Source organism: Corynebacterium sp. HMSC08C04 (assembly GCF_001807495.1).
Lineage (GTDB): Bacteria > Actinomycetota > Actinomycetes > Mycobacteriales > Mycobacteriaceae > Corynebacterium > Corynebacterium simulans.
The window spans coordinates 56,530-103,305 of sequence record NZ_KV789208.1 but is presented as its reverse complement, the minus strand read 5'-3'; the positions used below and the strand labels follow the sequence as shown (position 1 = coordinate 103,305).

Here is a 46,776-nt window from a genome sequence, read left to right as displayed (position 1 = left end):
CCGCAACACCCCTACCAACAAGCCGCTCTCAGCATATATGTAGGAAAGATCGGAACTGGTCTGCTCTGGCTCTTCACAGGAGGACTCTTCTTAGTGGGAACCATCGTGGATCTCATTATGATCGCCACAGGGGAATTCAAAGACAAGAGCGGATACAAGCTACTCTCCTAAACAGAACACAAGGAACCTCCACCTGAATTGATCCAGGTGGAGGTTCCTTGTGTTGTTGTTCTGCTTGTTACATCTTAAGGTATTTCCGCCTGCACAATTGGACAGCCTGCATGAGCTTATCTCCATGAAGAGCTGGTGGAATAGCGTCGATAGCCTCGCTAAGGTGGCAGGCAGCGCGCTTAGCGAGGCCGATGATTCCAATGACTTTTCGGCCGAGGACTACGAAGCTGACGAAGGCTAGGGAGTTGTCGGCGAAGAAGAGCAGAAGTAACTTGCCTGCTCTCGGCGCTGCGTGTTAGTATTCTCGCTGTCTCGGCGAGGGCTGCCCAGAATTGGAAAGCCGTTATCGACGCGATTAGAAGTTATTTCACACGTTTTAAGCCTGCGATGACTCGACCAAGACGACCATCGGCAGGCTTTCGCCGTTTTTCGAACTCGCTAAAGTCTCGCCGCACCAATCTTTGACACTAGGAGTTTTACTATGGCAAACACCCGCCCAGTATTGAAGGCAGAAGTACGTAACGAGTTCGGCAAGGGCTTCGCTCGCCGCCTGCGCGTTGCTGGCAAGGTCCCAGGCGTTGTCTACGGCCACGGCGTTGACGTTCTGCACTTCGCTGTTGACCGTCTCGAGCTGACCGCACTGGTTCGCGCACACGGCGTCAACGCTGTTTTCGAGCTCGAGCTCGAGGGTGAGCAGCACCTCGTCATGGTCAAGCACGTTGACCAGAACGTTCTGACCCTGGACATCGACCACGTCGACCTGCTTTCCATCAAGCGCGGCGAGAAGGTTGAGGTTGAGGTTCCGGTTGTTCTCGAGGGCGAGAGCGCACCGGGCACCATGTCCGTTCAGGATGCTGACGTCCTCCTCGTTGAGGCAGACGTTCTGAACATCCCAGAGGAGATCTCCGTTTCCATCGAGGGCCTCGAGGACGGCGCTGTCGTCACCGCTGGCGACATCACCCTGCCAGAAAACACCACCCTGGTTGCAGATGCAGAGACCGTCATCGCTTCCATCTCCCTGCCTGAGGTTGACGAAGAGCTCGAGGCAGCCGCTGAGGCTGCTGAGGAAGGCGGCGCTGAGGCTGGCGCTGAATCCGCAGAGGAAGAATCCGCAGAGTAATTCAGAGTTTCTCGCTCTTTTACGCGCATTCGCCCGCACTGGCCATCGTGGCTGGCGCGGGCGTTTGCCCGTTTTCACGCCAAGAGCCGCTCTTTCGCACCGGCATGAGACAATGGCTTAGTGACTGATTATCTCGTCGTCGGCCTGGGCAACCCGGGCCCCAAATATGCCGGAACCCGCCACAACATCGGTTTCGATGTTGTCGATGAATTAGCTAACGACAACTTCACCAGCTTTTCAGTGCATAAGAAGACCAACACCGAAGTTGCCGAAGTTCGCTTTGGCTCGACCAAGTTATTCCTTGCCAAGCCGCGTTCTTTCATGAACCTCTCTGGTGGCCCTATCAAGGCACTCCTCCAGTACTTTTCGCTATCCCCTACAAACCTCATCGTGGTCCATGATGAGCTGGAGCTGGAATTCGGCGTCGTCAAGCACCGCGTCGGTGGTGGCGACCACGGGCACAATGGCCTGCGCTCCACCACCAAGTCTCTGGGTACCAAGGATTATCAGCGGCTTTCCATAGGCATCGGACGCCCACCTGGTCGAATGGATCCCGCAAGCTTCGTGCTTAAACCGTGGGCAAAGAAAGAGCAAGCGGACATCCCCATCATCTGCGCAGACGCAGCGCAAGAAATCACCCGCATCGCGTCCGCGAGTTAGCTGCGCTTGCCGACGCCGCTCCAGTTGCGGCGTGGCATAAGCTGCTTTAGGGTCTGGGCTATGACAGTTTTGGGGGAACTGGCCAGCACGTTAAGTCGGGGCATGGATATTGTCGAAGAAGCCGTGGGCAAGACAGCGAGTGAAATCGCTAGTCTCGGGGTGCCCGATGCTCTGGCAATAGACCTTGCAGCCCTCGCTGAGCCCTTCGCGCCCGGTAACTCTTTTCAGCGCTTGCGTCGTGAAACCATGGAACGCGGGCGTGCTCACTCCCTTACTACGCTCCTTGCCGTGGAAAAGCAGGCCCGCAAGTTGCGCACGGAGGCCGAACGGTGGCGCGTGCGCCATACGGCTTTGGCCACGGCCGGTGATACGAGGGACGTCGAGAAGAAGGCCCGCGAGTTGGTTGCTGCGCGCTCACCTCGCCGCGAACGCAAGCCTGGAATACGGCTTGCCCAGCATCCCGATGGCCAAGCTACCCTGACTATTTGCGGCCCCTCCGCCGACCTCACCGATATGCGCGACAGCCTTGACTGCAGCAGCGCTGAATCTGCACTCGCAGGGCTAAAGCAACGCTGGTTCGGCGAAGGAAACCCTAGTCAGCCAGCAATTTCTGTCATGTTGGTGACAAAAATGGAAAACTACGCGCGGGCCTTGGAAGGCCACGAAGTCTGGTTCCAATTGAGCAATGGCGCGCTCATCTCCTCGACTGAACTGGCTACCCGGAACATCCTTGATCACGGCTTCCACGTACTCATGCATCCTGTGCATGGGCCTGTGAACCTGCACCGCGTCTCGCGTTTTGCCTCCACCAAGCAGCGGCTTATGGCTACTGCGGAAAACCCGCGCTGTGCCTGGCTCGGCTGCAAAAAGGGCGCGAACGATTGCCAAGTCCACCATCTAAAGGCCTGGCGCCATGGCGGCGAAACATCCGCGGAAAACCTCACCATGGCCTGCCAGTATCACAATGCCGTCAATGACGACGAGACCGCCGGTGGACGCGGATGGCTAGAGCGGCATGGCACAGTCTATTGGGTTCCGCCCAGCGGCTGGTACATCCCACCTTGGACGGATAAATCTCCGCCGCCGCTTAACTCGCCGCTGCCAGATTGGTTGGAAGAAGAACGCAACTACCTCGACGAAGAGCTGAGCAATTTCTCAGAACACGCTACTTAGCTCGCGAAGCAAGTTGTCTAGCCCGCCCACGGGCCAGATTCGCATGCCTTAAAACTTCTCCCTGGCTTGTGCGCCAAGCTGCCTGCAACTCCGCGTAAAATTTCCGACATGAAACTTGCCACCTTGCGAACTCAGTTTGGCACCACTGCGATCCGCATCGACGGCCCCGGCGTGGGCGTGGAGCTCGACTTTGACGACGTCGGCCAGCTCCTGCAGGCCGAGGATTGGTGCAAGTCCGCGCAACTTTCTGGCGAGCCGATTGCTTTTCGCGAGCAGGACTTAGCGCCCGTCATCCCGACGCCGTCGAAGATTATCTGCGTGGGCGTCAATTACGCCAAACATGCGCGTGAGATGGGGCGTGAACTGCCTGAGCAGCCTACCTTGTTCGTTAAGTTTCCGGAGGCGCTCACCGGCCCCTACGACGATATCTATGTCCCCGACTGGGCCACGAGCAAGCTCGACTATGAGGGCGAACTCGCCGTGGTTATCGGCTCTCGTGCGCACAATGTTGCGATGGCAGAAGCGCTCGAACACGCCGCAGGCTACGCCGTGATGAATGACTACACGCTGCGGGATTTCCAGCGGCGTACCACTCAATTCCATGCCGGCAAATCTTTCTACCGCACTGCTGGATTCGGTCCATGGCTAACCACTTCTGATGAGTGGGCGCCTGGCGGCAACGCGCGCATTACCACCACCGTTGATGGCGAGGTGCGCCAAGCGGATAACACCGATGACCTGATTTTCTCCGTCGCGGAGCTCATCGCGTTCTGCTCAAAGCTGTACCCGCTTAACCCCGGCGATGTCATCGTGACCGGCACGCCCGAGGGCGTGGGATTTGCGCGTCAGCCACAGGCCTTTATTCAGGACGGCCAAACCGTCCGCATTGAGGTCGAAGGCTTGGGCGCTATCGAAAACACCACGCACTACGGCGAAGCGCCTTCTGGATGCGGGCCGGAGTGCACGTGTGGTTAATTACTATGCTTGTGCATAATTGTCCTGGATTTATTACCTATCTTCGCAGCTAGCGGGCTAAAGTTAAATGCATGAGCAAGAAATCCAAAACCGCCCCTGCCAAGCTCGATAAGGAAGCTTACGAGGAAGAACTCAAGCGCCTGCAGGCCGAACTCGTCGAGATGCAGCAGTGGGTTGTAGAAACCGGTGCCCGCATCGTCATTATCATGGAAGGTCGCGACGCTGCAGGTAAGGGCTCTGCTATCAAGCGCATCACCCAGTACCTCAACCCCCGCACCTGCCGCATCGAAGCTCTGCCTAAGCCCAACGACCGTGAGGCCGGCCAGTGGTACTTCCAGCGCTACATCGAAAAGCTTCCGACCGCGGGCGAAATAGTCATTTTTGACCGCTCCTGGTATAACCGCGCCGGCGTCGAGCGAGTCATGGGCTTTTGCTCCCAACAGGAATACGTCCGCTTCTTGCACCAGGCGCCCCAGCTCGAAAACATGCTCGTTGAAGACGGCATTATTCTGCTGAAGTACTGGTTCTCCGTCTCTGACGAAGAGCAGATCGCGCGCTTTAAGTCCCGCCGCAACGATCCGCTGCGTCGCTGGAAGCTCTCTCCCATGGATCTGCAGTCCATCACCCGCTGGGAGGACTACTCCCGTGCAAAGGACGAGATGTTCGTCCACACCGATACCCCGAACGCTCCGTGGTACACCGTTGAATCTGAAGACAAAAAACGCTCTCGTATCAACGTCATCAACCACATCCTAAAGACGGTTCCGTATCAGCACGTCGAGCAGGTGGTTCCGGAGATTCCGGAGCGCCCAGCTGAAAGCGGCGAGGAATACCAGCGCCCGCCGCGCGATGAGTTCGCCTACGTCCCCGATGTGGCCGCCGAACTTGAGCGCGACAAGGTTGCTGCACACAAGTCCGAAGGCAAAAAGCACAAGGGCAAGAAGAAAAAGAAGACCGGGAAGCACAAGTCAGACAAGTAGTCATCCCACCAACTGCTGAGCCTTGCCGCCCCGCCCGCTAAGGATTAACCTGCGGCCGCGGGGCGCGCACGGCAAGCACAAGGTATGCCACTGCGATGAGGACGAAGTCTGCTGCGCATATCGCCTCCCACCACTGCGTGGTATCCAAACCGTCAACGAACCAGTGTGGTCCAATGAAGGTAAGCAGCATCGTCGCGATCGCCACGGGCGTAGCGCCCGGCACCCCACCACGGGTCCAACGCACGAGCTGCGGGAGAAGCAGCACCGGCAACCAAACCCAGTGATGCGACCAGCTCACCGGGGAGATAAGAAGTGCTACAAGCGAGTTGAGTCCTAGCAGCACCACCATGTCACCGCGGTGTCGCCACATGGTCACCGCGATGACGCAGAAGGCCACCAGCGACGCGCCAACCCACAGGCCGTGGCCCTCCCCTGGCCCGAGGGCACGCTCAACGACGCCGCGGAGAGATTGATTGCCCACGTAATCGATTCCACCGATCCGGGTCGGATCGCCCAAGGTATGCGTCCAGTATTCGCGGGAGTCGGCCGGCAAGACGAGTGCCGCCAACAGCGTCGCTGCAATTCCGGTCGCTACGGACATCGCCGCAGCCTTAAATTGCCGGGTGATAAGGAAATACAGGCCAAAGACCGCAGGAGTAAGCTTGATGGCCGCCGCAAGTCCCACGCCCCACCCACGGAGACTGCGGCGACCAAAGACATCGGCGAGCACGAGAAACATCAGCACGATGTTGATCTGGCCAAACATGAGGGTCTGCCGCACGGGTTCTGTCACCAAGGCCAACGCAAGCAGCCCGGTGCTCAGCCACCCTTTGCTGCCACCGAGATACTCAGCAAGCCCCAGCATGTCCACGATACGGTGAATGCACCACCAGAGCGCCGCGGTTGATACTGCGAGCATGATAACCGCTGCGACCGAGTGCGGCAGAAGCGACAACGGGGCAAAAAGCATTGCGGCCAACGGCGGATATGTAAAAGGCAAATGCGCCCCACGCACATCGAAGCCGTCGTCGTAGAGCGACTGGCCTGTCAGCACCGCGCGACCGCCTGCAGCGTAGACATCAAGATCGATGTAATACCGGAGGTGAAAACCTCGTAATACTGATGGTGCCAGCGCCGCGCACAACGCAATAATAATGACAAGCCTTCCCCAAGGCGTACCGATCAGCCATTGCCCGGCGTTTATCCACCGAGACGCAGGAGATTGATTGCTACCAGCATTTTCAGCTATTTCAGCGCTTTGGGCACGGTGTGGTTGCGAATGCCTGGGTTTAGATTTCACATCGAAACATCCTAAAACTCAGCCGTGGATACACGTAGTCGAACAACCCACTCAGGGGTACGTGCGCCCTAGCACTACAACCCGATCCCATGCCTGCCTAAACAAAGACCCCTGGAGCCACACCGAAAATGTGGCCCCAGGGGTGGGTAGCGCTTAATCTGCGCGAAAAGGCTTAGAGCTCGTGTGCCTCAACGCGAGCCGGGAATACGCGAGGACGTGCGCCTGCGATGTCCTCGACGATGCGAATTACCTGGTTGGAGTAGCCGAACTCGTTGTCGTACCAGACATAGAGAACCAGGTGCTTGCCGGAAGCGATGGTTGCCAGGCCGTCGACAATGCCGGCGTGGGTGGAGCCGACGAAGTCAGAGGAGACAACCTCCGGAGAAGCAATGTAAGAAATCTGCTGGCGCAGGTCAGAGTGCAGGGAAACGTTGCGCAGGAAGTTGTTGACCTCGTCGCGCTCGACTTCCTTCTCCAGCTCCAGGTTCAGCACTGCCATGGAAACGTCCGGGGTAGGAACGCGGATAGCGTTACCGGTCAGCTTGCCCTCAAACTCCGGAACAGCCTTGGAGACTGCCTTCGCAGCACCGGTCTCGGTGAGAACCATGTTGAGACCAGCTGCGCGGCCACGACGGTCACCCTTGTGGAAGTTATCAATCAGGTTCTGGTCATTGGTAAAGGAGTGAGCGGTCTCCACGTGGCCGTGGACAACGCCGTAACGATCATTGATGACCTTAAGAACAGGGGTGATGCCGTTGGTGGTGCAGGATGCGGCAGACAGGATCTTGTCAGAATCCTCGATGGTGTCATCGTTGATGCCGTAGACGATGTTCTTCAGATCGCCCTTGCCCGGTGCGGTCAGCAGCACGCGGTCGATGCCCTTGGACTGCAGGTGCTGCTCCAGGCCAGCGCGGTCACGCCATACGCCGGTGTTATCAACCAGGATGGCATTGTTGATGCCGTAAGCGGTGTAGTCGATATCAGCCGGGTCGTTGGCGTAGATCATCTGAATCTTGGTGCCGTTTGCCCAGATAACGTCGTTTTCTTCATCCACAGCGATGGTGCCGTTGAAAGCACCATGAACGGAGTCGCGGCGCAGCAAGGAGGCACGCTTGAAGATATCGCCGTCGCCCTTCTTGCGGGCAACGATGGCACGCAGACGGACGCCGCCGTATGCAGCCTCACGAGCGATCAGGATGCGGGCCAGCAGTCGGCCGATGCGGCCAAAGCCGTAGAGCACAACGTCGGTGCATTCCTTATCAACAGCAGCGCCAACCAGGTCGCAGAGTTCCTGCTCCAGGTAGTCGCGCAGGTTGTTGGCGTCAGACTCAGAGTAGCCAGAAGCCAGGCGGCCCAGGTCGATGGAGGCAGAGCCCAGGTTCATGTCGCACAGTTCCTTCAGGATAGGAAGGGTCTCTGCGGTGGAAAGTTCGCGCTTTGCAATACGGCGTGCGTAGCGGTGCGCCTTCATGATGTCGATGTCCGTTACGCCATTCAAGTTGCGGCCGTAGATGGTGGCAACAACGTTGTTGGTGCGGTGCAGTTGGTGGATCAGCGGGATCATTTCCTGAGCAAGCTCAAGGCGCTCGTTCCAGTCAGCGTGTCCAACCTGTGCGTTCGCAGTCACGTGTTCTTTTCCTTTACTCGTCATGGGGGGGTAAACCAACATTCAACCGTAAATATTAACGCCTAGTGTTGCCCGTTTTGGCATAGACGCCACAGGATTTCCGCCACACTACCCCCGTTTATTTTCTCCACCTGCTCCCCCACCAGGCAATAGGCCACTGCAGCATCCTGTTCTTGGCGGCGTGGTTTCAAAATCGGATTCAAGAAGGGGTACATCGGGGGCATTTTTGGGTGGGCCCGAGTGAACTCAGTTTCCAGCCCGCGGGCAAAGCGGCCGGAAAACGCACGAGTAGATACACTCTTGCCGCCGCTTGCAAGAAGCTCGCGATTAAAGGCGCTGGTTCCAGCCTCCTCAGCCAGCAAGAAGGCCGAACCACAGCTGACCGCTTCAACGCCTGGCCATGAAAGGGCTCGGGCGACGTCTTCGGATGTACGCAGTCCACCTGCGGCAATCAGAGGTAAAGGGGCGTCGCCAAGCGCGGCGTAAACTGCCGCCACCAGCTCCGGCAGCGGGCGCCAATCCGGCTCCGCTTCAGCATCCCAGACCCCGCGGTGCCCGCCGGCCTCAGGCCCCTGCACACACAACGCGTCTACCCCAACTTTGGCAGCAGCGATAGCTTCTTCCGGCGAGGTAACCGTGGTCCAAGCCTCCGCTCCCGCAGCGTGGATACGGTCAATCTCGCCAAGACTAAAGGTACCGAACATGGACCACAGCACCGCCGCGCCGCCATCTAGCGCTAGCTGGAGCTTGTCCTCCCATCCGTTGGAATAGTCGACGCTAGGAACCTCCACGCCTTCTGATTCCGCCATAGCGCGCACCGCCGCCATCGAGTCTTCACCCAGCGGCTTCTGCGGGCAGAAAAGATTTACCCCAAAATGCTCACCCTCGCAGGCCGCAATCTGTTCCCGCGCCGCTTCGAGGGAAGCAGTGCCCAGTGCCAAAGCACCAAAGGAGCCGGCTGCCGATGCCGCCAGAACGCTGCGCGGGGTCGTGGGTCCCCCGGCCATGGGGGCGGGAAGTATTCTGGCTTCTAAGCTTTCAAGTAGTGTGCTCATCTCGCCCACACTAGGCAAAGGATGCGCGTAAGCTGTTTTTTACTCCCCACATTAAGGTGTGTTTTATGTCTTCCCTCGGCGCAACCATCAAGGAATGTTTGCAGCAGCTTCGCTCTTCGGCGGGTTCCAAAGCAAGTATTGTGAAGGAGGGGCTTCACCGGAGCACAGCACGCCAGAAGCAGGCTCCCTTGCTGGAAGTTTCTGACCTTTCTGGCCAATGGCTCGTGGTGGGCCTTGGCAACCCCGGCGCGCAGTACGCCGCGACTCGCCACAACGTGGGCTACATGGCAGTCGATGACCTTTTAGCCGATTCCGGAGATATCCTGCAGCCGGTTAAGGGCCATAAATTGTCCGCGGCGCAGGTAATGGTGGGCGATATCGCCGTAGTCGTTGCCCGTTGCGCAACTTTTATGAACTTGTCTGGTGACCCGATCGCTCCCTTCGCAGAGGAATTACAGATTCCAGCGGAGCGCATCATCGTGATTCATGATGAGCTCGATTTGCCAGCGCATAAGATTCGCATCAAGGTAGGCGGCAATGAAAACGGCCACAACGGGTTGAAGTCCTTGAGCGAACGCTTGGGAACCCGCGAGTACCCTCGCATTCGCATCGGTATTGCCCGCCCGCCGAAGGGCACATCCATTCCGGATTATGTCCTGGGGCCGGTGGATTCCGGTACTGGTTTCGACGCCGCAATCGCCACGGCTGCCGACGCCGTGGGGCTCATCGTTTCCCGCGGCATTCAATTCGCGCAGAATGAGATTCATTCCCGCAAGTAACCCACCAGAGAAAGCTCATAACCCCTAAGCTTTAATTCATGAGCCACGACCCACAAACCATCGTCATCACTGGTGCCTCTGACGGCATCGGCGCTGCAGCAGCCCGCGTGCTCCGCGCTCAACGCCCGCAGGATCACCTGGTGCTGGTTGGCCGTAATCCCGAAAAGACCAAGGCTGTGGCAGAAAGCGTGGGGGCTTCCTTCCACCTGGCGGACTTTGAGTCTTTGGGCCAGGTGCGCCGCTTGGCAGAAGAATTAGGTGAGCTCGAGGAGATTCACGCGTTGGGAAACAATGCGGGCGGGATCTTCGATGGCCCCTTCACCACGGCCGATGGATTTGAACGCACGTGGCAGGTTAACGTGGTGGCGCCTTTCCTGCTGACTTCCTTGCTACGGGAGAAGCTGCGCAAAACGGATGCCACCATCGTGCAAACCGCTTCGGTGGCTAATTTCTTGATGTCTGCATTCGATCCGGGCGATCCAAATACCTTCCAGAAGTTCACCGCAGAGCGTGCCTACGGCAACGCCAAGCTGGGCGATATTTTGCTTACGCAGTATCTCCACGATCATGGGATGACTTCCGTGGCCTTCCACCCCGGCGTCTTGGCAACCAACTTTGCGCGGTCATCGCAGACCCGCACGAGCAAGTTCTACACCGGCGCCATCTCCAAGTACTTTGGAAAAGCCCAGGCCGGCGGCGAGAGCCTTGCATATTACCTCACTGGCACGCCGGGCGTGCACTTTGAGTCTGGCCAGTATTTCAACAGCAAGCGCAAGCCGGGCATGCGTCGACCGATGGCCAAGAAGGCAAGCGTTGCTCGCCGCATCTTCGATGACTTGGGCGAGCAACTTGGCGTGGACTGGAATTAATCGCTGCGGCGCGATTCCAGCACTTTAGGTCAAGACCGCTAAACTTACGCGCATGAGTATTGCCTCCGAAGCCACCCGCCGTCGTACATTTGCCGTCATCGCCCACCCGGACGCCGGTAAATCCACCCTTACGGAGGCGCTGGCGTTGCATGCGCACATCATTAATGAAGCAGGTGCCGTGCACGGCAAGGGAAACCGTAAAGCCACGGTCTCTGACTGGATGGAGATGGAAAAGGACCGCGGTATCTCCGTAGCTTCTTCTGCCCTCCAGTTCGAGTACGCCCCGGAGGGCCATACGGGTGAGCCTTACATGATCAACCTGGTCGATACCCCGGGCCACGCGGACTTCTCGGAGGATACCTATCGCGTTCTTACTGCGGTTGATGCCGCAGTCATGCTTATCGACGCCGCGAAGGGCCTGGAGCCACAGACCCTCAAGCTCTTCCGTGTGTGCAAGGCCCGCGGTTTGCCGATTGTTACGGTTATCAATAAGTGGGACCGTGTCGGCCGCGAACCGCTGGAGCTCGTGGACGAGATCGTCAACGAGATTCAGCTACAGCCCACCCCGCTGTACTGGCCGGTCGGCATCGCTGGTGACTTCCGTGGCTTGGCGCACATCAATGAAGACGGCGAAGCGGATAACTACATCCACTTCATCCGTACTGCGGGTGGCTCGACCATCGCACCGGAGGAGCATTACGATCCGAGCGGCGCTGAGGCCAAGGAAGGTGATGCCTGGGAGACCGCCGTCGAGGAAGCAGAGCTACTGGCTGCCGACGGCGCGCTGCATGACCAGGAGCTATTCGAGCAGTGCGTTACTTCCCCGCTGATCTTTGCCTCCGCAATGTTGAACTTCGGCGTGCACCAGATTCTCGATACCCTCTGCGCCATCGCCCCGGCCCCGCGCTCGCGCGATTCCGATCCGAAGGCAATCGAGGCGTCCGGCGGCGCCAACGCAGCCATCGACGAGGTCCGCGAGGTCACCGATGACTTCTCCGGCGTCATCTTCAAAGTGCAGGCGGGCATGGACCGCAAGCACCGCGATAACTTGGCATTCATGCGCGTGGTCTCCGGCGAGTTCGACCGCGGCATGCAGGTCACCCACGCCCAATCCGGCCGCAGCTTCTCCACGAAGTACGCGCTGACTGTCTTCGGCCGCACGCGCGACACCATCGACACCGCCTACCCGGGCGACATCGTGGGCCTCGTCAACGCCGGTTCCCTGGCACCTGGCGATACCATCTACTCTGGCAAGAAGGTGCAGTTCAAGCCGATGCCGCAGTTCGCACCGGAGGCATTCCGCATTCTACGTGCGAAGTCTTTGGGCGATTACAAGGCCTTCCGTAAGGGCTTGGATCAGTTGGCTGCTGAGGGCGTCGTCCAGATCCTGCGCAATGAGGCCCGTGGCGACGCAGCTCCGGTGATGGCTGCGGTGGGTCCCATGCAGTTCGAGGTCATGCAGGCGCGCATGGAAGTGGAATACAACGTGGAAACCGTCACGGAGCCCATCCCGTATTCCGTTGCCCGTCGCACCGACGCCGAGTCCGCCTCTGAGCTCGGCCGCCAGCGTGGCGTGGAAATCTTTACCCGCACTGACGGCGAACTAATCGCCCTCTTCGGCGATAAGTGGAAGCTAGCTTTCATTGAGAAGGAGCACCCGGAGCTGACCATGGAGCCACTCGTCGCAGACTAGCTCTTCCCTCAGCGTAGATGTCAAAATCTCGTTAAGACCCAGATGTAGCGGTGCCGATGGGTGCTTTTATACATCCATGGCATTCGACATTATTTTGACGCTTGCCACCATTGTGCTGTTCGTTATCATTCAATGGATAGCTCAGGTGGTGGATAAGCTATGACCTGGGAACTTACTGTAGGCGCGATTCTAGGGATCGCGGCCGTCATCTATTTGCTCATCGCTCTGTTGCACCCTGAGGACTTCTCATGACCGGGGTTATCGGCGGGTATATCCCGTTCGTCGCGGTATTCACGCTCCTCGCCGTGCTGTACGTCCCACTGGGCGGGTACATGGCAAAGGTTTTCACAGGAGCCAACGATCTCAAGATAGAGAAGGCCATCTACAAGGTGTTGGGGGTAGATTCTTCCGCCCGGCAAACTTGGCGCCGCTACGCCGGTAGCCTCTTGGCCTTCTCCATGTTTTCGATCATTGTCTTGTACCTACTGCAACGCCTCCAGCAGTACTTGCCGTGGGCGCACGGCATGGGCCCAGTAGATCCGGACCAAGCGTGGAATACTGCGGTCTCGTTTACAACCAATACCAACTGGCAGTCCTACTCCGGTGAAACTGCGATGTCGCAGCTGACGCAGATGCTCGGCATGACGGTCCAAAACTTCGTCTCCGGTGCCGTAGGCATTTCCGTCGCTGCTGCGCTTATCCGAGGGTTCGCGGCCCGTAACGGCGACGGGCGCATCGGTAACTTTTGGGTGGATCTTACCCGCGTCTGTCTGCGCATCCTCCTGCCCATGGCAACCTTGGGCGCGCTGTTTCTCATGACCCAGGGAGTCATCCAAAACCTGCAACCCCCGGAGACTTTTACCACAGTTACCGGCGCTACCCAGACCATCCCCGGCGGCGCTGTGGCCTCCCAAGAAGTCATCAAGGAACTGGGTACCAACGGTGGCGGATACTTCAATGCGAACTCGGCCCACCCGTTCGAGAACCCGACCGTGTGGTCCAACGCCCTGGAAATCTTCCTCATCCTTGTCATTCCGGTGTCTCTCACTCGCACATTCGGTCTCATGGTCCGCGATACCCGCCAGGGCTACGCCATTCTTTCCGCCATGGCGGTGTTGTACTTCCTGTCACTCGCTTCCGTCACCGCCCTCGAGGCCACTGCTTCCGGCGCTATCGGCGGCGGCATGGAAGGTCGCGAAATGCGGCTTGGTACCATCCCGTCTGCGCTGTTCGCGGTGACAACGACAATGACGTCGACCGGCGCAGTTGATTCATTCCACTCGAGTTACACTCCTCTCGGCGGCGGCCTTCTCATCTTAAATATGCTGCTCGGCGAAGTCTCTCCAGGCGGTGTCGGCACTGGGTTGTACGGCATGCTGGTCATGGCCATTCTGTCGGTGTTCATCGCCGGCCTTATTGTCGGGCGCACACCGGAATACCTGGGAAAGCGCATTGGCGTCGGCGAAATGATCAAGGTCTGCCTGTACGTCCTCGTGATGCCAACCCTCGTGCTGGGCGGAGTGGCACTATCCGTCCTTCTGCCAAGCACCCCAGACTCTCTATCCGCGGCGGGACCGCACGGTTTTAGCGACCTGGTCTACGCATTCACCTCCGCATCCAACAACAACGGTTCGGCATTCGCCGGATTCGGAGCAGACACCTGGTGGTTCAACATCTCCCTCGGTATGTGCATGCTGTTGGGGCGTTTTCTGCCCATCGTTATGGTCCTGGCAATTGCCGGCGCCATGGCCAAGCAACGCATCATCCCGACGACTTCGGGCACTCTGCCGACGCACAGCGGGCTATTCGTCGGCCTGCTGATAGGCGTCGTTCTCATCGTCGGTGCACTAACATTCCTTCCCACTCTCGTCCTAGGACCGATTTTGGAGGCGACTCTATGAGCTCGACCACATCTACTTTTTCCGCAGAGCAGCTCAAGGCCACGGTGCCTTTGGCTCTGCGCAAGATGAGCCCGAAAGAGCTCGTTAAAACGCCGGTGATGTTCTTAGTAGAGGTGGGCGCTGTGTTCACCTTCATCATCGCCTGTACCCAACCGACTTTGTTTAGTTTCTCCATTTCTCTCTGGCTCTGGGCCACGGTGTTCTTCGCAACCTTTGCTGAAGCCTTCGCAGAAGGTCGTGGCAAGGCTCAGGCGGACGCCCTACGTCGATCACGGACGACCACCACTGCCCGTCGCATCACCTCCACGGTCCTCGTCACCGCCGGGTCCGGCTCCGGCCGCACCAACGTTGAGCTCAGCCCGGCCAACTACGAGACCGAAGAAGTCCCCTCAACCGAGCTGGCCAAAGAGGATGTCGTCCTCGTAGAAGCCGGTCAGACCATTCCAGCCGACGGCGACGTCATCGTTGGGGCGGCCTCCGTGGACGAGTCAGCCGTCACCGGCGAATCCGCCCCGGTCATCCGAGAATCTGGAGGCGACCGGTGCGCCGTCACCGGTGGTACCCGCGTGTTGTCTGACTGGGTCGTAATCAAGGTCACCAACGAGCCCGGTCAGTCCTTCATGGACCGTATGATCGGTTTAGTCGAAGGCGCCAATCGCCAGAAGACCCCGAACGAGCTTGCCTTGTCCACGCTCCTCAACGTATTGACCCTGATATTCCTGCTCGTTGTCATGGCGCTAGCCCCGACCGCGGCATTTAATGGTGCGGCGCAGGATCCCCTGGTTCTTGTCGCCTTGTTGGTCTGCCTGATCCCAACCACCATCGGCGCGCTGTTATCCGCCATCGGCATCGCCGGCATGGACCGTCTGGTGCAGCACAATGTGCTGGCCATGTCCGGGCGTGCCGTCGAGGCTGCCGGTGACGTCTCCACTCTGTTGCTTGACAAGACGGGCACGATTACGGTCGGCGACCGCCAGGCCGTGAACGTAATTCCTGTGGGCGGGTACGACCAAGACGAGCTTATATACAAGGTGCAGCTTTCCTCCATGGCCGACGAGACCCCGGAGGGACGTTCCATTGTCAAGCTGGCGGAAGCCGCCCGAGGTGAAATGCCAGAGGAACACTTTCGCAACCTCGAATTCATCGCATTTACTGCGCAGACCCGCATGTCGGGGGTGAAACTCAGCGATTCCGAAATGATCGTCAAGGGCGCGGCCAAGCAGATCATGACAACTGTCCGCGAGCTCGGCGGCACTGTTCCGGCAGAGACCGAGGACGTGGTCAACTCAATTAGTCAAGACGGCGGCACCGCACTCGTGGTCGCCGAGCTCATTAACGCCCCGGAGCCCGGATCCGATCCTCGTGAAGCGACCGCCAATTCCTCCTTGTCACGCGTCCTCGGTGTTATCCATCTCAAGGACATTGTGAAAGACGGCATGGTCGAGCGCTTCAAGACGCTGCGCGAGATGGGCATTCGTACCGTCATGATCACCGGTGACAACGAGCTGACCGCTCAAGCCATCGCCAAGGAAGCCGGCGTCGACGACGTTCTCGCCGAGGCTACTCCGGACCAAAAACTCGCGCTCATAAAAAAAGAGCAGGCCGGTGGTCACATGGTGGCCATGACCGGTGACGGCACCAACGATGCTCCGGCGTTGGCGCAGGCTGACGTGGGAGTGGCGATGAACACCGGTACGACCGCCGCCAAGGAAGCCGGCAACATGGTCGACTTGGACTCAGACCCGACGAAGCTCATCGACATCGTGGGAATCGGCAAGCAGCTGCTCATCACGCGTGGCTCCCTGACGACCTTTTCCATCGCGAACGACGTAGCAAAATACTTCGCCATCTTACCGGCGATGTTTATCACCGCATTCCCGGGGCTGCAAGCCCTCAACATCATGCACCTGCATTCTCCGACCTCGGCCATCTTGTCCGCTGTCATCTTCAACGCGCTCATTATCGTGGCGCTCATTCCGTTGGCGCTCAAGGGCGTGTCCTACCGCCCGGCCAGTGCTTCCGCACTGCTGCGCCGCAACCTACTCATTTTCGGCCTCGGTGGCTTCGTAGCCCCGTTCATTGGCATCAAGATCATCGACCTCATCATTGGTAATGGGTTAGGAATTTAAACCATGCACACTCCTCAGACTCCACAATCCGCGAGGGCACACTCAACAGCAACGGATGAGCCCATCAGCCACGACCTGACGCGCTCGGATGAATTCGGGAACAACCCGGATCTGTACCACGCTGCCGGCGCAAGTCCTTTTAGCACGGGATTCAACGTCCGCGCGCAATGGACTGCGTTGCGAACACTGTTGGTGATGATGCTCATACTGGGCTTCATCTATCCCATGGTCCTCATCGGCGTGGGCAAGCTATCCCCGGATAAGTCCAACGGTGGCCTCCTACGCGACGCCAACAACGAGATCGTCGGCTCCCGCCTCATCGCCAACCCCGTCGAGGGAGACCAGTGGTTCCAGCCGCGGCCGTCCGCCGCAGGCGACAATGGCTGGGACGCTATGTCTTCGTCCGCATCCAACGCCGCCGTGGTCTCGCAGGAATATCAGGACGAGATTGCAAAGCGCCGCGCAGAGGTCGCTGCCCGCGAGGGCGTGAGTGAAGACCGCGTGCCTGTCGATGCCGTCACGGCTTCCGGCTCCGGTCTTGACCCGCACATCTCCACCGCGTACGCCGAGATCCAGGTGCCACGCATAGCCAAGGCCACCGGCCTAGGCGAGGACGATCTCCGTCAGCTTATCAAGGACAACCAGGTAGGGTTCATGAACTCCTTTACTGGAAGCCCGAATGGTGTGGCCGTCAACGTAGTCACACTCAACTACGACCTCGCTAAGCTTGTCGCCGAGTAATCCTCTTTTCGCCCCGTGCCCGCCCGCGCGGGGTCTGTCTCCGTCTTTCTCCCCTCGACACACGCCGCCCAGAATAAACACTCCCAAGGATATAATTGGTAACTATGTCTGCCTCTGAGTCTCCTCGAGCGACTACCGACTCTGCGCCCTTCGAGCCATCCCACAGCCACCGTGGAAAACTCAAAGTCTACCTTGGCTTTGCCCCCGGCGTGGGCAAGACCTGCGCCATGCTCAACGAAGCACATGAATTGCAGCGGCAGGGGCTTAACGTCATGGTCGGCGTCGTAGAAACGCACGGCCGGAAACGCACCGCGGAACTGGTCGAGGGTTTAACCGTCATCCCGCGAAAGAAAACCACCTATCGCGGGCGGGTCTTCGAAGAGCTAGATGTCGACGCCTGCTTGGCACTTGCTCCAGACGTGATTCTCGTCGACGAGCTCGCGCACACCGTCGTCACCGGTGATGCCGAGTTCGCAGCCACAGAAGTCTCGCAAAAGCGTTGGCAGGACGTCTACACGCTGCTTGACGCCGGGATCGACGTCATCTCAACGCTCAACATCCAGCACCTCGAATCGCTCAACGACGTCGTAGCGGCGGTCACAAACACCCGGCAGCGTGAAACCATCCCCGATCAGGTGCTCCGCGATACCGACCACATCGAGCTGGTCGACTTATCCCCCGACTCGCTGCGTATCAGGCTCGCGCGGGGCGAGATCTACCACGGAGCCATGGCGACCAAGGCCCTGGAGAACTACTTCCGCTTGGGAAACCTGACTGCCCTGCGCGAATTGGCGCTGCTGTGGTTGGCTGACAAGGTCGAAGAAGGTCTCGCGGCCTACCGCGAGAACCACGAGATCGACTCGACATGGCCGACCCGCGAGCGCCTCATCGTAGCGGTGTCGGGCAGCGACGGGTCCGAAGCACTCATTCGGCGCGCCGCCCGTATCGCAGGAAGAGTTTCGGGCAGAGAAATGGTGGCGGTCTACGTCGCCAGCAATGAGGGTTTGACCTCCAACCAAACCCCTTCCGCGCTGCGCCGTCTGCAAGAGCTGGTGGAAGATCTCAATGGCCAGTGGCGCGTGCTCATCGGCGACGACGTCGCCGGCACGCTGTTGGAATACGCACGCTCTATCAACGCGTCGCAATTGGTTATCGGCCGCCGGCCACGCTGGGGGCACACTCTTGCCAATGGAGTTGCCGAGCGTGTGATCGATGGCTCGGGCACGATTGATGTCCACATCGTCTCCCTGTCCTCGTCAGATGACCCCCAGCCAAAACGGCCGCGGCGAGGCACGATTTTCGGCCGAGTCCGCCTACTGACCGGTTGGTTTGCGGCGTTGCTCTTCCCCCCGGGGTTTACGGTGCTCATGTTGCTCTTTAATCCGGAGGAAAAGTTCTTGAGCCCCATCCTGCTGGGATTTCTCACCATCGTGGTCTTTAGCGCCATCGCGGCCGGCGTGTGGCCGGCGCTGCTCGCGGTCATCAGTGGTTCGCTGTTGGCCAACTGGTTCTTTACCGCTCCCACCCACACGTTGAGTATTACCGAGCCGGAGTCGATAACCTCGGTGGGCTTCTTCATCATCATCGCTCTGACCGTGGCGTATATCGTGGACTACGCTGAACGGCGCGCAGACGAAGCGAAACGACGTCAAACACAGGCCGTCATCATGGCAGACCTTGCGCGCGGCGTCATTTACGAGGGGGCGGATCTCAAATCACTATTGCGGCGACTTGGCGAGACTTTTTCGTTGGACAAGGTCCTCCTTCAGCGCTATTCCAGTGAAGACAAGAAGTGGTGGACCATCGAGTCCAACGCGGAGTCCTCGGATGTAGTTGTGGCACAGCAAAAAAGTCGTGCCGGTGAATCCGCCAACCACGTGGGGATCGGTGACTCACTGCGCCTAGTCATCGGCAACCGGGAACTCAGCCCGTCTGAGATCGATATGATCGAAGCCCACGGTGCTCGCATTACCGCCATTCTCGACCGGCAGGAAATGGAAGCGATGCGACGGGCGACCTCAGCCCTGGAGTCCTCCAACCGAGTCGGTTCCACGCTGCTCACCGCGGTCTCGCACGACCTACGAACGCCGCTAGCCGGCATCACCACGGCAGTCTCCGGTCTCACGCTCGGCGACGTCGAAATCTCTGAGGCCGACCGCCAGGCCCTCATCAACACCATCGAGTCCTCGGCGCACCGTCTCGAGATAGTTATCAATCATCTGCTTGACATGTCTCGCCTCAATACGGGGATGCTTCGACCAAACTCGCAGGCTATTGATGTCGCGGACATCGTCGACGCTGCGCTCGATGAGCACAGCGTCTCTGCAGGAGGCGTGCGTGTGGACATCCCTGTCACGCTGCCCCCGATCCTCGCGGATTACGGCCTCGTCCAGCGCGTACTAGCAAACGTCATCGCCAACGCGGTCAACCACGGCGCGGGCACCCACATCGATATCACGGCGCGCGAGGCACACCTGGCCAGCGTGGCCGACGATGCCGCTTCAATCGGGCCTTCTGGCCTTCGCGACGACCATAACATCGTACAGATTAGGATTGCTGATCACGGCCCTGGCATTCCTCGAGACCAGTGGGATAGCTTGTTTCTGCCTTTCCAACGGCTATCAGATGACGCCTTGGGGCTCGGCCTGGGTCTGGCCGTGGCCCGTGGTTTCACTGAAGCCATGGGCGGACACATCTACCCCGCCGAGACCCCCGGTGGCGGCGCGACCATCGTCATCGAAATGCCTTGTACCTCTACACCCGAAGGTGGAAAGCAGTAGTGTCCCAACTCCATTCATCCTCTGCGGCACCCGAAGCCGACCAAGGGCCCCGCATCCTCATCGTTGAAGACGACCATACGCTAGCCCTTGCGGTTTCAATCAACCTCAAGGCGCGGGGTTATCAAGTTCGCGTTGCAAAGACAGCAGCCTCCGCCCTGAAAATCTCTGGGCAGTGGCAACCCCAGGCAGTTCTGTTGGACCTCGGCCTTCCGGACACGTCTGGTCTAGAAGTCCTGCGCTCGCTGCGCACATGGTCGACTGTGCCCGTCATCGTGGTCTCCGCCCGCCATGAACAAGAGGGCAAGATCAACGCCCTCGACGAGGGTGCCGACGACTACGTCACCAAACCGTTTTCCACTGGTGAGCTGCTCGCCCGGCTCCGATCCGCCCTACGCCGCGCCGCCACCGCCTTCGCCACCGAACGAGTGAACCCCGTACTCGTCTCCTCGGATAACCGGTTACGCCTCGACCTTGCCCAATCAAGTGTCTACGTGGATGACTCACGCATCCACCTCACACCCATTCAATGGAAAATCGTCGAATACATGGCCCGCAACTACGAGTCTCTCGTCAAAAGCACCGATTTGCTACAGGCAGTGTGGGGCAAAAACTATGAGCAAGAGACCAATTATCTGCGCGTCTACATGTCGCAATTGCGCCACAAGCTCGAGCCGGATCCGTCACGTCCGCGCTATTTCCTCACCGAGCCGGGCTTGGGCTATCGCCTTAACGGCTTCGCCCCCGCATGATGGCCAAAGTCACGAGCGGGATGATGATCGTCACGACAGCAACGTCCTTGTAGGACAGTCGGTGGGTCATACCGCAGACCATGAGCTTGGTGAGCACCGCGCCGTTCTGCGGCAGCGAGTCGAAGCTCACGGAGGCCATGGCGGTCACGCGCCGTCGATAAAGCGCAGCGTCATAATGAGCGGCAACGTCGAGGGCGCGCACGTACATGTTTATGTCGGTCTGCTCGTGGATATCGTCGCGCGTGATGTAGATGGACTCGCCGGTATCCGCGCGCGTCGTCGCCAGGTTCATCTCCTCCGAGTTCGCCTGAAATGCTTCGCAGTCGAAGGGCAGATCATTGTCCGAGGAGCGCTCGTAGATATACTCCGCTTTGAAATACCCCGTGCCGCGCAGCAACGAGGACACCCCCGCCAAAGCTCGGGTTATGGGCGAAGTCCACGAAGGAATCCTTTGCCCGCCAAGCGTCGCGCGAAAGATAATTCACGGTGTGCGAGGCCCCCGCGGACACGCCGCCTTCAAAAATTAGGGGGAAGTTCTTGCATCAATCACGTTGTTTTACCGCACGCGGCTGCTTACGATGTTCACATGGGATTACTTGACGCGCTCCGCTCGCTCACCGGCCCCAAGGCCCCGCGCCTCGCCACGCCCGAGGCTGGCGCGCCCGTCGTCGAGGTCGGCCATTTGGAGGTCCACACCGCCGGAACCTTGCTCATCGTCGTCACCGACTCTTCCGGCGCCGCAGCCCTCCGTGAGGTCGCCCTCGCCGCCGAGCCCGCTTGGCTTGCCGATGCCCCCACCCGCGTCTTCTTCTCCCCGGCCCCACGCCCCGAGGTCCCCGTCCGCGACCCGAAGAAAGGCTGGGCCATCCCGCTCGACCCGGACACACGCGCCGCACTGCTGGAGACCCTGCGCGCCGAGCCGGGCGACTACGAGCTGTCCAAAACCCTTGCCATCTCCGTGGAGTAATCATGCTCATTCTTCCCTTCAACGGCGTCCGTCCCCGCATCCACCGCAGCGCGTTTATCGCGCCGAACGCCACGATTATCGGCGACGTGGAAATCGGCCCCGACGCGTCCGTCTTTTATGGCACGGTCCTGCGCGCCGACGTCGGCGCCATCCGCATTGGCGCACGCACGAATATCCAGGACAATTGCGTACTCCACGTCGACTGCGACGCAGACTGCGTCCTCGAAGACGACGTGACTGTGGGCCACATGGCGATGGTCCACGGCGCACACGTCGAGTCCGGAACGCTCGTGGGTATGCAGGCCACCGTGCTCTCACGCTCGCATGTCGGTACTGGCTCGCTCATCGCCGGCGGCGCCGTGGTCCTCGAAGGCCAGCAAATCCCGGCGCGCTCGCTCGCCGCTGGCGTGCCCGCCAAGGTCCGCCGCGAGCTGAACCCCGAGGAATCCGCCGCGTTTATCCCGCATGCCGCGCGCTACGTCGAGACCGCCCGCGGCCAGGCGCCCGAGTCCGAGTCCCTGCGTCTCGAGGACGTCTGGTTCTAGAGCGAGACCACCCCCATGATGATTAGAAAAACCGCAACCGCGTAGCCCGAGTACAGCGCGACCTGGGTCGAGTTGCGGCGCGCAGCCGCGAAGATGCGCCCGGCTGGGCTGTCCGGGTAGTGGCGCACCATCGCGATCCCCAGGCCACAGAGCGTGGGCAGGCTCAACGCCAGGCAGGCGTAGAGCAGGCCTGCGCTCACCCGCGAGCTCACCGAAAGATCGCCTGCGGCCAAGTGCATGAGGCCGTAGTAGAACGGCACCGAGGTGAGCGATTGGATAATGCCCATCGCGAAGCCGACAAGCCCCGTAAGCAACGACGGGGTGCGCAGCGGGCCCAAGAGTTTCTCCACGAGAGGGTTCGACTCGCCTTTGGAGCGCCACGCGCCGAGCGCAAGGAGGACGCCGACCACGATGAGCACGATGCCCGCGATGGGCGAGTCGAGCACCGAGATGATCTGGTCCTTGATGCCAAGGAAGATAGAGAACACGAGCGCCGTCGCGGCAAGCACGCCCAGCCAGTCTCCCACAACCACGAGCGTAGCGATCTTGCGATACATCCCGCGCGGCAGCATGATGCCAATCGCGACGAGGATGCCGATGAGCAGCGCATTCACGGAGTCAAGGAGAGCATAAAGGACGGCATGGAGCATGCGCGCAAGTCTACAGCGCTTATGCAGCGCCTCCCCAAACCGATCCCAAATCGCAAACTTGCATAGCAACTGCAAGTTTGCGTAAGGTGTGCAATATTGCAGAAGTAACGCAAATTTAATCAAAGGAAGTCTGTACATGTCGAAATTCCTCTACCGACTCGGTAGTTGGTCATACCGAAAAGTGTGGCCATTTCTCGCGTTCTGGCTCGTAATCCTCGTGGGCTTCGGTGGCCTCGCGGGCGCTTTTGCCAAGTCCCCTAGCCCAACCTTTTCCATGCCTGACATGGATTCCACCGTCACTCAGGAAAAGATGATGGAGCGCTTCGGTAATGAAACCGATGCCATGAGCGCGCCTAGCGCCACCATCACCGTTCAAGCTCCAGAAGGCGAAAAGCTCAGTGACAAAGAGGTCATGGGCGAGGTCGATTCCATGATCGAGGAGTTGCAAGGCACGGACGCGCTGCGCGATTCCGACAAGATTGTCAATCCCGTCGTGGCTGCGATGGGCATGGAAAAGCAGCTGACCGAAAAGATGTCCGCGCAGGGCATGCCCGAAGAGCAGATCCAAGAAAACCTGGCCGCCCTATCCCCGCTCAGCGAGGATAAGCGCACCGGCACCATCTCCATCGAATTCGATGCAGATACCGTCACCGACATCCCGCAAGAAGAGATGACTGCGGTCACGGATATTCTGCGCGACTACGACGAGGGCGACCTCACCGTGAAATACGGCGGCAACGCCTTCAACGGCGCCACCGAGATGAACATGGTCTCCGAGGTCATCGGCCTCATCGTCGCGGCCGTCGTGCTGCTTATTACCTTCGGCTCGTTCGTAGCCGCAGGCATGCCGCTTATCTCCGCCGTCATTGGCGTGGGCGTCGGCCTGCTGGGCGTCCAGCTCGCCACCATCTTCACGGACTCTGTCTCCGATCAGACCCCGATGCTGGCGTCCATGATTGGTCTCGCAGTGGGCATCGACTATGCCCTGTTCATCGTCGCTCGCTTCCGCAACGAGCTGATTACCTCCTCTGGTCTCAATGACTTGAACCCCAAGGAGCTGGCCGCAGAACTTAAGAAGATGGACAAGGCTACCCGCGCGCATGCAATGGGCATGGCGCTGGGAACTGCCGGTTCCTCCGTCATTTTCGCCGGCATCACCGTGGTCATCGCCCTCACCGCGCTGACTATCATCGGCATTCCGTTCCTTTCCACCATGGCCATCGCAGCCGCAGCCACCGTGGTCATCGCGGTCTGCGTAGCACTTTCCTTCCTACCGGCCCTCCTCGGCCTGTTGGGCACCAAGATCTTCGCAGGCCGCGTTCCCGGCCCTAAGGTTCCGGATCCAGAAGATGAAAAGCCAACGATGGGCCTAAAGTGGGTACGCCGCGTGCGTGCGCATCCATTCCTGCACCTGGTTGCCGGCGTTGTGCTGCTGGGCATCCTCGCACTTCCGGCTGCCAACTTGCGCCTTGCGATGCCGACAGATGGCACCTCCAAGCTAGGCACCCCCCAGCGCGATGCCTACGAGATGACCGAGGAGGCATTCGGCCCGGGACGCAATGCTCCGATGATCGCTTTCGTCGACGTCGCGAACGTCGCCGAGCAAGACCGCCTGCCTGCATTCCAGCAGATTCTGCAGGAATTCAATGACACCGAAGGCGTCGTCAATGCCCAGATCGTGGCAACCACCGACTCCCAAGATGCCGCGCAGATCATGATCACCCCGTCCACCGGCGCGACCGATGAGGAAACCACCCAGACCTTGGAGCGTCTGCGTGATTACCAGGGCGAGTTCAGCGAAAACACCGGCGGTAGCTACGGCATCACCGGCATTACCCCAATCTTCGATGACATTTCGCAGAAGCTTTCCGACGTCCTGGTCCCCTACATCGCCATCGTCCTGGGCCTCGCCTTCCTGGTGCTGCTATTGGTATTCCGCTCCATCTGGGTACCGCTGATTGCCGCGGCCGGCTTCGGCCTATCAATGGCCGCCACGTTCGGCATCACCGTCGCTATCTTCCAGGAAGGCATGTTCGGCATCATCGATGACCCACAGCCACTTCTTTCCTTCCTGCCGATCATGCTCATCGGCCTGACCTTTGGCTTGGCGATGGACTACCAGGTCTTCCTGGTTACCCGCATGCGTGAGGGATTTGTCCACGGCAAGACGGCCGGCAACGCCACCTCCAACGGATTCAAGCATGGCGCTCGCACCGTGACCGCGGCGGCGTTGATCATGATCTCCGTGTTCGCGGCCTTCATGCTCATCGACCTCCCCTTCATTAAGACCATGGGCTTCGCGCTGGCAGTCGGCGTCTTCATGGATGCCTTCGTCGTGCGCATGATGCTGATTCCGGCCACCATGTTCCTGCTCGATGACAAGGCGTGGTGGATGCCGAAGTGGCTGGAGAAGATTCTGCCCAACCTCGATGTAGAAGGAGAAGCCCTGAGCGCACAGCGTGAAGAACTCCAACAATTCCAGCGCGATAAGGTAGAAGCAAAGTCCACCGGAAAAGGAGCATAAAAATGGCGAGCTTGCGGGAAGCAAAAAAACGGGCCACGCGCCACGCCATCGCAGATTCTGCCGCACGCCTGGTGCTCGCTGAAGGAGCGGAAAAACTCACCGTGGCGCGCATTGCGGAGGTCGCCGGGGTCTCCCCACGTACCTTCCACAACTACTTCACCTCTGCTTCCGATGCGCTTTTGTTTTTCACCGCAAGCGTCCTTGAGTCCTTCTCGGAAAATATCGACGAGCTCTATCCCGAGGCTGACATCAACGAGTTCTTTGAGCACCTAGTCTCGGATATTCTGGAATCCGAGGACGAAAACCTGCATTCGATTGCTACCTTGGTGGCCATCGGCGAGAGTCTCGAAGGGCTTAGCCACACTGCCGAAGAGCGTCAACGCTACGAGTCTTGTGCCGAAGACATCCTGAAGTCCTTCAGCACGCGAATGGCCGACTTTTCCGAAAGAGAAATGCGCGTCATTTTGACTGCCCATGGCGCGGCCGCACGCCTTGCCCTGATGGAAATCAATGCCGCAGAAGAGGAAGGCCATGCTTTGAGCATTGAAGAAAAGAAGCAAATCGTCAGCGAATGCCTTGCAGCGCTGAAAAAGATTTCCTAATCGATTTCTCAAGCACTGCGCTTTCCTGCAGTTCACTGAAAATTCACCCCGGACCGGCGGCGACACCTGCCGGTACCGGGGTACTGTCGTATAAGTCGTATTTTCCGCCCACAGGCCTCGCTCCTCCGGGCAAAGATAGACCTTCCTGTCAGCGCATGTTCGCATGCATCCCTCGAGTAAGTTTGGAGTGTCCACAGTGAAGATTGCGATTCTGGGCGGCGACGGTTTCTGTGGATGGCCAGCATCCCTTTATTTGTCCGACCAGAGCCATGACGTCATTATCGTGGATAATCTTTCCCGCCGCGCTATCGACGAGGAACTCGGCGCAAGTTCGTTAACCCCCATCGTCTCGATTGAGGAACGCATCGCGGCATGGCATGAGGTCTCCGGCAAGACCATCGCTTTCCACAACTTGGACGTTGCTCAGGACTACGACGCTTTGCTCGACTTCCTGGTAACTGAACAACCGGATGCAGTAGTGCACTTTGCTGAGCAGCGCGCTGCTCCTTATTCCATGAAGAATTCGCGTACCAAGCGTTACACGGTGGATAACAACATCAACGCCACCCATAACCTGCTGGCCGCCATCGTGGAATCCGGCCTCGACATCCACGTGGCTCACCTCGGCACCATGGGCGTCTACGGCTACGGCACCGCGGGCATGGAAATCCCGGAAGGCTACCTCGACGTACAGGTCAAGGTGGAGGGCCAGGAGCCAATCGAGCAGTCCATCCTCTACCCTTCCAACCCAGGCTCGGTCTACCACATGACCAAGGTGCTGGATCAGCACCTTTTTGCCTACTACGTCAAGAACGATGAGCTGCGCGTCACCGACCTACACCAGGGCATCATCTGGGGTACTCACACCGAGCAAACACTTAAAGACGAGCGCCTCATCAACCGCTTCGACTACGACGGCGACTATGGCACGGTGCTCAACCGCTTCCTCATCCAGGCAGGTATCGGTTACCCGCTGACTGTCCACGGCACCGGTGGCCAGACCCGCGCTTTCATCCACATCCGCGACATGGTCCGCTGCATCGAATTGGCTCTGGAGAATCCGCCGGCCAAGGGCGAACGCGTAAAGATCATCAACCAGATGACAGAAACCCATCGCGTGCGCGACCTTGCAGAACTCGTCGCCGAGCTTTCCGGTGCGAAGCTTGCCATGGTGCCGAACCCGCGCAAGGAATCGGCAGAAAACGAGCTGCACGTTTCCAACAACACCTTCTTGGAACTTGGCCTTGAGCCAACTACCTTGAGCGAGGGGCTCCTCCACGAGATCGAGGAGGTAGCAAGGCGCTACGCGGACCGCGTGGATCGCTCCAAGATTCCAGCGCAGTCGCTGTGGACGAAGCAGCAACAGGTTGGAATTCCGGAGGAATTCCTCGACAAGGCCGCTCACTAACCCCACTTTTAAACCGTGCGCATCGCAATCGTTACCGAGGTCTTTCTCCCGAAGATCGACGGAGTAGTCACCCGCCTGACCAAGACCCTAGAGCAGCTTGCTGTTCTAGGGCACGAAGTCAAAATTTTCGCCCCGGGCAATCCTCCGAAAAGTTTTGCAGGCTTTGAGGTTTCCCCGCTCCCCAGCCTTTCCTTACCGGTCTACCCGGAGATCAAATTCGGTCTTCCAACTTGGGGATTCTTCAGGGAAATCCGCGAATGGGACCCAGACGTAATTCATGCCGTCAACCCCATTTGGACTGCCGCACTAGGCGTCTTCGCTGCCCGGCGCGATGCGGTCCCGCTGGTGGCAAGCTTTCACACCAACGTCCCGGAATATGTTGACGCTCTCGGCATCGGGTGGACACGCCCGCTGACAGAGCATGCGATCACCTACCTACACAACCAGGCCGCGGTGAACCTGTGCACGTCTGCCCCCATGGTGGATAAGGCCCGCACGATTGGGATGCACAACGTGAAGTTGTGGCCCAAGGCCGTAGACACTCAGACCTATCACCCGAAAAAATCCACACCAGTCATGCGTGAGCGCCTCAGCGCAGGCAACCCCGACGCCCCGCTTCTTACCTATATCGGCCGCATTTCCAAAGAAAAGGACCTGGAGCGGCTCGCCAACGTAACAAAACTCGTGCGCCAGGAAGTACCCGCGGCACGCTTGGCCATCGTGGGCGCTGGCCCCTATCTGGAGCAGCTCAAGAAGTCCTTCGACCCTGAAGTCACTGTCTTTACCGGTTATTTGTCCGGCGAAAAGCTGGCGCAGGCATTCGCTTCCGGTGACGTTTTCCTCTTCCCCTCAGCGACGGAAACTTTAGGCTTGGTTGCCCTTGAATCCTTTGCTGCCGGAGTGCCTGTCATCGGTACAAACGCCGGCGGCATCCCTTTCGTCATCGACGAGGGCGAAACCGGTCACCTCATCGATCGCGATGCTTCTGACGATGAATGGGCCGCAGCTGCGATTGGTCTATTGACAGATCCCGCGCGACGCGCCCGCATGGGTCAGGCCGCGCGTACCGAAGCAGAGCGCTATTCATGGTTAGAATCCACAAAGGCACTCGTTGCCGCTTATGAAGAAGCGATAGATAATCCCTACCGACGCTGAGGAAGTTTCACGCCCCATGCCATTGCCGCCGTTGCCACTGCCTAAAAATCTGGAAGAAATTTACTCCGCCGGTGCCTTCGTGCAAGCAGGTATCGATGCGGAATTTACAAAGCAGCTGGGCGAGGTTGAAGCGATGGAGTTCAACTTCCAGCCTTCCCCGAGCGCTGATGGGACTACCGAATTGGACCAAAAGGTCCAGGTTCGCTTCAACACTGCGCAGGGAATACGCGATTTTCCAGGCATGCGCCTTGCCACCATCAAGGATGGCATTCTCACCTGGTGCGCGGAAGGTGCGCGTCAAGCGCCCATCGCGGAGTTCCACGAACCGCAACCTTTCGAGTACTCACTGCTTAATATCGCGCGCTTCCTCGTGGGCAACGCCCCGGTCGCCCGGGTACCGCAGGGCGATCACGAGGCAGTGGTGGCCATTGCGTTCAACAGTCTTCCGCACGATACGGCCAGCACTATCTCCTTAGGACTTGAGCGTTTCAGCGGCGGCATCGACGAGCGCTTGGCCTTGCTGAACCTCGCGCAAGCGCGCCGGCTCGAAGCTGATTCCGCGCCGGGTAACGCCAAGGGCGGCGCCACAGCGGAGACAATCACGCTCAGCGATGGCACCAGCGTGCATTTGAGCGCCAAGGATGCACCGGGTGGCCAGCGCATCGTTGGCATCCGCAAGGCCCATTCGGGTGTACTGCCAGAGCACGTGCTTGCCGACGCCCATTTCACCGCCGTTGAGCACCAGTTCTACCTGGAGTCGCGCTTTCCTGATGCCGCCGTGCAGTTTGATGCCGCAACGGCCACCGCGATGCTTTCTACCTCGACCGGTTCGACGCCCGTCGATGCTCATCTCATCGCAACGGTCGACTCCGATGAGTTCACGTGGGCGTGGGCTGATCCGGACTATGCGGGCACGCATTCTGCACGCGCTTCCTTCAACTTGCAACGCTTCGGGCGCGATAACTGCGTCCCAGATCTTGTCCGGCCTTGCCTACCAATGGAGTGGGCGAAGGACGCTTTTCTTCCGCAGATTGCGATGCCCATCCTCGGCGCATGGACTTTGCTGACCGTACCGCTGGGTGAAAAGACCGGTATCCTCCTAGCGAGCTCGCCTACGCTGACGTTACCTGCCCCTACTCTGGAGGTTGCCGAGGCAGTGCTGGCTGTCGACCTTCCTGCAGGCTGCGACGCCGAACGCGCCCGTGCCGCTTACGCCGCTAACCGCGGCGTCGCCAGTTGGTAAAGCATTCGTGCCAGCATTTAGGCGTTGGCGATAACCTCGCGGAATTCGGCGGCCTCTCCCGCTGCGGGGAACGCAGCATCATGAGTTTTATCTACTAGGACCGCACGCACACCTTCGACAAAATCTGGCCGGCGCAACATGTGCTTGCCCAAAGCCAGCTCCATGCGCAGGGCCTCACGGACATCTTTCGCTTTGGCTTCCGCAGCGAAAAGTTCAGTAGCCGCAACCAAAGATGAAGGGCTAGCCTTTTCAGTAAGTTTTGCAAAGTCCTCTGCCAGCTGCGTATGGGCCGGAAGCGCTTGCTTGATTTCGGCCCATGTATCCAAGGCAAAGACTTCATCGATGTCATCAATGAGCTCTGCTAGCTCAGGTTTACCTTCCGGTTTAATCGCGTGCTTTTCTGCAGCGGCATCGACGCCTTCGGCAATAACATCATCGATGAATGCTTGGGGGCTTTCGATGACGTGCGTCGCCAAGCCAGCCCAGAGCATATCTGCGGCATACATGCGGTAGCCGCTAAGCCCCCAAAACTCTGCCAGTGCGGGATCGGATTTTCCACGCGTGCCAATCATGCGTTGGGCCATGTAGGCGACACCGACGTCAGTGATATAGCCAATTGCCATCTCTGGCATCGAAGCAAATGCTTTGTCGGTGACGATTCGGTGCGAACCGTGGGCGGAAATTCCTAGTCCGCCTCCCATGACGACGCCGTCGATAACGGAGATATAGGGCTTGGGATACTCGGCGATATCACCGTTCAGTTTGTACTCTTTTTCAAAGAATTCATCCACTTGTCCCCAACGTTCCTCCAAGACTCCGTCGCGGGCGGCACGTACGTCACCACCAGCACAAAAGGCCTTGGGGTTTCGCGAGTGAACCAGCACTTGTTGGACATTTTCGTCTTCGCGCCACTGGGAAAGAGCTTGGCGAATAATGTCAAGCATCTCAGGATTTAAACTATTGAGCGCGCGCGGCCGATCCAGCTCGATAACTCCGGTATGGTTGCGAACTGATACTTTCACTGGCTCGGCGTGAGAACTTGTTTCTACAGCATTGTTATTCTCAGACATGCCCTCCAGTGTGGCATATCACATTAGATACGGCTACCCCGATAAATCACAGATTGGTGGACGATTTGGCCCCGCAGCTCATTGCACTAGACATGGACGGCACTCTCTTAAACCCGGAGGGTCAACTTCCACATGACTTTGCGGAACTTAAGGCACTCGCTGCCGAAAATGAGTCCGTTCTAATCCCGGCGTCGGGCCGCCAGCTTGCCACCTTGCAGAAGATGTTCCCCGACTTTGACGCCTTCATTGCCGAAAACGGTGCGGTGGTCATGCGCGACAATGAGATCATTGCGTCCTTTCCCCTACCCCCTGAAGCTGTACGTCGCGTTCTAGCAGCATCGTCTGAGTTCCCTGCTGAGCACACGTTGGTTCTGTGCACCCCGGAGTGCGCTTTTATCAAGCGCGATATCCCAGAGCATGCGATTCAGGAAATCGCCAAGTATTACAGTGCGGTTAAGTGGGTGGAGTCCCTCGATGAGGTGCCGCTCGATAACGTCATTAAAATTGCGGCCTACTGTAAGGACGGCTCAGAGGCCAACCTCGCCCCTACGGTCCGCAAGGTCGTGCCGGAACACACCGTGGCCATCTCCGGCAAGGTCTGGCTCGATGTCATGGCAGACGGCGTCGACAAGGGCAAGGCTTTGACTGCTATGGCCAAGCTTAGCGACGTCGCGCTTTCCGAGACCGCCGCCTTCGGTGACTTCTTAAACGACTACGAGCTTTTGCGTGCCGCGGGCCTAGCGGTAGCAATGGAAAACGCGCATCCACAGTTGAAGGAGATCGCAGATATAATCGCCCCGTCCAATGCAGACAACGGTGTGTCCACGGTTCTGCGTAAACTGTTCGCGGAGTCTGCTACCAGCAATTTAGGCACAAGTTAGGTTGCCCAAATAAGGGTGAGTACTCCTCCCCATTTTTTAGGATTCATTTACCGACGCGGGCTAGAATAACCCAGTTGCTAGCCACTATTTCCCTGGAGAATGTTTTGAAACAGTTTTTGAGGTCCCTCCTCGGCCGACCAACGCAACAGCCTCAGGAGGCCCCGCAGAAACCGGTATATCAACCAGTGGCGGATAACAAGGATCACAACAACGATCCAAAGAAGGCAGATCCACAAATCAATGGTTCGCAGGACAAGTCTGCCAAGGCAAACTCCTCTAAGCCAGCACAGCAGAAGCAGTCCGAACAGAAGCAGCCTGAGCAAAAGAAGCCGACTTCTGCCCCTAAGAAGCCGGAGAACTCTAAGCCTGCCGCTGCCCCTAACAAGCCGGCCGCACAAAACAAGCCGGCCGCAGCATCGGGCAAGCCTGACACTTCCAATACCAAGCCAGGCAATACGGTACCGAAGCCAAGTGCACCAGCCCCTAAGCAAGGTTCTGCTGAATCTAAGCCGCAGCCAGATCCTCAGAAGAAGCAGACTGATTCCAAGGCTCCAGCAAAGCCAGCTCCGAAGAACACCAAGAATGCTCGTCTGGTCTACCCACCTCAGGAAAAGGGCGCTGCAAACAAGCCAGCATCAGCTTCCCAACAGAAGACCGAGGCAAAGCAATCTCCTGCCGCTCCCAAGGGCGTAGCGCCGAAGAACTCTACACCTAAGAATTCTGCAGATTCCGCAGCCTCCTCATCCAAGGATGCGAAGGCCAACAAGCCTGCTGCAGAAAAACCAAAGCAGTCTGCACAAAAGGCACAGCCGACGCAGCCCCCAAAGCAAGCTCCTCAGAAGTCTCAGCCTGCCCAGCAACTTAAGCCAAAGACTTCTCAAGCTCCTCAGCAGAAAACTGCCGCTGCGAAGCCTCAGCCCGCTCAACAGCAGAAGCCACAAACTGCGCAGCAACAGAAGCCGGCGCAAAAGCAGGCCAGCCAACCCCAAAAGACTCCTGCTCAAAAGCCGATAAGCCCGAAGTCTCTGCCTGCCAAGAATGTGCAGCCAGGCGCCAAGGCCCAGCCAAGCAATAAGCCTCAGCAGCCTGCACAGAAGTCTGCACAGCAAAAGCCCCAGCCACAGCCGCAGAACCAGAACCAGTCTGGTTCTGCTCAAAAGCAACAGCAGCAGGCTCAGCCAGCTCCGAAGGCTTCTGTTCAGAAGCCAGTTCAGTCGAAGCCGTCAGCACCGCAGGCTAAGTCTGCTGAGAAGCCAGCCGAAAAGCCTAAGCCTGCTGCTAAGTCTGCACCACAGACCGAGCAGAAGTCGGGCAAGAAGCCGCAGCCGTCTCAGCCGAAGAAGAACGCTGACCGCGCTGGCGGTGCTGGTCGCGCTGCTGGCGCTGCTGCAGCGGCAGGCGCAGCTGGTGCTGCAGGCACGGCAGGTGCTTCCGCAGCAAAGTCTCCGTCGGCGAAGACACCAGCGGCCGATCAGGAAATCAAGCGTGCACTCGCACGCCGTTCCCAGCCGGTTGGTACGCCTACCCCAAAGCAGATGAAGCCACCGAAGCCTTCCCGCGAGGCACGTAAGAATCCTGAGCAGCACGATGGTACCGGCAAGGCAGCCTCTGCTGGTGCTGTGGCTGGTGCGGCAGCAGGCGCGGCTAGTGCTTCCACGGCGTCGGCAAGCGAGGCTCCAAAGAAGACCTCCTACGTGCAGCCGCCGCAGAAAGCATCGCAGCCAAAGCAAGACTCCAAACCGGCAAAGCCGGTGATGGTGGACCGCTTCCCGCACGAACCGGAAGCGTTGAAGACCCCGCACGATAGCAAGGAAGTAAAGCGCACTAAGCGCGCACGCCTGCGCCAGGTTAAGGGCCTTGACGGCCTGCGCGGCTTAGCCGTTCTTGCTGTGGTTATCTACCACTTTTTCGGCGACGTGCTGCCTGGTGGTTACCTTGGCGTGGACATGTTCTTCGTGCTCTCCGGCTTCCTCATCACCTCCCTGCTGGTGCGTGAGTTCCGTGTGAGCGGTCGAATCAGCCTGAAGGACTTCTGGGTACGTCGATTCCGCCGCATCCTGCCCGCAGCGCTGACCGTTTTGATTATCTGTACTGCCATCGTGGCCCTCATCAGCGGCGATATCGCAGTCGGTATCCGTGAGCAGTTCCTGGGCACGTTCTTCTTCGTCAACAACTGGACGCAGATTGCCACCTCCCAGTCCTACTTCGCGGACAATGAGATCCAGGTCTTTGCCCACTACTGGTCCTTGGCCGTAGAAGAGCAGTTCTACGTCATCTGGCCGCTGCTTATCTTTGGTGTCTTTGCCATCTCCCGCCGTCAGCCGCGCCGTCTGCCAATCGCAATCTCGCTGCTGCTGGCTATCGCCTCCGGCGTAGCAATGTGGCTGATTTACACCCCGGGCCAAGACCCAACCCGCGTGTACTACGGCACCGATACCCACGCCTTCGGCCTGCTCATCGGTGCTATTCTGTCCCTGATTGTTACCAGCACCAAGTCCCACCCGAAGGCAGATTCTTGGCCAAGCCCTGGTAAGTCTGAACAGGTAATGGCCGGCGTCATCGGCACCTTCGCCTTGGCCGGCTACATCGCGCAGCTGTTCCTCATGCCGGACGATGCTGAGTTCACCTACCGCGGCGGCCTCATCCTCACCAGCGTTCTCGGCGCACTGATGATCTGGGGCGTTATCCGTGAGTTCGGTCCGCTCAAGTGGATCTTCAGCACCGCCGTCATGCGTTGGCTCGGCCAACGCTCCTTCTCGCTGTACCTGTGGCACTGGCCGGTCGTGATGATTTTGCGCGCGATTTTCGACGGAAACCACTCCTCCGACAAGCCGTGGATTCTGGGCCTTGTCGCGGTACCGATCTCTTTCTTGCTGGCAGAGCTTTCCTACCAGTTCGTGGAGAATCCTTTCCGCCGCGGCGGTTACAAGAAGACGTGGACTGGCTACTGGGCGGCCCGCCCATCCATGTCCGAGATGAAGGACGGATTTGCCAAGGCCTTTTGGCCGCTCGTGCCGTTGATCGTCGTCGCTTCCCTAGTGGGCGTGGGCTATGCGCTGGCGACCTCCAGCGATAAGTCTGAGCTGGAGCAGCAGCTCGAGCAACTGCAGAAGCAGAATAAGTCCACGCAAAACGGCGGCCCAGCGCCTGCTGCCGCACCAAGCACGCAGACGGAAAAGACGCGTCGCCCGATGCCAACCGGCAATGAAATTACCGCCATCGGTGACTCGGTGATGTTGGCTGCCTCCGAGGCACTGCAGCAGCGCTACCCAGGCATCTACATCGACGCTGAGGTCTCCCGCCACTACAGCGCTGCCCCACCAATCATCGAGCAGCTGAAGGCAGCCGGCGACCTGCGCTCCACGGTCTTCCTTGGCTTCGGCACCAATGGCCCGGCATTCCCCGACCAGATTCAGGAAGTCGTTGACCTCATCGGCCCAGACCACACCATCGTGATGGCCGTTCCTTACGGCGACCGCGAATGGATGGCACAGTCTCAAAGCGACGTCATCGACGCTGCGAAAAAGTACGACAACGTCTACCTCGCTGACTGGTGCACCCACGCACAGAACAACCCGAACTTGCTCTATTCCGACGGCATTCACCCGCTTCCGGAAGGCGCCTCGGAATACGCCCTGGCGTTCCACTACGCCTTGTTGCAGTACTCCAACTACGACAAGAACTTGGATTCCAAGTGCCAGATCTAGTAGTTCTTTAGCCAAAGCTCCTAGAACGCAAAAGGCGGACGGTCCCTTACAACGGACTGTCCGCCTTTTCGTTTGTCTAACGCTTGAGCCGATATCTTCGTTATCATGTTTTTGGATTTATGTAGGAAACTGAACACACGAGGCACTTCCTGTTGACAGCTCTACGCAAGGAATGGATTTGGTTGGCCGCCACGGCAGCGCTTGCGCTAGTCGCCGCAATAGTTGTAATTCTCGGCTGGGACAGCCTCCCAGACCCGCTACCCAAGCATTTCAATGGTCGAGGCGAACCTGATGCATGGATGCCAAAGACCTATCGAAATGCAATTGGTTTTGCGTTACTTGTACCTCTCGTTCTCACGATTACATCAGCAGTAACTATCGGAATAACGCAACAAAGCACCAAGACAACCACAAGCAGCTATTCGCAGGCTTCTGCGGTTGATATCGAGCGTAGCCGTGCTCACTCCGCTGCTATCCTTCCCACGTTAAGCTTTTGGTTCTTCGCCCTAACGGCGATCTGCACGGCGTTCGCGCTCACTGGAATCTTTCTCAGCGGCCCTAGACCGCTAATTTTCCCCTGCTTAGTCGTTGCCATCCTTGTGGTTTGCGTCTGGCTCGTGTTCAGGTTGAATAGCATAAATAAAAAGCTGGATGAACAATTTCCTGACTCCTCTACAGCGGGCAAGCTTCGTTACGGATTGTTCTACTACGACCCCACAGATACCCGCGCGATGGTGCCCCTTCCCAGCGGTTCTTCCCAATTCAACTTTGGGCAGAAAAATGCCTGGTTTATCCTCGCTGGGCTCTTAGTACCTCCGGCCCTATTGATTATCCTTCTTAACGTCGCGGCCTAAATTGCCCAAATAAAAAATCCGCCTTCCTGCGCTGCGTGGTTGTATACACGGTGCAGGGAGGCGGAATGCTTTAAGCAAGTGCCTTAGGACTCGACCTTGTACTCGGCCATGCGGTCCCACTCTGTCTTACCGTCGATGTGGACGTTGATGATTTCTGGGGTCTCAAGCAGGTACTTCGGGAACTCCTCGCAGGAGCGCTTGAAGTGCTCGCCCTCGACGTGCTCGACGTCCTTGCCATCAGCATAAGCCTCAACGAGGAGGAAGCGCTGACGGTCCTCCGGATCACGGTACCAATCAAAGTTCAGGCAACCCGGCTCCGCATTACAAGCCTGGGTGTACCAGTCGATCTCGTCGAGGAAGGTTTCTGCGTATTCAGGCTTTACGTGGAATTTTACGTTAATCAAAATCATGAGCCCCATCGTACGTATGTGTATTTTCGTCCGCCACGATGCAGCACAAAAGCATGGTTCGGGCAGATTTTGACAGCGAAAGCCGGCACCACCCGGAACGCTTTCAGCCAGATGAGCCGATTAATATATTGTGTAGGAAGCCTCTTTAGAAAGGCTCCTATCCTCCTGTGACTACGCAAATCTCTTTGGACGAAGGCCGCGCGCTGTGGCGTCGGAGGCTTCGCCGATGGATTGCACTCGCGGTTTTTATCGTTGTCTGTGGGGTCGTTTTGGGTATCAGTACGATTCTGCTCAAAGAAGCAGCCCGCAACTGGGCCGATTACCACGCCGCCCGCCCATTGTGCGAGCGCGAGGTGCTAAAGCAGGCAAAGATTCCGGAGCGCGCCACGTTCCTTACTGAGACCATCCCTGAGACCGATTCAAAGATCAGCGCACCCATGCGCGTTTACACCGCCCACGGTGATGTCATCTTCATCAACGATGAGGGCGTTGAGGATGAAGGCACCTATGATTGCTTGGTGAGTTTCCGTACCCATAGCTTTGTCACGAGCCGCGCCGAAGTCTCTGGCATTGTCCCCGCTGCCCTAGTGGAGGCTTCATGAGTTCGCTGGCGAAGGAACTAAGCGCTAGGCGACGCCGTCAAAAACTCGGCGTCGCTCTTCTTGTGGTGGGAGCAGTCGCGGTGACTGCGTTGTCGTTGACCCGCTCAATTTCGAAGTACTACGGATGGATAAATATCAACCGTGCGGCCCAAGTCTGTGAGGCCACTGTTCAAGACCTTGCCGCCCGCCCCGAGACGGTGAACTTCCCCGACGCACCCGGCATGGTCACCGACCGTATCTTGAGGGACGGAATCGTCCACTATGCGGGAACCGGAAGCGTGACTATGGAGGACGCAGCCGGTACCCGAAACGTGGGTTTCTTTAGCTGCTCTGTAGATCTGCGCGCGAGCACCAACTTTGTTGATTCCAGCGCGACGCTGGCAGGCATTGAGCCAGCCGCATTAGCTAGTTGAAAAAGTACTCGGCGAGGTAAACAAAGTTGCCATCGAAGCTGGTGGCTACGCCGAAGTGCTTGCCTGGTGCCGGGGTAACCGGAACGTCACGGTTGAGCCAGTTGAGGCGGTCGTGAGCTTCCTGAATGGTCAGACGGTAGACGTTGCCGCTGCCTTCGTTCAAGTGAGTGCGGCCGTCACCGACGTTGCTGCGGTAGGTAAGAGCACCAGCCGCGCCCTGGTCAGCCCATTCCTGAGCGATGTTGCGAGCGTTCCGATCCTCAACGTGGCCCTGCTTGCGCAGGTGCTCAGTGGTGGCGCCGACGAGGTGGTGAGCTACCTCCGGAGCTGGCTGCTTGATAAACGGCGGAAGCTGGATGTTGTACTGCTTTGCAAGGTCATAAGCCTGCGGTGGCAGTTCGACCTGTGGGACGCCAGCTGGAATGAACTGGGAGCTGCCAGCGGTGACATCTGTCGGGATACCCACAGGAATCTGGGAAGAGAAATCCGGAAGCTGAGCTTGTGCAGGAGCCAAGCTGCCGGCTGCGAGAGTAAGGGCAATGGAAACGGGGAGAATACGGCGCGTCAGTTTCATATCCTCCACCGTGCCACACCCTGGGGCTTGCTGAATAGTATTAGGCAGTGCTGAAAGCAAGATCGCAATAGCATTGTTATCTACACATTCTTAGCCTTCGAGCTTCTCGCCAAGCTCTAGCCACTCCATCTCGAGCTCCTCGCGCTGAGAGGTTACTTCCTTCAGCTTGCTGTCTAACTCGGTTAGCTTCGCGGTGTCGATGTCGCCCGCGCCTGCCACCTCGGCCATCTCGGCGTTGAGCTTGGTGGATTGCTCGTCGAGCTTGCCCATTTTGCGCTCCAAGGCATTCATCTTCTTGGTCAGCTCGCGTTCCTCTTGGGAGGACAGGCGCTTGGTAGATTCCTTCTTGGCGTTTCCTGCGCCATTGCCGCTGCCGTCGGGAGCAGAATCCTGTTTCGCGCTTTCGCCGAGGTTGACCACGCCTGCGGGCTGAGCCGCGTCGAGGGCGGCGCGGCGGCGCAGGTATTCGTCAATGCCGCCTGGCAAGTTGGTGAGTTTTCCGTCGCCAAAAAGCGCATACGTATTATCCGCAATGCGCTCAATGAGGTAGCGGTCGTGTGAGATGACCACCATCGTGCCCGGCCAAGAATCGAGCAAGGACTCCAGTTCCTGGAGAGTGTCGATGTCGAGGTCGTTAGTTGGCTCGTCGAGCAGCAGCACGTTTGGTTCTGCCATCAACACGCGCGTTAGCTGGAGGCGGCGACGCTCACCACCGGACAAGTCCCCCACCGGGGTGCGCTGGCGCTTAGCGGAAAAGCCCAGGCGTTCTGCAAGCTGCGAGGCAGACAATTCTTTCTTGCCCAGTTGGACGTAGGTGGCCACGTCCTCCACGGCGTCGATTAGCCGGCGCTGCGGATCAAGATCATCGAGTTCCTGGCGCAGCCAGCCCAGACGTACCGTCTGCCCCTCAATGCGCTTGCCCGCGGCGAGTGGATGTTCGCCAGCCAGGGCGCGCAGCAGCGTGGTCTTGCCTGAACCGTTCACGCCGACCAGACCGATGCGCTCACCCGGGGCCAAGCGCCACGTGAGGTGGTCAACGAGTTCGCGGCCATCCGGCGTCGCAATCGTGGCATCCTCAAGTTCAATGACCACGCGACCTTGGCGCTGCTTGGAAAAGGCCATGAGCTCAACCTTGTTGCGCGGTGCTGGGACATCAGCGATAAGTGCCTCTGCCGCTTCCACGCGGTAGCGCGGCTTCGAGGTACGCGCCGGCGCACCGCGGCGCAGCCATGCTAGCTCCTTACGTGCCAGGTTCTGGCGGCGCTGCTCTATCGCATCGGCCTGACGGGCACGCTCGGCGCGGGCATAAATCCAGTCGTTGTATCCGCCCTCATAAGGATCGACCACGCCGTCGTGCACCTCCCACGTGGTGGTTGCCACGGTATCGAGGAACCAGCGGTCGTGGGTGACTACGACCGCTGCGAGCTTGCGCGCCAGGAGATGCTGTGCCAGCCACTGCACTCCTTCCACGTCCAGGTGGTTGGTCGGTTCGTCGAGCACGATCAAGTCAAGCTCCTGGACCAATGCAGCGGCCAGGTTAACGCGGCGGCGCTCGCCACCAGACAGAGAACCCACTGGCGTATCTAGGCCCAGTTCCACGATTCCGAGGCCGCCCAAAACGTCGCGCACCTTGGCATTCGAGGCCCATTCGAAGGTCTCGAGGCCGAGCGGTTCGATGATGACCTGGGCGATAGTCAGGGCGTAATCAAGCTCAAAGCGCTGGGTCACCACGGCCATGCGCAGGTCAGAATTGTGGGACACACGCCCCTCGTCCGGCGGCTCGATACCGGTGAGCACCTCCAGCAGCGTGGTCTTGCCGCCGCCATTCACGCCAACGATTCCGATGCGGTCCCTGCTTTGAACACCCAACGACACCCCGTTGAGCAGCGTCTGCAGACCGAAAGATTTGGAAACTTTTTCCAGGTTAATAAGGTTCGCCATAACGTTTAACCATCTTAGTGCCTAGCGCGCAGTTACCCCCCTCACCACCTCAGACTATTGCAAATGAAAATTACTCTAAATAGTCTAAACGGGTATGAAGAAATCTGCGCTATCTATCCTTGCCGCTGTCTCCGCAACAACACTCCTTGTCACTTCCTGCTCCAAGCCCGCTGATGAGCAGGCCCCGGCCAACGATGCCGCGACTGAGTCGCACGAACACGAGGGCCACGATCACGAGGGCCACGATCACGAGCACGATCATGAAGGCCACCATCATGAACACGATGGAATGGAGGCCGGCGAGGGCGAGACCGAAGTTGCTCAGTTACCCAATCGCGTGGTCATCTCCCACGAAGGCGGCTTGAAGACCTACGACGCCAAAACCGGCAAGGTCATCGAGGAAGAGGAAATTCCTGCATTCCTGCGCCTGTCCAACGCTGGCGATAACCGCCACGTCATGGTCACCAAAGGCGATAAGTTCCTTAGCTTCGACTCCGGCCTCATCACCAAGCCGCACGGCGATCACAACCACTACTACACCGCCGAGCCTAAGCTTTCCGACGCCGAGATCGAGGCGCCGCACGCCGGCCATGTGGTCCACCACGACGGCTTCACCGCTCTCTTCTCTGACGGCGAAGGCACCGCACAGGTCTTCCCAACCGACCAGGCTGGCGACCCGAAAGACGTCAAGACCTTCGAATCCGGCGCAGCACATCACGGTGTTGCCGTTCCGCTCAAGGACGGCTCCGTCGTCATGACCAAGGGCACCGAGGACGAGCGCCACACCATCCAGCATCTATCCAAAGACGGCAAGGTCCTGACCGAGACCACCAAGTGCCCAGGCGTTCACGGTGAGGCTACCGCCGGAAACGGCAAGCTCTTCTTCGGCTGCGAGGACGGCCCAGTTGTCTTCGACGGCAAGGAGTTCCACAAGATCGACGTTTCCGCCTACGCGGGCAAAGACGGCTACCAGCGCTCCGGCAACTCCGCCGGCTCTGAGGAATCCGACGTCATCTTGGCTGACAACAAGACCGAAAAGGACGCCGAGTTCGAGCGCCCAACCTCTGTCTCCCTCATCAACACCAAGGACTACTCCGCCAAAAAGGTTGACCTCGGTTCCTCCTACTGGTTCCGTTCCCTGGCCCGCGGCCCGCTAGGAGAGGCCCTCGTGCTGACTTACGACGGCAAGCTCAACGTCATCGACCCAGAGACCGGCGAGATTACCAAGAAGATCGACGCCATCTCCGAGTGGCGCGAGAACGAAGAATGGCAGCTGCCTGGACCGATCCTCAAGGCGGAAGACGGCTACGCATTCGTCACCGATGCCAACAAGAAGGAACTCGTTGTCATCGACCTCTTCGAGGGCAAGGAAGTAAACCGCTTCAAGCTGGACATCAAGCCAACCGAGATGGCTGTGCTCTAGATAAACAAAAGCTGCAGTGAGGGGACTTTGCCCTACTGCAGCTTTTACTTTTTAATAACACCCTAAATTACTTCGATTCCTGGTGCCGGCGAGGTGGTCACAATGCCACGGGTGCCCTTGTTATCGAACATCACTTGGGCCACGACTTCACCAGCGGTCTCCTCGTCCTCGCACAGGAAGGCACAGGTAGGACCAGAGCCAGAGACGATTCCAGTCAGTGCACCGGCGGCCATTCCAGTGTCCAGAATCTTGCGTAGGTCTGGGCGCAAAGAAAGAGTTGCCGCTTGCAGGTCATTGCGCAGCACCTTTGCGAGAGCCTCGGGACGCCCGCTCATCAGCGCCTGCGCCACCGCAGAAGTGTCCATGGTGGGGTGGCTGCCCTTCCCCGCTGCGCGAAGCTCATCAATCTTGGCAAAGACGGCCGGAGTGGACAGCCCTTCCGCATTGGTAATGATGGCCCACGTATACGTTCCGCGGCTAAGCATCGGCGCCAACTTCTCGCCGCGACCCGTGCCCAACGCCGTGCCGCCGATTAGCGTGAAGGGCACATCAGAGCCTAGGCGCGCTGCCAGTGTTAGAAGTTCTTCTTCACTTACAGCGCCGAAGTCAGCAAATGCGTGAGCGGCCAGGCGCAATGCCGCGGCCGCATCCGCAGAACCGCCCGCCATGCCGCCGGCGGCGGGAATCCCCTTTTCTAGCTGCAACCTGACCTTGGGCAAGGCAAGCTCGCGCTCGCCGCGTACTGCATCCGCTACCGCTTCGACGGCTCGCCATGCTAAATTCTTGTCATTTTCCGGCACGCCTGCGGCATAGGTACCGCTCGCGCGCAGTTCCTGCACGACTGGGCCCGTGGTCATCGCTGCAGGAGTGCTATCCTCAAGCGTTTCGAGGCTAACCACATCAGAAATATTCAGCGATTGAAAGACGGTGGCGAGTTCATGGAAGCCGTCGGGACGCGCTGCCTCGACTCCTAAGTGCAGGTTGACCTTCGCATGGGCGCGAGCACGAATTAACAATTCACACCTGCCAATCGGACAAAGTCTTCGGTGGCCAGCTTCTCACCACGCTGGCGCGGGTCGATGCCGGCTGCCACTAGAGCCTCTTCCGCGGCAGGGCCGCCGCCGAAGTGACCAGAGAGTGCCGCGCGCAGGGTCTTGCGGCGCTGTGCAAAGGCGGCGTCGACAAGTGGGAAAACCGCCTTGCGCGTCTCATCGTTGATAGGCCACGGCGCATTCTCGAAGCAGTCGATGCGCACTAGGCCAGACTCGATGTTCGGCGCCGGCCAAAAGACGTTCTTGCCGATGGTTCCGGCCTGCCGGACGTTGCCGTAGAAGGAAGCCTTCACCGAAGGAACGCCATAGACCTTGCTGCCAGGCTTGGCGGCGAGACGCTCTGCCACCTCAAGCTGAACCATGACGAGTACGCGGCGGATGGAGGGATAAAGTTCCAGAATGTGCAAAAGAACCGGCACCGCGACGTTGTACGGCAGATTTGCCACCAGCGCAGTCGGCTCGCCCAACTCGCCTGCCGTAATACGCAGCGCATCTTTTTCCACGAGCCGCAGGTTGCCTGCTTGCTCCGGTGCGCGCTGCGCGATGGTATCCGGCAACTGCGCTGCAAGGCGTGGATCAATTTCTATCGCCGTAAGGTCATCGACTGCCTCAAGCAGGCCCAAAGTCAGAGATCCTAGGCCGGGACCTACCTCAACGACGCGGTCTTCCCGCTGCAACTGCGCCGCACTAACGATGCGGCGGATGGTGTTGGGATCGTGCAGGAAGTTCTGTCCCAGCTTCTTCGTCGGGGTCACGTCCAGCTTCTCGGCCAATTGGCGGATTTCCACGGGCCCGAGCAGTTTGGGTTCAGTCATGCAATTTAGAGTAGTCGAGGTTTTCCGGATACAAAGAAAGCCCGCTTCCGCGGGCTTTGAACGGGGCGCGAATTAGCACCTAAAGGGCTACATGCTTAGCGCAGCCCCAGCTTCGCGGTACAAGCAGGCCATGCGCCCCAGCCCTGTGCGGCCTGAACCTTCTCGGCCACAGCGATCTGCTGCTCACGGGTTGCCTGCCATGCTTCCGGCGCATATGCGGTGCCGCCGAAGCCAGCCCAGGTGGACGGGGTGAACTGCAGGCCGCCGGAGAAGCCGTTACCAGTGTTGATGGACCAGTTACCAGTTGCCTCACACTGTGCGATGGAGTCCCAGACGGAGCCATCGGCTACGGCAGGTGCAGCCGCACCGCCAGCCTCAGGTTTCTTGGTGCCGCGGGCGATGGTGGCAGCGACCGGCTCGGTAACGACCTTTTCCTTGACTACGTCCTCGGATTCCTTAGCACCATCCTTCATCACCAGCTTGCGGGTGACCTTACGCTCACCCTTGACGGCTTCCTCGCGGATTTCCTCGGTGCCCTCTTCGAGCTCTGGGTCATCGACGTAGTTTGGCTCTGCCTCGAACTCTTCGGTGGCGTCGTAGAAGGTGGTAGAAACTTGATCAACCTTGATGGACATGCCGTTGGTCACCGGGGTGTCCATGGCTGGGAAGACGCGGTCATCTTCATCCACGCCAATGCCGCGCTCCTCGATGACGTCCTTGACGGTCTTAGCAGCAATGTTGGTGTAGGTAATCTTGCCGCCGTCGTTGATCTTGACGATCTTCGGCGACGTAACCTCCAACTCCATACCATCTTCCAGAGCGTCATCCTTTTCCACCTTCTTGTCACCGGAGGTAACAGAAGCACCGGGCTTTACGCCGTCTAAATCACCCAAAAGATCAGAAACGGTGAGATCGGTGGAAGAAAGCTGCTTTTCGACGCCGTCGATAGTAACGGCAACAGGCTTAGAGGTGCGCACGGTGATGTTGTCACCGTCGGCAACCTCTTCAGAAGGAGCCGGGTACACGAGATCCTCGCCGCCGACGTTAACGCCCGCAGCCTGCAGCGCCTCATCGACGTTGCCCGCGAAGGTGGCCAGCTCGACCTTGTCACCGTTGACGTCAACAGTGATGTCCTTCTGCGCAGAAACAGCGACGACTCCGCCCACTGCCAAAGTACCGAGCACACCACCGGTGGCAAGGCGCAGAGGCAGGGAACGGGAAGAATTGATGCGCTTAATCTGGTTCATGAAACTCTCTCATCGAAAACGGGGGGAAGCAGAGCAAATCTTTGAATAACGATACGATAACAGCAAGATGCAGTCGAAAACGATTTTTCGGCCTACACCACTTCCAGCACTGCTTTCACATTCGGCACGCCCATCACCACTGAGCAGGAAAAACTCCGAATATGAAGATCGTCACAGATTTAAGCATGAATGCTTAAATCTAGCCTAGGAGAGGCCAAATATCGAAGTGAATGTCTGGTTAACCTCTTCGATCAGTTCTTCGACGCGCATGCCTCGCGCCTCAGCAATGCAGTTATACGTATGCCCGATGAAGGTCGGCTCGTTGCGTGCGCCGCGGAATGGCTCCGGGGTCATATACGGAGCGTCGGTTTCCACCAGCAGCTGGCCTGCCGGCGCGGCGGCTGCCGCCGCGCGCATCTCTTCGTTGCGTTTAAAGGTCACGTTGCCGGCAAAAGACAACACCCAGCCGCGCTCGAGTGCTTCCTTCGCCACATCAAACGGCGAGGAGAAACAGTGCAACATGACATTCTCGGCGTCGCCAAGCACCCGCAACAGGTCCGCGTCCGCCTCGCGGTTGTGAATCATCAGGACCTTACCGGTTTCCTTGGCCAGATCCATGTGCCAGCGCAGCGCCTCTTCTTGTACCTCAAGTGGTGCGGTGGATTCCGGCTCATGCTTAATCCAATAGGTATCGAGGCCGGTCTCCCCGATTGCCACGCAGCGTGGGTCCGCAGCCATCTGCGCCAGGCGCGTACGTGCCTGCTCGTCCAATTCCTGCGCCTTGGTGGGATGGATGGCGCACGCTGCCCACACATTGGAAAATTCGTGCGCGGCCTGCAACGCCTGCTCGGCTTCTTCCAAGCCATCGCCTACCGTTACCATGCGCGACACCCCTGCAGCACCAGCGCGGGACACGATGTCGGCGGCTGGGTCCTTGCAGGAGGCTAGGTGTGTATGGGCGTCGACAAGCTGTGACAAGCCTTCTGCTGGAACAGGGACTGGGCGTGGCTTCTTTTTAGACATGGACGCAATTGTAATCTGGAACGCATGCGAAACCACCTTTTTTAGATCCGGCAGCCCAAGGCCAAGGTGTGGACACCAACGTCGCATCCATCAAGTTGCATGAGAAGTTCGGTTTTGCCAATGTAGGAACGTTCAAAGAGGTGTCCTACAAGAGGGGACACTGGCTAAATCTCGCCCATTTGCAGCTGCTCGTTTAGCCCCGCAGCTTCTTATTGTTTAAGGATCCCTGACACCTATGCACGTACGTCCCGCCGCGCCTGCCGACGCCGCCGCAATCGCCTCCATCTACAACGCCGCCTCCGCCGCTACCCCGGCGGCCAACTTGGTCACCTGGCAAGAATCCGTCGAGGATCGTGCCGAGTGGCTCGAACAAATGGAAAAGGACGGCTACCCCGTCTTCGTTGCCGTAGAAGACGATGAGATCATCGGTTGGGCTGCCTATTTCCAATTCGTAACGCCAGCCATCTACTACGGCACCGTAGAAAACTCCGTCTACGTCGCTCCTTCGGCGCGCGGCAAGGGCGTGGGCAACGAGCTCATGTGCGCCGTGGTCGACGATGCCAAGGACAACGACTACGTGCAGACGATGATCACCTACATCGTCGATACCAACGAAGCCTCCATCGGCCTGCACAAGAAGTTCCACTTCGAAGAGACCGGCCGCATGCCCAATATCCACACCAAGGACGGAGTGCGTCTGGGCCTAGTGCACCTGCAACGTCACTTCGACAGGAGCTCGTCGTCGATGTAGACCGAGCGGGCGGCGGCAACGCCTGCCACCGACATCGCTAGGGTAAGTGTGATGAGCACACCCAACGGAACCTCCCAGCCGCCGGTTGCTTGCGCGAGAACGCCGAAGAGGAACGGGAATACGCCAGCCAGAATATAGCCACCCGGCTGCACGAAGCCGGAAAGGCGTGCTGTTACCTCCGGCTGCCGGGTGCGCGCGGCAATCAGGGCGAGGGCCA

At 58.8% G+C, this 46,776-nt stretch carries 42 protein-coding genes and 1 pseudogene (1 of these 43 only partly in view); 29 read left to right on the top strand and 14 right to left on the bottom strand.

Annotated elements, in window-relative coordinates; genetic code table 11:
• The first annotated feature begins 268 nt into the window (after positions 1-268).
• The 6 genes from HMPREF3169_RS13115 (at position 269) to ppk2 (ending at position 5,079) form a co-directional block, all read left to right on the top strand.
• The gene (locus tag HMPREF3169_RS13115; protein ID WP_168162623.1) at positions 269-412 is read left to right on the top strand and encodes a hypothetical protein; all 144 of its coding nucleotides are present in this window, start codon (positions 269-271) and stop codon (positions 410-412) included.
• Positions 413-652: 240 nt separating this feature from the next.
• The gene (locus HMPREF3169_RS06570) at positions 653-1,291 is read left to right on the top strand and encodes a 50S ribosomal protein L25/general stress protein Ctc (RefSeq protein WP_062041442.1); all 639 of its coding nucleotides are present in this window, start codon (positions 653-655) and stop codon (positions 1,289-1,291) included.
• A gap of 120 nt (positions 1,292-1,411) precedes the next feature.
• Entirely contained in the window at positions 1,412-1,951 is a 540-nt protein-coding gene (pth, locus tag HMPREF3169_RS06565; protein ID WP_070455994.1) for an aminoacyl-tRNA hydrolase, read from the top strand.
• 102 nt (positions 1,952-2,053) lie between these two features.
• Entirely contained in the window at positions 2,054-3,124 is a 1,071-nt protein-coding gene (locus tag HMPREF3169_RS06560; RefSeq protein WP_061921423.1) for an HNH endonuclease signature motif containing protein, read from the top strand.
• Positions 3,125-3,232: 108 nt separating this feature from the next.
• On the top strand, positions 3,233-4,099 hold the full coding sequence (locus HMPREF3169_RS06555; protein ID WP_070455993.1) for a fumarylacetoacetate hydrolase family protein: 867 nt from the start codon (positions 3,233-3,235) through the stop codon (positions 4,097-4,099).
• Between the two features lie 71 nt (positions 4,100-4,170).
• On the top strand, positions 4,171-5,079 hold the full coding sequence (gene ppk2 / locus HMPREF3169_RS06550; RefSeq protein WP_061921420.1) for a polyphosphate kinase 2: 909 nt from the start codon (positions 4,171-4,173) through the stop codon (positions 5,077-5,079).
• A gap of 37 nt (positions 5,080-5,116) precedes the next feature.
• Here ppk2 and HMPREF3169_RS06545 read toward each other — a convergent pair whose 3' ends face one another.
• The 3 genes from HMPREF3169_RS06545 to HMPREF3169_RS06535 all read right to left on the bottom strand — a co-directional run bounded on the left by HMPREF3169_RS06545 (position 5,117) and on the right by HMPREF3169_RS06535 (position 9,061).
• The gene (locus HMPREF3169_RS06545) at positions 5,117-6,133 is read right to left on the bottom strand and encodes a glycosyltransferase 87 family protein (protein WP_083286093.1); all 1,017 of its coding nucleotides are present in this window, start codon (positions 6,131-6,133) and stop codon (positions 5,117-5,119) included.
• A gap of 418 nt (positions 6,134-6,551) precedes the next feature.
• Complete coding sequence (locus tag HMPREF3169_RS06540; RefSeq protein WP_167599039.1) at positions 6,552-8,030, bottom strand: glyceraldehyde-3-phosphate dehydrogenase; 1,479 nt, start codon at positions 8,028-8,030, stop codon at positions 6,552-6,554.
• Positions 8,031-8,068: 38 nt separating this feature from the next.
• Positions 8,069-9,061 carry a nitronate monooxygenase gene (locus HMPREF3169_RS06535; RefSeq protein WP_070432762.1) on the bottom strand — a complete coding sequence of 331 codons (993 nt, stop codon included), beginning with the start codon at positions 9,059-9,061 and terminating at the stop codon, positions 8,069-8,071.
• Positions 9,062-9,126: 65 nt separating this feature from the next.
• On the opposite strand from HMPREF3169_RS06535, the gene pth (HMPREF3169_RS06530) reads away from it, so the two are divergent.
• From pth (HMPREF3169_RS06530) to HMPREF3169_RS06490, 9 genes are all read left to right on the top strand, one after another.
• Positions 9,127-9,840, top strand: coding sequence for an aminoacyl-tRNA hydrolase (pth, locus tag HMPREF3169_RS06530; protein WP_083286092.1), 714 nt, complete (start codon positions 9,127-9,129; stop codon positions 9,838-9,840).
• A 38-nt stretch (positions 9,841-9,878) separates the two neighbouring features.
• Complete coding sequence (locus HMPREF3169_RS06525) at positions 9,879-10,709, top strand: SDR family NAD(P)-dependent oxidoreductase (protein WP_070455992.1); 831 nt, start codon at positions 9,879-9,881, stop codon at positions 10,707-10,709.
• Between the two features lie 52 nt (positions 10,710-10,761).
• Positions 10,762-12,402, top strand: a complete 1,641-nt coding sequence (locus HMPREF3169_RS06520) for a peptide chain release factor 3 (RefSeq protein ID WP_061921410.1) — start codon at positions 10,762-10,764, stop codon at positions 12,400-12,402.
• A 159-nt stretch (positions 12,403-12,561) separates the two neighbouring features.
• The gene (locus tag HMPREF3169_RS13590; RefSeq protein ID WP_061921406.1) at positions 12,562-12,654 is read left to right on the top strand and encodes a potassium-transporting ATPase subunit F; all 93 of its coding nucleotides are present in this window, start codon (positions 12,562-12,564) and stop codon (positions 12,652-12,654) included.
• Positions 12,651-14,303 carry a potassium-transporting ATPase subunit KdpA gene (gene kdpA, locus HMPREF3169_RS06510; RefSeq protein WP_061921404.1) on the top strand — a complete coding sequence of 551 codons (1,653 nt, stop codon included), beginning with the start codon at positions 12,651-12,653 and terminating at the stop codon, positions 14,301-14,303. Before HMPREF3169_RS13590 ends, kdpA begins: the two co-directional genes overlap by 4 nt.
• A complete protein-coding gene (gene kdpB / locus HMPREF3169_RS06505; protein WP_061921401.1) occupies positions 14,300-16,432 on the top strand; it encodes a potassium-transporting ATPase subunit KdpB in 2,133 nt (710 codons plus the stop codon). The genes kdpA and kdpB overlap by 4 nt, the downstream gene beginning before the upstream one ends.
• 3 nt (positions 16,433-16,435) lie before the next feature.
• Entirely contained in the window at positions 16,436-17,173 is a 738-nt protein-coding gene (locus HMPREF3169_RS06500) for a potassium-transporting ATPase subunit C (RefSeq protein WP_082778573.1), read from the top strand.
• Positions 17,174-17,277: 104 nt separating this feature from the next.
• Positions 17,278-19,953, top strand: a complete 2,676-nt coding sequence (locus tag HMPREF3169_RS06495; protein WP_070455991.1) for a DUF4118 domain-containing protein — start codon at positions 17,278-17,280, stop codon at positions 19,951-19,953.
• Positions 19,953-20,702 (top strand): response regulator, encoded by a 750-nt coding sequence (locus tag HMPREF3169_RS06490; RefSeq protein WP_061921396.1) that lies wholly within the window; start codon positions 19,953-19,955, stop codon positions 20,700-20,702. The genes HMPREF3169_RS06495 and HMPREF3169_RS06490 overlap by 1 nt, the downstream gene beginning before the upstream one ends.
• On the opposite strand, the pseudogene HMPREF3169_RS12950 reads toward HMPREF3169_RS06490, so the two are convergent.
• Positions 20,680-20,853: pseudogene (locus tag HMPREF3169_RS12950) on the bottom strand (GntP family permease); the annotation flags it as partial. The gene HMPREF3169_RS06490 and the pseudogene HMPREF3169_RS12950 overlap by 23 nt on opposite strands.
• A gap of 435 nt (positions 20,854-21,288) precedes the next feature.
• On the opposite strand from HMPREF3169_RS12950, the gene HMPREF3169_RS06480 reads away from it, so the two are divergent.
• Both HMPREF3169_RS06480 and HMPREF3169_RS06475 read left to right on the top strand, forming a co-directional pair.
• Positions 21,289-21,669: a hypothetical protein gene (locus tag HMPREF3169_RS06480; protein WP_061921390.1), complete on the top strand. Its 381-nt coding sequence runs from the start codon at positions 21,289-21,291 to the stop codon at positions 21,667-21,669.
• 2 nt (positions 21,670-21,671) lie between these two features.
• Positions 21,672-22,214, top strand: coding sequence for a gamma carbonic anhydrase family protein (locus HMPREF3169_RS06475; RefSeq protein ID WP_061921388.1), 543 nt, complete (start codon positions 21,672-21,674; stop codon positions 22,212-22,214).
• On the opposite strand, the gene HMPREF3169_RS06470 is transcribed toward HMPREF3169_RS06475, so the two are convergent.
• Positions 22,211-22,864, bottom strand: coding sequence for a hypothetical protein (locus HMPREF3169_RS06470; RefSeq protein WP_061921385.1), 654 nt, complete (start codon positions 22,862-22,864; stop codon positions 22,211-22,213). The two genes, HMPREF3169_RS06475 and HMPREF3169_RS06470, sit on opposite strands and share 4 nt — an antisense overlap.
• Positions 22,865-23,000: 136 nt before the next feature.
• Between HMPREF3169_RS06470 and HMPREF3169_RS06465 the strand changes: the two genes are divergently transcribed.
• The 5 genes from HMPREF3169_RS06465 (at position 23,001) to HMPREF3169_RS06445 (ending at position 29,796) form a co-directional block, all read left to right on the top strand.
• Complete coding sequence (locus HMPREF3169_RS06465; RefSeq protein WP_070455990.1) at positions 23,001-25,388, top strand: MMPL family transporter; 2,388 nt, start codon at positions 23,001-23,003, stop codon at positions 25,386-25,388.
• 2 nt (positions 25,389-25,390) lie between these two features.
• Positions 25,391-25,990, top strand: a complete 600-nt coding sequence (locus tag HMPREF3169_RS06460) for a TetR/AcrR family transcriptional regulator (protein WP_070455989.1) — start codon at positions 25,391-25,393, stop codon at positions 25,988-25,990.
• 196 nt (positions 25,991-26,186) lie between these two features.
• Complete coding sequence (locus HMPREF3169_RS06455; RefSeq protein WP_061921377.1) at positions 26,187-27,398, top strand: NAD-dependent epimerase/dehydratase family protein; 1,212 nt, start codon at positions 26,187-26,189, stop codon at positions 27,396-27,398.
• Between the two features lie 15 nt (positions 27,399-27,413).
• Positions 27,414-28,553 (top strand): glycosyltransferase family 4 protein, encoded by a 1,140-nt coding sequence (locus HMPREF3169_RS06450; protein ID WP_070455988.1) that lies wholly within the window; start codon positions 27,414-27,416, stop codon positions 28,551-28,553.
• Positions 28,554-28,569: 16 nt separating this feature from the next.
• Positions 28,570-29,796: a DUF6882 domain-containing protein gene (locus HMPREF3169_RS06445; protein ID WP_070455987.1), complete on the top strand. Its 1,227-nt coding sequence runs from the start codon at positions 28,570-28,572 to the stop codon at positions 29,794-29,796.
• 17 nt (positions 29,797-29,813) lie between these two features.
• Here HMPREF3169_RS06445 and HMPREF3169_RS06440 read toward each other — a convergent pair whose 3' ends face one another.
• Positions 29,814-30,866 carry a 3-hydroxyisobutyryl-CoA hydrolase gene (locus tag HMPREF3169_RS06440; RefSeq protein ID WP_070455986.1) on the bottom strand — a complete coding sequence of 351 codons (1,053 nt, stop codon included), beginning with the start codon at positions 30,864-30,866 and terminating at the stop codon, positions 29,814-29,816.
• Positions 30,867-30,922: 56 nt separating this feature from the next.
• On the opposite strand from HMPREF3169_RS06440, the gene HMPREF3169_RS06435 reads away from it, so the two are divergent.
• The 3 genes from HMPREF3169_RS06435 (at position 30,923) to HMPREF3169_RS06425 (ending at position 36,308) form a co-directional block, all read left to right on the top strand.
• Entirely contained in the window at positions 30,923-31,747 is an 825-nt protein-coding gene (locus tag HMPREF3169_RS06435; RefSeq protein WP_239240829.1) for an HAD family hydrolase, read from the top strand.
• Positions 31,748-31,932: 185 nt separating this feature from the next.
• A complete protein-coding gene (locus HMPREF3169_RS13390) occupies positions 31,933-35,454 on the top strand; it encodes an acyltransferase family protein (protein WP_246815610.1) in 3,522 nt (1,173 codons plus the stop codon).
• Positions 35,455-35,636: 182 nt separating this feature from the next.
• Positions 35,637-36,308 carry a DUF1648 domain-containing protein gene (locus tag HMPREF3169_RS06425; protein WP_070455985.1) on the top strand — a complete coding sequence of 224 codons (672 nt, stop codon included), beginning with the start codon at positions 35,637-35,639 and terminating at the stop codon, positions 36,306-36,308.
• 83 nt (positions 36,309-36,391) lie between these two features.
• Here the strand turns inward: HMPREF3169_RS06425 and HMPREF3169_RS06420 are convergent, their stop codons facing one another.
• Positions 36,392-36,718: a putative quinol monooxygenase gene (locus HMPREF3169_RS06420; protein WP_062041496.1), complete on the bottom strand. Its 327-nt coding sequence runs from the start codon at positions 36,716-36,718 to the stop codon at positions 36,392-36,394.
• Positions 36,719-36,885: 167 nt separating this feature from the next.
• Here HMPREF3169_RS06420 and HMPREF3169_RS06415 point away from each other — a divergent pair, with 167 nt between their 5' ends.
• Both HMPREF3169_RS06415 and HMPREF3169_RS06410 read left to right on the top strand, forming a co-directional pair.
• Positions 36,886-37,320 (top strand): hypothetical protein, encoded by a 435-nt coding sequence (locus HMPREF3169_RS06415; RefSeq protein WP_070455984.1) that lies wholly within the window; start codon positions 36,886-36,888, stop codon positions 37,318-37,320.
• A complete protein-coding gene (locus HMPREF3169_RS06410; RefSeq protein ID WP_070455983.1) occupies positions 37,317-37,733 on the top strand; it encodes a hypothetical protein in 417 nt (138 codons plus the stop codon). The genes HMPREF3169_RS06415 and HMPREF3169_RS06410 overlap by 4 nt, the downstream gene beginning before the upstream one ends.
• On the opposite strand, the gene HMPREF3169_RS06405 is transcribed toward HMPREF3169_RS06410, so the two are convergent.
• Both HMPREF3169_RS06405 and HMPREF3169_RS06400 read right to left on the bottom strand, forming a co-directional pair.
• Positions 37,726-38,307: a hypothetical protein gene (locus tag HMPREF3169_RS06405; RefSeq protein WP_070455982.1), complete on the bottom strand. Its 582-nt coding sequence runs from the start codon at positions 38,305-38,307 to the stop codon at positions 37,726-37,728. The genes HMPREF3169_RS06410 and HMPREF3169_RS06405 overlap by 8 nt on opposite strands.
• Positions 38,308-38,397: 90 nt before the next feature.
• Entirely contained in the window at positions 38,398-40,248 is a 1,851-nt protein-coding gene (locus tag HMPREF3169_RS06400) for an ABC-F family ATP-binding cassette domain-containing protein (RefSeq protein ID WP_070455981.1), read from the bottom strand.
• Between the two features lie 94 nt (positions 40,249-40,342).
• On the opposite strand from HMPREF3169_RS06400, the gene HMPREF3169_RS06395 reads away from it, so the two are divergent.
• Positions 40,343-41,671 (top strand): NHL repeat-containing protein, encoded by a 1,329-nt coding sequence (locus tag HMPREF3169_RS06395; RefSeq protein ID WP_061921349.1) that lies wholly within the window; start codon positions 40,343-40,345, stop codon positions 41,669-41,671.
• Between the two features lie 62 nt (positions 41,672-41,733).
• Here the strand turns inward: HMPREF3169_RS06395 and HMPREF3169_RS06390 are convergent, their stop codons facing one another.
• From HMPREF3169_RS06390 to HMPREF3169_RS06375, 4 genes are all read right to left on the bottom strand, one after another.
• Positions 41,734-42,687: a 4-(cytidine 5'-diphospho)-2-C-methyl-D-erythritol kinase gene (locus tag HMPREF3169_RS06390; protein WP_082778571.1), complete on the bottom strand. Its 954-nt coding sequence runs from the start codon at positions 42,685-42,687 to the stop codon at positions 41,734-41,736.
• Positions 42,681-43,538 carry a 16S rRNA (adenine(1518)-N(6)/adenine(1519)-N(6))-dimethyltransferase RsmA gene (gene rsmA / locus HMPREF3169_RS06385; RefSeq protein ID WP_061921344.1) on the bottom strand — a complete coding sequence of 286 codons (858 nt, stop codon included), beginning with the start codon at positions 43,536-43,538 and terminating at the stop codon, positions 42,681-42,683. The genes HMPREF3169_RS06390 and rsmA overlap by 7 nt, the downstream gene beginning before the upstream one ends.
• A gap of 95 nt (positions 43,539-43,633) precedes the next feature.
• Entirely contained in the window at positions 43,634-44,785 is a 1,152-nt protein-coding gene (locus HMPREF3169_RS06380) for a resuscitation-promoting factor (RefSeq protein ID WP_061921341.1), read from the bottom strand.
• Between the two features lie 204 nt (positions 44,786-44,989).
• Complete coding sequence (locus HMPREF3169_RS06375; protein ID WP_070455980.1) at positions 44,990-45,808, bottom strand: TatD family hydrolase; 819 nt, start codon at positions 45,806-45,808, stop codon at positions 44,990-44,992.
• Positions 45,809-46,043: 235 nt separating this feature from the next.
• Between HMPREF3169_RS06375 and HMPREF3169_RS06370 the strand changes: the two genes are divergently transcribed.
• The gene (locus HMPREF3169_RS06370) at positions 46,044-46,559 is read left to right on the top strand and encodes a GNAT family N-acetyltransferase (protein ID WP_061921335.1); all 516 of its coding nucleotides are present in this window, start codon (positions 46,044-46,046) and stop codon (positions 46,557-46,559) included.
• On the opposite strand, the gene HMPREF3169_RS06365 is transcribed toward HMPREF3169_RS06370, so the two are convergent.
• A protein-coding gene (locus tag HMPREF3169_RS06365; RefSeq protein WP_061921332.1) for an MFS transporter crosses the window boundary here: on the bottom strand, positions 46,529-46,776 show its end. Its footprint extends 931 nt past the window's final position; the window shows 248 of its 1,179 coding nt (coding positions 932-1,179); its start codon lies beyond the right edge, outside the window; its stop codon occupies positions 46,529-46,531. The two genes, HMPREF3169_RS06370 and HMPREF3169_RS06365, sit on opposite strands and share 31 nt — an antisense overlap.

Bases quoted from the DNA above. Each gene is read 5' to 3' on its own strand.
- HMPREF3169_RS06570 (WP_062041442.1), top strand. From the start codon at position 653: ATGGCAAACACCCGCCCAGTATTGAAGGCAGAAGTACGTAACGAGTTC.
- HMPREF3169_RS06560 (WP_061921423.1), top strand. From the start codon at position 2,054: ATGGATATTGTCGAAGAAGCCGTGGGCAAGACAGCGAGTGAAATCGCT.
- HMPREF3169_RS06555 (WP_070455993.1), top strand. From the start codon at position 3,233: ATGAAACTTGCCACCTTGCGAACTCAGTTTGGCACCACTGCGATCCGC.
- ppk2 (WP_061921420.1), top strand. From the start codon at position 4,171: ATGAGCAAGAAATCCAAAACCGCCCCTGCCAAGCTCGATAAGGAAGCT.
- HMPREF3169_RS06540 (WP_167599039.1), bottom strand. From the start codon at position 8,030: ATGACGAGTAAAGGAAAAGAACACGTGACTGCGAACGCACAGGTTGGA.
- HMPREF3169_RS06535 (WP_070432762.1), bottom strand. From the start codon at position 9,061: ATGAGCACACTACTTGAAAGCTTAGAAGCCAGAATACTTCCCGCCCCC.
- pth (WP_083286092.1), top strand. From the start codon at position 9,127: ATGTCTTCCCTCGGCGCAACCATCAAGGAATGTTTGCAGCAGCTTCGC.
- HMPREF3169_RS06525 (WP_070455992.1), top strand. From the start codon at position 9,879: ATGAGCCACGACCCACAAACCATCGTCATCACTGGTGCCTCTGACGGC.
- HMPREF3169_RS06520 (WP_061921410.1), top strand. From the start codon at position 10,762: ATGAGTATTGCCTCCGAAGCCACCCGCCGTCGTACATTTGCCGTCATC.
- HMPREF3169_RS13590 (WP_061921406.1), top strand. From the start codon at position 12,562: ATGACCTGGGAACTTACTGTAGGCGCGATTCTAGGGATCGCGGCCGTC.
- kdpA (WP_061921404.1), top strand. From the start codon at position 12,651: ATGACCGGGGTTATCGGCGGGTATATCCCGTTCGTCGCGGTATTCACG.
- kdpB (WP_061921401.1), top strand. From the start codon at position 14,300: ATGAGCTCGACCACATCTACTTTTTCCGCAGAGCAGCTCAAGGCCACG.
- HMPREF3169_RS06500 (WP_082778573.1), top strand. From the start codon at position 16,436: ATGCACACTCCTCAGACTCCACAATCCGCGAGGGCACACTCAACAGCA.
- HMPREF3169_RS06495 (WP_070455991.1), top strand. From the start codon at position 17,278: ATGTCTGCCTCTGAGTCTCCTCGAGCGACTACCGACTCTGCGCCCTTC.
- HMPREF3169_RS06480 (WP_061921390.1), top strand. From the start codon at position 21,289: ATGGGATTACTTGACGCGCTCCGCTCGCTCACCGGCCCCAAGGCCCCG.
- HMPREF3169_RS06475 (WP_061921388.1), top strand. From the start codon at position 21,672: ATGCTCATTCTTCCCTTCAACGGCGTCCGTCCCCGCATCCACCGCAGC.
- HMPREF3169_RS06470 (WP_061921385.1), bottom strand. From the start codon at position 22,864: ATGCTCCATGCCGTCCTTTATGCTCTCCTTGACTCCGTGAATGCGCTG.
- HMPREF3169_RS06465 (WP_070455990.1), top strand. From the start codon at position 23,001: ATGTCGAAATTCCTCTACCGACTCGGTAGTTGGTCATACCGAAAAGTG.
- HMPREF3169_RS06460 (WP_070455989.1), top strand. From the start codon at position 25,391: ATGGCGAGCTTGCGGGAAGCAAAAAAACGGGCCACGCGCCACGCCATC.
- HMPREF3169_RS06445 (WP_070455987.1), top strand. From the start codon at position 28,570: ATGCCATTGCCGCCGTTGCCACTGCCTAAAAATCTGGAAGAAATTTAC.
- HMPREF3169_RS06440 (WP_070455986.1), bottom strand. From the start codon at position 30,866: ATGTCTGAGAATAACAATGCTGTAGAAACAAGTTCTCACGCCGAGCCA.
- HMPREF3169_RS06420 (WP_062041496.1), bottom strand. From the start codon at position 36,718: ATGATTTTGATTAACGTAAAATTCCACGTAAAGCCTGAATACGCAGAA.
- HMPREF3169_RS06410 (WP_070455983.1), top strand. From the start codon at position 37,317: ATGAGTTCGCTGGCGAAGGAACTAAGCGCTAGGCGACGCCGTCAAAAA.
- HMPREF3169_RS06405 (WP_070455982.1), bottom strand. From the start codon at position 38,307: ATGAAACTGACGCGCCGTATTCTCCCCGTTTCCATTGCCCTTACTCTC.
- HMPREF3169_RS06400 (WP_070455981.1), bottom strand. From the start codon at position 40,248: ATGGCGAACCTTATTAACCTGGAAAAAGTTTCCAAATCTTTCGGTCTG.
- HMPREF3169_RS06395 (WP_061921349.1), top strand. From the start codon at position 40,343: ATGAAGAAATCTGCGCTATCTATCCTTGCCGCTGTCTCCGCAACAACA.
- rsmA (WP_061921344.1), bottom strand. From the start codon at position 43,538: ATGACTGAACCCAAACTGCTCGGGCCCGTGGAAATCCGCCAATTGGCC.
- HMPREF3169_RS06380 (WP_061921341.1), bottom strand. From the start codon at position 44,785: ATGAACCAGATTAAGCGCATCAATTCTTCCCGTTCCCTGCCTCTGCGC.
- HMPREF3169_RS06375 (WP_070455980.1), bottom strand. From the start codon at position 45,808: ATGTCTAAAAAGAAGCCACGCCCAGTCCCTGTTCCAGCAGAAGGCTTG.
- HMPREF3169_RS06370 (WP_061921335.1), top strand. From the start codon at position 46,044: ATGCACGTACGTCCCGCCGCGCCTGCCGACGCCGCCGCAATCGCCTCC.